Below are 55,955 nucleotides of genomic sequence, written 5' to 3' on the forward strand. Positions count from 1 at the left end.
CTAATATAATCAATTCGAGGTTGATAGCCAAGTGAAATGTGATGGCCATACTGTTCAATTTCTTGTTTGGTTAGCGATTTCCTACCGCCAGATTGCTGTCTTTCCCAAAAGGAAAGCAAATGCGAAGCATCCAGCAGGTACACTTCCCCCAAGGAAGCGAAACGCAAAATAACGAAGCAAATGGCTCCATGCTGAAGCACCTGCCTCATGTGCTGAATTTGATGCTCGTGAAAATTTTTTAAAGGGAAAGAGGTTGTATTTCTCGTTTCCTTTGCCTCAAAATCAATATATTTACCGCGATAAACACCGTTATAGTCCGTTGTTGATGCTTGTTTAAAATAGGCCTCTTTAATGATAGCAGCGCTGCGCTTTGGATAGTCAACACGGACAATTTGAATCGGTGTCGGCTTTTTATGAATGATGGCAATGCCATGCTCGCGGTAATACTCATTGGTGGAATTTAAATCCTCTTCTAACGTCATCCCGCGGTTTCCATAATTTTGATGAAGGGGTTGAACGGCTTCTTCTGTTTCCTTCACTTTATATTGTCTGCCACCGGGATATTTGAACATATTCTCCTCATCTCCTTTGAATGTTTTTTATTATACCATAGGAGAGCTGGAATAGGGGGAATAAAGAAAATGTCGAAATTGCACGAAGAAATAAAAAAGACGACTTTCTTTGCCGAAACGCTTCTAGTTTTGTCAAGTGTGAAGGGAGCACGCAGAAAACGGCGAATGTTTAAAAGCAAACGGGTAAGGGGGAGGATTCGCATATGCGGTGGGTGAGAAAAGAGGAAGTGGAAAAACAACTGGAAGAAATTTTGGAGTTGATGCAGCAAATTGATCAAAAAATGGATGAAATGATGGATGATCTCGTGAAAGAACAGCAGCGAAATCAGCAGTCGCAAATCAACGAGTTAGCTGCGCAGCTTGACCATGTAGAGAAGCAGCTGGATCACGAGGCTGAGAAGAAAGTGTTTGTCGCATCGAAGCTTCATTTTGTATAATGGTTTTCAAAAGGAGAGAAATGCGACATGTATGAACAGCTTAGACGTTTGACAAACGAGTTGCTCAAATATAATGATGAAATTTTACAAATAGCTGAAAAAGCCGTTAATAGCCATGAACAGCCTGATTTTTTCCAGCAGGTAAAGCCGTTTGCTGATGCTGTCAGTCAAACGGTAGAGAAATGGAGGCAGGAGGCGCTCGCTTGGATCCGCACAGAGCGGCCGCAGCATGTTCATTCGCAGCAAATCGAAGCAACAAGCGAAAATATCGAAAAAATTGTAGTCGAGGCGTTTTATCCTGCGGTCAAGCTTCGACGCTTGAAGCAATTTCATCAATCCATTGACTATACTCTTACTCTTGTCAGCGAACGATTGGAAATGAGATCAAATCAATAAAAGGCTATCCATCTGTTAAGGGATAGCCTTATTTATATTTGAGATGAAAGGAAAAGCCTGACCTCCTTTGTATTTGGGGGCATTTTTTCGTATATATCCGCTGTTTGCTTGAAAGGAGGGAGGCTGATCAGCATAGATTAGATGTTGAGTGTTCACTTTTTTTTCAAAAAAATAGGCCTGCTTTTTTCTGGCCTTCCTTTGCAAAGCCAGAAAGAAAAGCGGGCGCTTCAACATGCTTATCCATGGAACCCATCATTCAGTTTTCTAAGTAGAACATCTACAGAAAGCGGAATTAGTTCACTCGGCTTATGTTCAAGTTATACAGCTTAACCGATAACCGCGAACAGTGGATGTTTCGACCGGGTCGGATGAAATCATGAAAAAGCAGCGAGCCCGTCCTGTCTTCATGAATGATCCATCGGTTATTCAGGCTTATGAGCGCCTGCTAGCTCCAGCTGTCGGGTGAGATCGCGATATTCAGAAATCGTAAGCTCCCCGCGCAGGTATACTTGACGGGCAAAATCAAGCAGCTCGTTGATGCTGGCCGGTTCATAGTTTCTTTTCGCTATAAATTTCCCCTTTAATTCTGTCGTATTCATGATCGATGCCCCCTTTATCCATCTCATCTTTTTGTTCATCTTATCATAAAAAATAATGGTTGATGTAAATTCGAAAAATTGAAACTTCCGACAACATATGACAATTCGTAAGGATGAAAATAGCCCGTTGCTGAACTTTTCCGTTCGCGCACATGGATAAATGAAGGATTTTCAGGATGGATGATGTACGGCGCCATTTTCACTTTTCGCCCATTCTATACATATAATGGTGTCAGCCTATAGAAATGTACTTAGCTTTTTTACAGGTGGAACTTTAGATGAAGTGCGTGTGGCTTTTCGGCGGCGGATGAATCGAATAACGGACTGCGTCATCGATCCATGAATTTTTGTCGTCTTGCCTTCGACCGTTGATTTTCAAGTTGCACGTATATCGAAAAGTGGGGGAGGATGTTATGTATCAATATCCGTATCGTGTTCCGCTTCCGCCGTCATCTCCGCAGTGGCCTTATCCAACAGGGGGATGGCATATGCCCTATTCTCAAGCGTTTTCGCATTGGCCAATCCATCAAGGATACCCAGTGGGAAATTCTATGAATCAGCAGCCTTATTTTATGCACGGCACTAATCCGCCTTATCCAGTAGGAAAAAACGCGGGAGCTCCGTATCCTGTGCCATACGCACCATCTGGTCCGGTGCTAAAGCCGCCTGCTTCAGGCCTTCCGTCGATTATGTCCCAATTTAAAAATTCCGATGGCACATACGATATCAATAAAATGATGAATACAATGGGACAAATGATTCAGACCGTCAATCAAATCGGTGGAGTGCTGAAAGGATTGGTCGGGGCATTTAAAGCATAATAAACGCCATCCTCCTATATGTGTGAGGATGGCCGATGTTTAGCGATTCATCGTCTGTTTTTACTATGAAGATGATATGAGCAAGAATCGTCTCATGAAAGCTTTTGGCGGAGTCCCTTTATAATGAAGAACGCCATTTTCTTAACCTTTCTCCAATGGAGAGACAAGACCCCTGATAGGATGCGGTGTTTCCTTATCGAAAACCATAAGGAAACGGCTCCGCATAAAGGCTTATTTTGGATCGCATGCTTCTTTCGGCTAAAGTAGCTGCTCGTATACTTCATTGAGCTGGTGAGCGCGCTTCATGTCTTGTTCGTTCATCGCATAATGAATTTCATGCGGCAAAATATGGTTTAAAAAAGCGGCTTCTTTTTGCGATAAATGACGGACAAACTCTTCTTCGTTCGCGTAAGGCTTTTCCAGCAGTTTATGATAAATGTGACTTGGAATATCATTATGGTAGTCCAGATAATTGGATAGCGCTTCCCGCAGATAAGCTAAGGTGGTTTCCATCTTCTTCATCTCCTTATCGTAAAAATTTTGGGGATTCCGCTGTTGACAGCAATGGGATATGATCAAGAACGGCGCTTCTCTCCTTTTTTCATAGAAAGTCCTTTCATTCATAGAGTCCGTCAGAACGCTAAAAAGTATGTATGGGCGCACACAAGTGTTGATGATTCCTTATTTTACATGAGCTTCTCCCACCTCCACTTCACATAGGGGTGGGAGACTTCTCGGTCGATGTGTTTAAAAAGGTGCTTTTTCTGCACCTTTTAGTTGATATCAATATATTTTTTCTTTTGTGGCAGGCGAATGACCAACTCTCCGTTTTCAAAGGAGGCTTGAATCTCTTTTTCGGTCACAGGATAAGGAAGCGGGATAGAACGGGTAGTCTGGTGGTGCATGCGTCGTTTTTTGTAAATCTGCTTTTGTTCGTCTGTTGTCTCCAGTGTTTCATCACTATAGACGGTAAGCTGCAATACCTTTTCATGGAATTCTAATTGAATTTGCTGGCGGTTGACATTTGGGAGATAGGCGGTAATCACATATTCCGCAGCTGTTTCATGGATGTCGATTGGAATATAAGAGCGGGAGAAGGTTTCATGGAAGTATTCATCTAGTGTTTCAAACATTTTTCTGATCGGCTTTTCATCAAAAAATTGATCCACCATTTCACGGAGGCGTTGGAACGGTTCGTCGTCTCGTTTTTTTCGCATAGGTGGTTGAAAATGCTCGTTCATCATGTAGCTCTCCTTTCGCGTTAAAATTCTCTTCTTTAAGTGTATTCTCGTTTCGCCAAAAAGGTCACTCCCCATTTTTTTAATGAAATTTCATTTGTTTTTAAGATTGATCCTTTATGATGGAAATGGATGATGAAAAATGCTAATAAAGCCGGAATAAGAGCAGCATTTCTTGAAATGAATCCACACATGAATCGAATGCTCATCCTTTTAACACAACGAACCCGGCATCATGAAGGAGGAGAGCATGTGAGAATGCTGATTACGCTTTTTTTCTCAGGAACGGCTTTATCGTTGCTTATGTATCAGCTTGTTGAAATCGTTCAAGCGTTTATGGATTTGTTAGATCACCACTCTTGATAAAAAGACGACAGAATATCACTTGAAGATTGAACGAGCCGGTTTTGGATAAGGGAGAGGTGCCTTCATTACATGAATGTAAAAAGCTTTATATAAAGATCCGCAGGTTGTGCAAAACTAAGCTCAGCTACATCATCGTTGCTGACCGTTTGAAGCGGTTGGCATTTCTTTTTGATATGATATATATGAAGCAACTCGTGGTGTCAGGTCTAATCGACTCACTGGCTGTCTTTGGGCTGTCATCATGATGGTGAATGAACGGCATCTGTCAATATTCACGTTCGGGCGGCCATTGAAAGCGGCTCATCGCCTGCTCACATAGCGGAGAAATATGGAGGGAGCAAGTTCAATCATCTATAATCGTTGCATGTGATGCTCAGCTAGCATCACGGATATCAATGCCATTTTTTAATGGAGTGAATCACCGCTGGAAAATCCATGCGGCGGCCGGAGACAAGTTGTAGATTTTTAGTTAGGCCAATGCTTAGCAAAGATCCAGCCACCGCCGCTTCTAGGCTCTTGACTGAGGCCTTGATCAAATAGAATGCGTTGATAGTAGGAGGGAGCAAAAAATGAACAAGCGGATTTTAATTATTGAAGATGAAACCAACCTGGCTCGTTTTATTGAACTAGACTTGCTCCATGAAGGATATGAAGTATGTGTATGTAATGATGGAAGGAAAGGCCTTGATCTTGCTTTATCGGAAGAGTGGGGGCTTATTTTGCTCGATTTGATGCTGCCGAGCCTCAATGGGATGGAAGTATGCCGGCGTTTAAGAGCGGTTAAGCAAACCCCAGTGATTATGATTACCGCAAGAGACAGTGTATTCGATCGCGTGATGGGGTTAGATAACGGTGCTGATGATTATATTGTCAAGCCATTTGCGATCGAGGAATTGCTTGCCCGTATTCGGGCGCTGTTCCGCCGCATTCAGCCTGCTTCTGAGCAGGAGTGCTTAGCATTTAAGGATCTGCTTGTTGATGTCAAAGCGCGCATCGTGAAAAAAGAAGGGCAAATCATCGACTTGACAAAAAGGGAATATGATTTACTTGTTACCTTTTTACAAAATATTGATATTGTCTTGACACGGGATATGCTTCTTGACAAAGTGTGGGGATTTGATACGGAGGTCGAAACGAACGTGGTCGATGTGTATGTTCGTTATTTGCGTCATAAACTGGATGAAAAAGATAAGGAGCGCTATATTCAAACGGTACGAGGTTCTGGATATGTGATGCGGTCATGAAACCTTTTCGTCTTGGAAACGTCTCATTAAAATGGAAGCTCACTTTTCTTTCAGGGTCCGTGATTTTTGTTATGTACTTTTTATTTACATGCCTGCAATATGAAGTTGTGAAGCAGTGGCTCCTGAATGAAGAAGAAAAAACAATGAAAAAAACAATTGAAGAAATTGAAACTTATTACGAGGAAAAACGTAATATATCTCGAGAGAGCATTCGTGAAGGTCAGCCGTTGCTTGAAAAGTTGAACGAAAAATATCAGGTGATTCGCATTCTTGATGACAAAGGAAATGTGATGGTGTCCGTTTCTAATCATGCATCTGTTTCGTTGCTTCCTGCAGCGCAACCGAAACGATTAGAGATTGAATATCATTTGGTAAATGATGAACGCTCCATTGTGCTGCGCAAGCCGTTTCATTTCGGAACGGCGAGCGGGACCATTGAAATTATTCGTCATCTGGTCAAAGTCCAGCATATGACGAATATGCTGTTCATCATGATGACATGCATCGGCATTATTGCCATGGTCATGAGCGCATTGATTGGAATGTTCATTGCCCAGCATTTTGTCGGACGTCTGCAATCGGTAACGAAAACGATGATGGACATCAAAAATAAGGGATTTGAGCAGCGGATGGATGTCCCTGCCTCAAACGACGAGATGACCCAATTAATGATCATGTTTAATAAAATGATGGATGAGATTCAGGATTCGTTTGAACAGCAAAAGCAATTTGTTGAAGATGCTTCCCATGAATTGCGCACCCCTATCGCCATTTTGGAAGGGCATCTTTCCTTATTAAATCGCTGGGGGAAAAATAATCGCGACATTTTAGAGGAATCGCTGCAAGCAGCATCCCAAGAAGTCGTGCGTTTGAAAAAGCTTGTGCTTGAGCTATTAGATTTATCAAAGGCGGAAGCGATTGCTGTTCCTCTTGATCTTCAGCCGATTTCGCCGAGCGAGGCGGCGGAGCAAGTTGTGAAAAACTTTCGTGTTCTTCATCCAAGTTTTCATTTTATCATTGATAACGAGCTTGAGGAAACGGTTCATGTTCGAATGGCCAAGCATCATTTAGAACAACTGTTACTCATTTTAATGGATAACGCAGTAAAATATTCACAACAAAATAAGAAAATTATGGTTTGTTTAAAAGAAGAAGGAAAATATGTATCGATTTCGGTTGTAGATAAAGGAATTGGAATTCCGCGTGACGAATTAGAAAAGGTGTTTTTGCGTTTCTATCGTGTCGATAAGGTAAGAAGCCGCGAGAAAGGCGGAGCAGGGCTTGGCCTCGCGATCGCAAAGGAAATTGTGGATAAATATAGCGGACAGATTTCGATTCAAAGCGAGGTGGGCGCAGGAACAACAGTGGAACTGTTTATTCCTAAAGCTGTTTTATGAAAAATGACAGAGCGAGGAAGAAAGGTGAGAAGAGAATGGAAGACCACTTGCATGGAGGAATCAATCACCAAAAGAAAGCCATTCAACATGTGATTGAAAAGTTTCAAAAGCGAGGCATTAAAATAAGTGCCTGCAAACCAAGAACGATGCTTTCGCTATCCTGCCTAACGATCATGGAGCCGGCAAAAAGCCACGAATCATAAAGAAAGCAGAAGAGAGGGATGATTTTGAATATCGACCAGCAAAAGATCATTCCTGCCATGAAAACAATGAAGGATTTTGATCGCTTTTTAAGCAGCCCATATCGGTATGGGGTGTTGCTGGAATTGCATATTTCGCAGTTGAAAAGCGTGTTTCGTTATGCGTGCCAGCATGAAAAAAGCTTAATGATTCATGCTGATTTAATTCAAGGGCTAAGCCATGACGAGTATGCGGCTGAATATTTGTGCCAAGAATTTAAGCCGTACGGATTGATTTCAACAAGGGGAAGCGTGATTATGAAGGCAAGACAAAAAAAGGTGCTGGCTATCCAACGCATTTTTCTGCTTGATTCTCACGCTTTGGAAAAAAGCTATCAGCTCATTGAAAAAACGAAGCCGGATTTTATCGAGGTGATGCCTGGGGCTATGCCTCATATCATTCGCGAGGTGAAAGAGCGGACAGGCATTCCGATTTTTGCCGGGGGGCTGGTACGCACGATAGAGGATGTCGAACGTGCATTGAATGCAGGGGCATCAGCGATTACAACTTCCAATCAAGAACTGTTGGAATATTATAAAAAATATAGTGAAATTCAATAGACAGACCGGGTTTGTTTAAAAATAACGTGAATAAGGCGCCAGGAGATTAGGAGAGACCGCGCATGCATGATAAGCAGAACGCTTGTCGTGTTTGGTGTGGTCTCTTTTGTTTTTTACACAAGGAAAGGGGATGTAGCGCCTGTGTTCGAGTATCCAACGCGATAAAGATGTGAAAAAGAAGAGAGGAGCGAAATATGATGTAATGAGTAATCAACGGAAGATCTCTTGCTCACAAGGGGACAGATGTTGACGCATCCGGTTTATTTATAATGTATAGCATTGCGTACCATTCCTATAGCACAACGGGTGCGTTCATTTTGGTTTGCACATTTTTTCGAATATATCATACGGGGGAGGAAAGCGGATGGCCATTTCATTTGATCCTGCGACAAGCCAGTTTCATTTGCAAACAAGCAAGGCAAGCTATGTCATGCAAATTGTTAAATCAGGCTACCTAGCTCATTTATATTGGGGAAAGCGGATTCGCAAAGCTTCTCTCTCAAGAAAGCTGCGGTTTCGGGGACGCGCCTTTTCTCCTAATCCTTTGCCGAACGATCGGTCGTTTTCTTTAGACACGCTGCCGCAAGAATATCCGGCATACGGCAATACCGATTTCCGCACTCCAGCCTATCAAGTGCAGCTTGAAAACGGATCGACGATTTCTGATTTGCGCTATCACATGCATCGAATTTATAAAGGAAAACCAACGATCAAAGGATTACCAGCAACATATGTAGAGAGCGAGGAGGAAGCAGAGACGCTTGAAATCGTCTTGGAGGATCGGCAAACGGGATTGCGAGCGATTTTATTATACACCGCATACGAGGAATTCGGCGCTATCACTCGTTCGGTTCGTTTGGAAAATCAAGGGACAGAGCGGATTAAACTATTACGGGCATTAAGCATGAATGTCGACTTTCACGACGCGGATTATGAGTGGATCCATTTGTCGGGAGCTTGGGCGAGGGAACGGTCAGTGGTTCGAAGCAAACTGAGGGAGGGAATCCAATCGGTTGAGAGCCGTCGAGGAGCAAGCAGCCATCAGCATCATCCGTTTATCGCTTTATTGCGGGAAGCTGCGACTGAAGATCGGGGAGAAGTGTATGGGCTGAGCTTTGTATATAGCGGAAATTTTCTTGCCCAAATAGAGGTTGACCAGTTTCGTACCGCCCGTGTCGCGATGGGCATCAATCCGTTCGATTTTGCCTGGCTATTGGAGCCGGGCGAATCGTTCCAAACGCCGGAAGTCGTCATGGTCTACTCTGATCAAGGACTGAACGGGATGTCGCAAACGTTCCACGAATTATATCGTGCCCGGCTTGCTCGCGGCGCGTTCCGAGACCGCGAACGTCCGATTTTGATCAATAGCTGGGAAGCTACGCACTTTGATTTTAATGAAGAAAGGATCATCCACATTGCAAAAACGGCTGCGGAGCTTGGCATTGAGTTGTTTGTGCTCGATGATGGCTGGTTTGGACATCGCGATAATGATAAAAGCTCATTAGGGGATTGGATCGTTGATAAACGCAAGCTTCCAAATGGATTAGAGGGACTGGCGAAGCAAATCCATCGAATGGGGCTGAGATTTGGAATATGGATAGAACCGGAAATGGTTTCCGCTGATAGCGACCTGTATCGGAAGCATCCTGACTGGTGTCTGCATGTTCCGAATCGGCCTCGTTCGGAAGGAAGAAATCAGCTTGTTCTCGATTATGCCCGCAAGGAAGTATGTGATTATATGATTGAAGCGATCACAAATGTGCTTGCCAACGCTCCTATTTCGTATGTAAAGTGGGATATGAACCGACATATGACAGAAATTGGATCTCCTTCCTTGCCTCCGGAGCGACAGCGGGAAACAGCGCACCGATATATGCTCGGTCTATATCGAGTAATGGAAGAAATCATATCGCGATTTCCACAGATTTTGTTTGAAAGCTGTTCAGGAGGAGGGGGGCGCTTTGATCCGGGGATGCTTTATTACATGCCGCAAGCATGGACCAGTGACAATACAGATGCGGTTTCCCGCTTAGCCATTCAATACGGAACGAGTTTTGTGTATCCGGTTATATCGATGGGAGCGCACGTATCAGCCGTTCCGAATCGCCAAGTCCATCGAATCACCTCTTTGGATATGCGCGGCCATGTAGCGATGTCAGGAAATTTTGGCTATGAGCTCGATGTCACAAAATTGAGCGGCAAAGAGCGGGAGCAAGTGAAAGAACAAATCGTTTTTTACAAGCAAATTCGCCGTCTTGTCCAGTTCGGCACCTTTTACCGCATATTGAGCCCATTTTCAGGAAATGAAACCGCTTGGATGTTCGTATCTGAAGATCAAACGGAAGCGTTCGTTGCTTACTTTAGGGTGCTAGCAGAAGCCAATCCGCCGCTCGCTTTTATTCGTCTGAAAGGGCTTGATCCACATAAAAATTACCGCATCACGGATAGCGGCGAAACATACGGAGGGGATGAGTTAATGTATGCTGGACTGAATGTGCCGGAACGATCGGGAGATTTTGTAAGTGTCATATGGCTGTTAAAAGCAAATCAAATAGAATCCACTGTCTAGTCGGGTTAGACAGCGGATTCTATTTGATGAATCTTTTCCAAAATTCTTCGTTTTCGATACAGCATTTTTCCTGTTTCTGCAATATCTTCGATAAACATTTTGTTAAACATGGATCCAAAAATAATTCCAACGATCGGAACGATCTGAAATAGTTTTTTCCATCCATATTGATCACGGAAGGTCATTAATACCTCGCGCCATCCTTGCAGCTGTGAAAAGACTTGCTGATGATCATTGGAAAATGAGGACAGCTGATCAATAATCGCTTTTTTGCCAACGATATCGGCTGAAGTGAATTGCAGGCACTTGACAATGAAAATGCGTTCCTTTTTTTCTTTTGGATCATATCCATACGTGATCGCAATTTCCTGTAAGGTTTTTAAAGCAAGCCCAAGAAGAACAGGGATATCAATAGCCAGTGTAAAAACGCCCCCGATCCCGGTTGTTGCTCCTTGATATTGTGCAAAAGCGATTCGTGATTCAATGAACTCATCGCAAACGCGATCCATTTTTTCAAGCGGCAGATGAGATACTTCCTCAATCGATGACGCGGGAAATCTTTCAAGAACTTTTTCATTTTGCACAAGGTATTGCCCGCCTGTTTGGATATAGCTTCCAAGCTCATCTAAGAGCTGGCCCAGCTTTTTATGGATGATGGCTGGCGTGACCTTGTCCAACAGCTTAAATGGCAGGCGGCCTAGCTTTTCCCAAAACCATAAATCTTTTTGGTCTTTTTCCCATTGTTCGATTTTATGTAGTTCTCTTTCAAGATCAAATTTATTTTCCATGAATGAGCCCCCTTTATTCATAAGGTGGATATGTTTATGATTTGTTATACGTTCAAAGCGAAAAAATGTTTCAAAGCGCAAAATTTATCATTGTGATTAAGTAAAAACGATAGTAAAATTTTCAGTAAACATTAATATATATTTTACTGAAGGTTCTATTTGATAGATACAATTAATACATCAACATTTGTTCTAAAGCGAGTAGATCATGATCCGATTTCGCTCAACTGTGGGGCTAAAGATTCGATTCGTTCTAGCAATAAAGATGGGAATAAAGCTAACCGGCAGGAGGCATGTAAATGATGAAAGAGTTAATGGATGATTTTGTTTCTTTATTTGGTAAGGGCAAAGGAGATATTCGCATGTTTTTTGCGCCGGGACGCGTCAATTTGATCGGTGAGCATACGGATTATAACGGCGGACATGTCCTGCCGTGTGCATTACATATCGGGACATATGCGCTTGCCCGAAAAAACGGCAGTCCATGGATTCGCCTGTTTTCGAAAAATTTTTCCGAACATGGAGTAGTGACTGTTTCGCTTGATGATTTAGCTTATCATCGAGAACATGGATGGGCGAATTATCCAAAAGGAATGATCGCCACCATGCAGCAAGCATGCTCAATAGACACCGGATTTGACGTTCTTTATTATGGAAATATTCCAAATGGAGCTGGTTTATCCTCTTCCGCTTCGATTGAACTGGCCACAGCTGTCCTGATCAATACGCTATTTGCTGGAAACATCGATATGCTTGAGCTTGTCAAATGGAGCCAACAGGTAGAAAATCAATATATCGGCGTGAATTGTGGCATCATGGATCCGTTCGCTATTGGAATGGCGAAGTTTAACCATGCGCTTCTATTAAACTGCCAAACACTAGCGTATCGCTATTTGCCATTAAGCTTTCAGGATTGTTCGATTGTGATCGCCAACACAAACAAACAACGGGGATTGGCTGATTCAGCGTATAATGAGCGGCGAGCGGCGTGTGAAGCCGCGCTTGCAAAGCTGCAGAAGGAGATCGACGTTCATTCCCTTGGAGAGATGACAAGCGAGCAGTTTGAGCGGTATAAGCATCTTCTTTCTCCTAGCGAACAAAAACGAGTTCGCCATGCCGTTACCGAAAACGAGCGAACGATGGAGGCGGCGGAGGCGTTAGAACGAGGCGATCTAGCGCGCTTTGGCGAACTGATGCGGCAATCGCATGTCTCATTGCGTGACGATTATGAAGTGACATGTATAGAACTTGATACTCTTGTAGAAACAGCGTGGAAGCACGAAGGAACCATTGGCGCTCGCATGACGGGAGCCGGTTTTGGCGGCTGTACAGTGAATATTGTGAAAGACCAGTATATCGCTTCGTTCATTGAACGGGTCGGATGTGAATATAAGCAAAAAATTGGCTATGAAGCGAGCTTTTATGTGGCAAAAATCGGCGGCGGGGCGAGAGAAATAAAAGAAGAAAAGGAGATGGTATAATGATTCTTGTTTGCGGAGGAGCTGGCTATATTGGGAGCCATGCGGTGTATCGGTTCATTGAAAAAGGCGAAAAAGTCGTAGTCGTGGACAATTTGCAAACGGGACATCGTGAAGCGGTCCATCCAGAAGCGATCTTTTGTCATGGAGACATTCGTGACCGCCGTTTCTTGCGGCATGTGTTTAGCAGCTATGAGATTGATACGGTCATTCATTTCGCGGCTCATTCTCTTGTGGGCGAAAGCATGCAGGAGCCGCTAAAGTATTATGATAACAATGTGTATGGGACGCAAGTGCTGCTAGAGACGATGAATGAGTTTGATGTCAAACGCATCGTCTTTTCGTCGACGGCTGCCGTATATGGGGAACCGACGCAAATACCGATCTCTGAAACCAACCCAACAGTGCCGGAAAGCGCATATGGCGAAACGAAGCTAGCGATGGAAAAAATGATGAAATGGGCCGACAAGGCTTACGGTATCCGTTATATTTCGCTGCGGTATTTTAATGTGGCTGGGGCATATGGCGCTTATTTAGGAGAGGATCATCATCCAGAAACGCATTTAATTCCGCTTATATTAAAAGTGGCGTTAGGACAGCGAAGCGAGATACAAATTTTTGGCGAAGACTACGACACGCATGATGGAACATGCATCCGTGACTACATCCATGTTCTTGACTTAGTCGATGCTCACCTATTAGCAGTAGAAAAATTGAGAAACGGTGGCACAAGCGACGTGTTCAACCTCGGAAATGGAAGCGGATTTTCTGTGAAGGAAGTGATTGAAGCCGCTCGCCGCGTGACGGGCCGCGACATTCCAGCGCTTGTAGCGCCAAGACGCGCCGGCGATCCAGCGAGATTGGTCGCTTCTGCGGAAAAAGCGAAGCGGGAGCTTGGATGGACGCCAACGTATACGAGCATTGACGACATCGTCGCTTCTGCCTGGGAGTGGCACCAAGCGAACCCGAACGGATATCGAGGTGCGTGAACGTGAATATTTACGAAGCGATTGAACAGCTTGTTCAGTACGGGGTTGCCAAAGGGCTGCTAGAGCGGGAGGATGTCATTTACGTACGCAATCGGCTGCTTGCCACACTTGGGCTAGAAGAGTGGCACCCCTCTGAAGAGCTTCCGCCGCTTCCGTCCTCCCCGTCCCCGATTTTAGCAGCGATTCTCGATTGGGCATACGAGCAAGGGCGATTGCAAACCAACACGGTAACGGAGCGGGATATATGGGAAGCGAAGCTGATGAATTGTCTCATGCCGCGACCGTCAGAAGTCATTCGCGAGTTTTTGGCCAAATATCGAAACAGCCCGATGGAGGCGACCGGCTGGTTTTATTCGTTGAGCTGCGCTTCTAACTATATTCAAATGGATCGGATTGCAAAAAATCGTCAGTGGAAGGTGAAAACGGAGTACGGGGATATTGATATTACCATTAATTTATCAAAACCGGAAAAAGATCCAAAGGATATTGCTCAATTAAAAGCGAAGCCGCCTTCGTCGTACCCGAAATGTGTGCTCTGTGCGGAAAATGAAGGATATGCGGGAACTTGGCATCATCCGGCACGCGCCAATCATCGCATGATTCCGCTTTCGCTATTAGATGAACAGTGGTATTTTCAATATTCTCCTTATGTATACTACAACGAGCATTGCATCGTTCTTAGCGCTAAACATGTACCGATGAAAATGGAACGAAAGACATTTGCCCGCTTGCTCGATTTTATCGAACAATTTCCGCATTACTTCATCGGATCGAATGCTGATTTGCCAATTGTCGGCGGCTCCATTTTAGCGCATGACCATTTTCAAGGTGGGCGTTATGGATTCGCCATGGAGAAAGCGGCCATCGAGGAATCGATCCAGCTGCCATCTTATCCGTCATTAACCGTCGGCATGGTTCACTGGCCGATGTCAGTCATCCGTTTGCGCGGCCAAAAATCCGAGGTGCTCAATGCGGCCGATCTGATTTACCAAACATGGCAAACCTATAGCGATGAAAGCGTCGGGATTCTCCATGAAACCGGCGGCACACCGCACAACACCGTGACGCCGATTGCGCGCCGGCGTGGCGATTTATTTGAGATGGATATCGTCTTGCGCAACAATCGGACATCTGAAGAGCATCCGTACGGCATTTTCCACCCGCACGAAGAGTTGCATCATATTAAAAAGGAAAATATTGGACTGATTGAAGTAATGGGGCTTGCGGTTCTTCCGGGACGGCTCGCGGCCGAATTGGATGCGCTCAAGCAGTGCCTTGTGCGCGATACTCCAACGGAACATTGGGCTGCGCCGCTGCGGAAGCACGCCGATTGGGTCGAACAGATGCGCCATCGATACAACCGTTTCAGCGAGGAAAATGTGGAAGAGATGTTGCGCTATGAAGTCGGACAACGCTTTATTGTCGTGCTTGAACATGCGGGCGTGTTTAAACGGACGGAAGAAGGAAAGCGGGCGTTCCGGATGTTTTTGCGGAGGGTAGCAGAACAGGCGCATGTGGAAAGGAAGTGACATGTTTCATCCATGGCGACATTAAAAGAAATCGCAGAAAAAGCGGGAGTGTCGGTAGCGACCGTATCACGCGTATTAAATTATGATCCAACGCTCTCTGTGTCAGAAGAAACGAGAAAGCGAATTTTTGAAATCGCACAAGAGCTAAATTATAAAACGATGCGTGAGCGCAGCCAACAAACGGCGAAAGAACGGTTGCGATTCGGCCTTGTCCATTGGTACTCTGAAGCTCAGGAATTAGGTGATCCTTATTATATGGCGATTCGCTTAGGGGTGGAAAAAGAATGTTTTCATCGCCAAATTGAACTTGTGAAATTGTTTAAGCAGGACGGTTCCTATGAGTCCGAATGGCTCTCAGGGCTCGATGGCATCATCGCGATCGGAAAATTCGGCCCAAAAGATATTGAGGTGTTTTCATCAAGCGCGGAACAAATAGTGTTTGTCGATTTTGCGCCTGATGAAAAGCGGTTTGATTCCGTTGTCGCCGATTTTCGCCAATCGATGATTGGCGTGCTCGATTACCTTCTCTCTCTTGGTCATAAACGTATTGGCTACATCGGCGGCCGGGAGTATATCGATGGAAAGACACCGATTAACGATGAACGGGAAGCGACGTTTTATGAATATTTATATGTAAAAGGAATCTATCGTCCGGATTATGTATTCACTGGACGCTTTACGGCGGAAGATGGATACATGCTGATGAAACAAGCGCTAGAGAGAAATGATCACCCGACTGCTTTTTTCATTGCTAGCGACTCGATGGCGATCGGCGCCTTGCGAGCATTGCATGAGGCGGGTGTTCGTGTTCCAGAAGAGATGTCAATAGTCGGCTTTAATGACATTCCCACATCAGCGTTTGTTCAGCCACCGCTGACAACCGTTAAAGTGCATACGGAGTTTATGGGGGAAACCGCTGTTGAACTGTTGGTTGAAAGGCTTTCCACCAAGCGGCATTTGTCAAAAAAAGTCGTCATCCCTACAGCCTTAGTTGTCCGTGAAAGTAGCGATGTTTGTATAAAAAAGGATTAATTTTATGTATATGGAAAAACAGGGTGTTCTTGATGCAGAACACCCTGTTCTTATAGACAAGCGGTTCAATGAAATTGAATATCGATTGATTTTCGTTGCTGATTATTTGTTTTCGGAACATGGATATTGAGAACGCCGTTTTTATAGGTTGCCCGAATTTGTTCAGCATCTGCGTCAGAAGGAAGCGGAATAGAACGGTGGAAGCGGCCGAAAAAACGCTCGCGCCGATGCATTTGTTCTTCCTTGACGGATTCGTCTCGTTGAATGGTTCCACTGATGTGGAGAGTTTGCTGATGAACATCGATATGAACATCTTCCTTTCGTTCGAGCCCTGGAAGATCACAGGAAATCATATATTCCTTATCGTTTTCATGCATATCAACGCGCGGCATCATTGCTTCGCTATCAGGAAATAATGATGAAAAATCACGAGTGAATAAACGATTGAAATCGCGCCGCATCGTTTCGAAATGGCGAAATGGATCATAAGGCACTAACGGCATTAGTAATTCCTCCTTTTTTCTTCATGTCGACATATAGTATTTTTCTCTGCTTATTTTTTATACGATGTGATCATTCATCCAGCTGCATTTCTAGAAGCGACATATGATAGAAAAGAAAGGAGGATGAAATAGATGGAAAATAAATGGAGATGGACGTCCTTTAGCTTGATCTATCTTGCACTTTACTATTGCTGTCTTTTTTTCATTCGCCATCCCATTGTTCACGCCTTGGTTGCTCTATGTGGCACATCTGTCGTTTTGATATGGATCTGGCTAGCGTATTGCGGCCGAAACAGCGGCTATTTTGGTTGCTGCTGTTGGCCAGTCTGTCGACTTATTGGATTCGTGAAAGTATTTTGTTGTATGAAACGGCTGCTACACAGACGGAATGGTTTCTATGGCAAGCTAATGGATTGGATGAAATTTCTATCATTTTGTATTTTATCGCGCTTCTATCTTTGGCGGCGGCGAACGAAACTAGAGTGCATTTATTTCAGCAACTGCTCGATGTGTTGATTATCGTTTCCGTTGGGGCGTTAGTAGACTCGATTGGTTTGAATCGGCTATTCTCTCTTTCGTATTTATCCGTTTCCCACCTTTTTATGTTCTCTAGTATTTTTCTGTTAGAATTAGCGACTGCATATGTATTGGGGATTTTCCTTTTTTCTTCTAGTTCAGCGGCAAAACCTGTTTTGGCCTGGCATATAGCAGGGGCTATCCTTTTGATAGCAGCGGATGGAACGGATCGAGCAAGGACGCTGTTATTCGCTTATTCCTCTCCAAGCCATTCTTTAGATTTTCTTATTTTTGCCGGTTTATTGATGATGGGGCTGTCAGCTGTATTTGCTGATAGGGAGATTTTTCTGTGCTTAAAAAAGCAAAAAAGTCTCTTGTCATTTAAAGTTCTGTTCTTATATATGGCGTTTATTCCTTCGATTTTTTTCTCCATTTTGCATGAAGAAGCGCGTGAGGCTAGAGAGATCGCTGTGATTTTTATGGCTATTGGCGTCTTTGTCATAATGCGGCTGGCTGTTGCTTTGTATGAGAGTACGCGATTATTTAGGAACATGCAGCTTTTAAGCAGAGGGCTGGAGCAAAAGCTGGTCAATCAGACAACGGAATCAGAAAGAAAGACCGAAGAATTGCTTTATTTAGCGAGGCATGATTGTTTAACACGCCTGTTTAATCGAAGTGCGTTTATTGCGGCGCTTGAGCAGGCGCTTCAGGAGGCGAAGCAACGGCATCATTTGCTCGCTGTTATATTCATTGATTTAGATCGTTTTAAGCAGGTAAATCATTATTTTGGCCAGCGAGCGGGGGATGCTCTTATGGAGAAAATGACAGAATGGTTAAAGCAGTCACTTCGACAAACAGATGTCATCGGGCGACAGGGAGGGGATGAATTCGCCTTAATTGTTTCGCCGGTGTATAAGCTCCAACAGCTTCGTTCGATCGTTGAATCGATTTTATCTGTTTCTCAACAGCCTTTGCCGGTTAACGATCTGGAAATGCGTGTTTCTATATGATGGAGAAACAGGAGAATCACTGATGAAAAAGGCAGACATTGCGTTATCTCGCGCTAAAGAACAAGGAAAGAACCAATATCAATTTTTTAATGGCAAAATGGATCAAGGAATCATGCAAAAAACAATAATTGAAACAGCGATCTATCAGGCCATTAAACAGAGGGAATTTACTCTTTTTTATCAACCGCAATTTGATATCGCTACAGGTCAAATAATAGGCATGGAGGCGCTGATTCGTTGGCATCATCCGCAAATGGGCTTGATTCCTCCGCATATGTTTATTCCTGTTGCAGAAGAAACGGGGCAGATTATCGCCATTGGCGAGTGGGTGATGGAAGAAGCGTGCCGGCAAGTGAAGCAATGGAATGAGCAGACAGGACGAGCGCTCAGAATCAGTGTCAATATCTCGCCTAAGCAGTTTTTACAGGAAAAGCTGGTTGAACAGATTACGGCCATTTTGAAGAAAACAAATTTGACAGCAGACAGCGTGGATCTGGAAATCACAGAAGGCGTGGCCATTTTTAATGAGCAACACACGATTCAAAAGCTTAAACAGCTGAAAGCGTTAGGAGTTCATATTTCCATTGATGATTTTGGAACCGGTTATAGCTCTCTTAGCTATTTGCGTAAATTTCCGATTCATCGTTTAACATTCTTCAGTCGAGAAGTCTCCCACTTCTAAATCTTGCGAAGCTTGATGAAAGTGGGAGATGAATCGACTTCGGACAAGGACAGGCTTTTGCCTGTTCAATTGTCTGACCCTGTGGTAAAATAAACCTATGTCGTTCTTTCATAACTGGATATAGGAGGTTGCATGGAGAAAATAAAATGCGAAAACCAAGCGGATCCTTCCATGCGTAAAATATCCAAGGTACAAAAGAACTCCGAATTGTCGGACATCTAGGGTTGGAACGACCCGAAGTCACGCTCAGGGAGACGAAAGGCGGCTTTCGTCGTGGAACTGAGAAGCTCCCACTTCAAGCTTTAGCTAAGTGGTGAGTAGTTCACAGATCGCCAAAGTATTTATTGATGGAATTGCGCAAACGGAGGAAGATCAAGCGATTGTCGCTTCCGTTATCGGTTTAGCGAAAAATTTGAAGTTGCGCGTGATTGCTGAAGGCGTGGAAACATTTCAACAGCTGCAAATTCTTCGTTCCCTTCATTGTGATGAAATTCAAGGATATGTTCTGGGAAAACCGTTAGCAAAGGAAGAATTTGAAAAAGGGTATTTAAAATAGCCTCCCTAAACAAAGGAAAGAGGGAGGCGATAGGTTGTCTAAGGCTATCGCTGAACGTATTCCATCACGTCTAAATGGAGTTCAATAAGCGCCAATTTTGTTTCATTGGCTAACGGCGAAGCCATAATGCGTTTAACAGCATAATGGAATTTTACCTCTGGAGCTTGACGAACGCGTGGATGAGTCATTTCATCTCTCAGCTCTTTTTCAATCGCTTCATGAATGAGCGCCTTACATCTTTCCTCTGTCAGCTCTTCCTCTTTGTTGAGCGAGCGATTGGACCAAAGTGACCGATAAGCTTCAAACAAATGCATAAATGCAGCCATAGAGATCCCCCTCTGTTGCGCAAAAGTACAAAATTCATTATACAACGATTGTATGATAAAATCATAAAAACAGATTATTCCGAATGTGGATGGCTCTAAGGCGTTAATTTAGGCAACGGCTAGATAACGATGTTTTTGACCAAAGTATATTGACAAATTATTTGTATCGATATAGAATGAAAATCGTCGCTATTTAGATATAGATAGTGATGGCTTGAAAAAATCATATTGACAATCTCACTTGTTTTATTATAATAATACTTGCTTACGTTTTTAAACACGCGGAAGTAGTTCAGTGGTAGAACACCACCTTGCCAAGGTGGGGGTCGCGGGTTCGAGTCCCGTCTTCCGCTTCAAAAGGATCTTTGTAATCGGTGCTCATGTGTGAATGGTTGCTTTAGAGCGGGAAGTAGCTCAGCTTGGTAGAGCACATGGTTCGGGTCCATGAGGTCGCAGGTTCAAATCCTGTCTTCCCGACCAGTTTCATTTTTGGGGCCTTAGCTCAGCTGGGAGAGCGCCTGCTTTGCACGCAGGAGGTCATCGGTTCGATCCCGATAGGCTCCATCGAATGGAGGAGTACCCAAGTCTGGCTGAAGGGGTCGGTTTCGAAAACCGATAGGGGTGTCACAGCCCGCGGGGGTTCGAATCCCTCCTCCTCCGTCCTATACATATCGCATGATTAGATGTCATACATATACGTGATAGCGGAATCACAGACGTTTTATTGAAATAATTTTAAAGATATACATATGTTTAACTGTTTTCGGTGAATTCGCTTTGTTGTATAGGAAAGCAAAGGGGATTTATGGTCAATTGGTCTGGAATGTGCGATCAATGACCCGTCGCTGATGTCATATTGACAAAATAGTCGTTGTGCACCGTATTTTAATGTACGGATGCGAATAAACATCCAACCAATGTACATCGTATCATGGCTCGATAGCTCAGTCGGTAGAGCAAAGGACTGAAAATCCTTGTGTCGGCGGTTCGATTCCGTCTCGAGCCATTTTTTATAGCTGGAGGGGTAGCGAAGTGGCCAAACGCGGCGGACTGTAAATCCGCTCCCTGTGGGTTCGGCGGTTCGAATCCGTCCCCCTCCACCAGTTAGGGGCATAGTTTAATGGTAGAACAGAGGTCTCCAAAACCTCCGGTGTGGGTTCGATTCCTACTGCCCCTGCCATTTTAGTATGGCGGCTATGGCGAAGTGGTTAACGCACCAGATTGTGGCTCTGGCATTCGTGGGTTCGATTCCCACTAGTCGCCCCTTGATGAATATGGAGAGGATTGGGGTATAGCCAAGCGGTAAGGCAACGGACTTTGACTCCGTGATGCGTTGGTTCGAATCCAGCTACCCCAGCCAAATGCGGAAGTAGTTCAGTGGTAGAACACCACCTTGCCAAGGTGGGGGTCGCGGGTTCGAGTCCCGTCTTCCGCTTTGATGGCGGCATAGCCAAGTGGTAAGGCAGAGGTCTGCAAAACCTTTACCCCCGGTTCGAATCCGGGTGCCGCCTTTGTTGCGAGTGTAGTTTAGTGGCAAAACTTCAGCTACGAGCGATGCGTCATTGAATATGTGACGAGTTGCTGATGTCGTGGGTTCGAGTCCCGTCACCCGCTTGTGGCGGTCCAATGGATCGACGAACCGTCTCATTGCTCTGTTTTTCGAACCAATGAAAGAGGCATAGCAAATTGCTTGCGACAGAAATGAGGATGATGTCCCAGTAGCTCAGTAGGATAGAGCAGCGGCCTTCTAAGCCGTCGGTCGGGAGTTCGAGTCTCTCCTGGGACGCTGAAAAAAGGGGTTTCCTATAAAAGGAAGCACCTTTTTTTCATGAGCAAAAGCAGCTCTTTTGCTTCAGGTTAGTTCGATGGGTCTTTTGTAGTTGTTCCTTTAGATAGGTCTGAGTTCTGAAATCGTACCATGTTGAGCGATTTGAAGGGAAGCCGTATTTTTATTGAAGCTGTAGTTTGCGCGTTGGATCATTGGTTGCTTCTATATGGCCCCCTGATTATTTTAGCGTGGTTTGCGCTTCAAGGTAGGATTTTGGCACTTTATGGACTTCGTATGCTGTACAAATTCCCGACTCAATCGCCCCTTGGATCCACCCGTGAACCGTTGAAGCGTGTTCTCCTGCAAAATAGACTCTTCCTTCGGGAGAACCGATATATTGCGAAAGCTCAGTGACTTGCTCGGGCTTAAACATCGTAAACGCCCCTCCAGAATACGGATAACGAACCCAACTATGGCTAATTCCTGTTTCGAACTCATGATAAACCTGCTGTCCATGAATAACAGCCAAGTTTTTAAGGGTATACTCTAGCCGATTTTCATCACTTAAACTATCCCATGGTATCGTATCGTCTTCCCATGTGTAGCTGGCCAGTACAACTCCTGGACCAGAGCTTCCCAGTCCGTGGCTTGGATATTGAGTATAAGTAATTGGAAGATCAGAGATAGTTCGACCGCCAAACATTCCTTCTTTTTCCCAGAAACGATGTTTAAATTGAATACCAGTTTTCGTGGAACCGACATAGTGAAGCTCGCGAATCGCTTTCCACTTGTTTTGGGAAAAAGAGTTTCTTGGCTCGATCTCTACAAATTGTAAAATCGAAAATGGAATGGTCACAATGACGAGATCGCCTGTAATTTGAAATGGCTCTAAAATTTTGGTATGCACGGAATGGACGGTCACCTGATTTTGATTTTGTTCAATTTTTCGAACCTTTTGTCCATATAAAATATCATTTTGCAATTGTGGGACAAACGCTTTAGGAAGCTGATCGTTTCCGCCAGTAATCTCATAAAATTTAATGTTTGGGGTAAATAGCACCATTAATTCGCGCAGCATTTCCAAAAAAGAAAGCTCTGGAAATCCTTCTACTGTCTGAATGGATTTAATCATATCAATAGCGCCGCGAGACAGCCTCATTCCAAAAGGATTGTATCGCAAGTAAGTATCCAGTGAATATTTATCCAATTCACGAATGGCAATCGGCCAATTTTTGATTGGATTTTTCTGAATAAAATCGATGACGGGTTTAATAGCCATTTGCAACAGTTCAGTAGCAGTTTTTCCTCGCTCTTGTGGCCAAACAGGAAATCCGAAGATGCTTGGATCTTTTTCGTATGCTTTTAAACGAGCCTGCGTTCCCCGCAAGTAAAGCCAATCGTTAGGTGTGCTATTGATGAACGGATTGACAGGGAGCTTAAATTTTTTAATATATTCAAGCGTTAAATAATGAGTGTGCGGAATGCGCATGGCGCCTGCTTCGAGATATTGATCCTCTCCGCGAAAATTAGAGCGGATCGTGTATATTCTTCCGCCGACTCGTTCCGAGGCTTCAAGAATGGTGACCTGATGTCCCGCCTGCTTCAGCAAAGAAGCAGAAACAAGTCCCGCCATGCCTGCGCCGATCACAATGACTTTTTTAGGATCGTCCGTTTTCTTTAGTCCATTCCTAATAATGGAAAGCATTTTTTCCATGGATAGCTTTGGAAACACATAGCTATACATACTTTCCCCCCTTTTTTATGGGAAATTCTCGCGCTGTTCATGAAGAAAAGCTTTATTACTTATCGTATTCGGAAGGAAAGTACATATATGATAAAAAAATGCACATGCTTATGCTCATCTTTGCTCAGGGATCGTGCGATTAACTCATATTTTCAAACGGCGTTCCGTGTGTCTTCAATTGCTGGAAAGCGCATGATTTTGCTGTTTGGGTGCAGAAGCGATTCATTTAAAAAGTATACAAGGAAAGAGAGCTTATCTGCATGGAATGACATATCCCTTGCTATGTTAACATGTGCAGCGAAGGGAAGCTTGGGATGTTTTTAGCCGTCGGATGGTTGAACAACAACGCTTCACCGAAACATGAATGGAGCTGAAAGCGGCGTTGTTTCATGTGTGAAAAACGCGGGCTTTATAGACGCCATTTATTCGGTCTTTAAGTGATAGAGGAGAGGGGGGATGCTCGCTGCTTGAAGGAAACAGCAGTCATCAAGTGAAAAAGTTGGTAAAATGTTTTGCTTTTATATAAAAAGTGTGTTATAGTGAATTTAAACCATTTTACTTTTAATACAATAGGGATTTAAACATGCTGTAGCTTCAAAGGAGATGGCAAGGTTAAATCTCCTCAGAGGTTGCAGTTTTTAATGTCTTTTTATTACTTGTGAAATGGTTAAAAAATGGATATGTGCATTAAGGTACATTTTAGGAGGATTTTTTTCATGCAAAATGGTAAAGTAAAATGGTTTAACGCTGACAAAGGTTTTGGATTCATCGAGGTTGAAGGCGGTCCGGACGTATTTGTCCATTTCTCAGCGATCCAAGGCGAAGGCTTTAAATCTTTAGAGGAAGGCCAAGAAGTTACTTTTGAAGTGGAGCAAGGTAACCGTGGCCCTCAAGCGACGAACGTAAGAAAAAGCTAATTGAGATGCGAAAGGGTGGGCTGCTTTTTCTTTTTTTACAGCCCTCCTTTTTTATTTTCTTAAGTTTTACGTATTTGTTTGATAGGAACCGCCTTTCGGATCTGATGAAGAACAAGCGCGTTCAGCCAGCATTGACCAAAATCGGAAACAGCCATGACGGATATTGGTATAGTCTGTTGGATACGGATTTCCATTAGAAATGATGGAATGGGACCATAGCGAAGAAGGGCCAATTTTGGAGGTGGAGAGTTGAATAACAAAGCGGACGATGCGAAAAGTATGTTGATTAAGATGATGCGGACTTATAAAACAAAAACAGTAAGAGAGACGGGACAAAAGCTTGTGACCATGAGGGAAGAAGTGAAGCAAGCACTAAGAACGGGAAAAAGCTTAGAAGGAAAAGTGGTCACGCCGAGCCAGACGAAGGAGCTGCGGAAGCGTCTATTGCATTACCGGGAAGAACTAGAGAGGCTAAAGCTTTATCATAAAACTTACAAAGAAGAGAAACAAAACGGCAAATAAAAAGTGGCTGAATCATGACAGGGACTGCTTGGGGAAAGAAGCTCCCTTTTTATTTTGTATCTGTTAAAACGAGGAAAGAATCATTCACCGTATAACATATAGACAGCCGCGACCTTTCGTATGAAAGGGCCGCGGCTTATATTTTTAGAGGAAGACAGAAATAAAAGCGTCATCCTATTTTGTATGGTATGGATTTTTTATTCTGGATTAAACGCCCAATTGCCGTTGCGGAAAATCGGTTCGCGCTTGCCATCTTTGGTGACGCCGTCAATGTTCAATTCGGCGGAGCCGATCATGAAATCTTCATGGATGAGGCTGTCGTTGATGCCGTGCACGGTCAGTTCTTCTCTCGCCATGGATGTTCCGCCTTGAATATTAGTCGGATAGGCTTTCCCAAGAGCGAGGTGGCAGGCCGCGTTTTCATCAAATAGTGTGTTATAAAAAATGAGATGAGAATCTGAAATCGGCGAACGGTGTGGAACGAGAGCCACTTCTCCGAGATGTCGTGCTCCGTCGTCCGTCTCGAGCAAATGCTTTAATGTTTCATAGCCCGTTTCTGCTGAAAAATCGACGACTTTTCCCTCTTTAAATGTAAGGGTGAATCCGTCAATGACGTTACCGCCGTAGTTCAACGGTTTTGTGTTTCGGACCGTTCCGTTTACGCCGTCTCTGTGCGGCATTGTAAATACTTCTTCAGTTGGGATGTTTGGATTAAAGCGAATGCCGCTTTCACTGGTTGACGCTCCGCCGTGCCAGATGTGGTTTTCGACAAGCTCAATCGTTAAATCCGTGCCTGGAGCTGTGTAGATCAGCTGTTTGTATTGCTTCTGATTTAAATAATCCACCATTTTGGCCAGCTTTTGATTATGCTTTTCCCAAGCTTGGATTGGATCTTTTTCGTGCACGCGTGTTACTTGAAAAATAACCTCCCACAGCTTGTCGATCGCCGCTTGCTCCGATAAATCAGGAAATATTTTTTTCGCCCAGGCTGCCGTTGGGACGGAGATAATGGACCAGCAGTTTTGGTCGGACATCAAAGCGCTGCGGTAATTTTGTAGTGCTTGAGAAGATGTTCTCGCAAATGTCGCGATGCGCTTCGGATCGACATCCTTTAATAGATCGGGATTAGGAGAATAAATGGAAAGAAAGGCTGCTCCTTCTCTCGCCATCTCTTCCATGCCTTGCGCTCGCCACATCGGATATTCGGAAAACGCTTCATCTGGTGCATGCTTATATTTAATATATTGCAATTCTTCGTCGCTCCATTCGACATATACGTGCTTGGCTCCGGCTTCATAGGCTTTTTTGGCGATTTTGCGAACAAGCACGGCAGCATCGAGCGGAGCATTGACAACGAGCGTTTGTCCTTTTTGAATATTGACGCCAATATGAACAGCAAGTGCCGCATATTTATCAAGAGATTGTTCCAAATGTTCCATAACCAAATCCTCCTCTTCACTTTAACATCAGATTGCAAGTTTGTATGACAATCCATCTTTAGTCTTTCTCCCAAGCTTGCGCCCATTGCTCGATAGCCTCAATGACGGGCTGCAACGCTTGTCCTTTTGCTGTCAATACATATTCAATGCGCACCGGAGTCTCGGGATAGACGTTGCGCTCGACAATACCGGCCTCTTCTAATTCTTTAAGCCGTTCCGATAGCAGCTTGCCGCTAATCGGCATGGCGGCTTCGATTTCCGAAAATCTTGTTTTCCCTTCTAATAATTGGCTGATAATTAAGCCAATCCACCGTTTGCTTAGTAACGTCATCGCGGCTTCAAACTTAGGGCAAAGGTTTGATGAGTGGCATGAACCCGTTTTCTTTTTAAGCCCTTTCAAAACTTTCACCTTCTATCCGTGCAAACGTTCTGCTTCTTCGTAGTATTTTCTCATAAATAGAGGATCTTATCAACTGAAAACAAGGGAAAAACATGGGAGAACACTTTTGATTCCCCCTCCGTTTATTCTCCGTTTAGAGACAGGAGGCTCCAGCTAAAAATGGTTCTTTACAAATATATACAAAATAGAATATAATTAAAATTAGAAGAATATCTAAATATTTTTTGTTTTATATTTAGATGATTTTCTAAATATTGAACTACATCATATCGAAAGGTGATGTAACCATTGTCTTTTAACGAAGCATTTAAAGCAATCGCTGATCCGACGCGAAGACAAATTCTTACTTTGTTAAGAAAGGGGGACTTAACAGCTGGGGAGATTGCTTCTCATTTCGAAATGCAAAAGCCCAGCGTATCCCATCATTTAAAAATTTTGAAGCAGGCCGATCTCGTTCAAGATAGACGGGTTGGGCAGCATATTTATTATTCTTTGAACACCACTGTGTTTCAAGATTTGATGAGCTGGTTTTACGATTTTTTTGATAAAGGAGGGAAGGGCTCATGAGGTCGAACCGGATTGCGGTCATCTTAACCGTTTTAAGTTATGTATTGAGCATTGCCGCTATTTTTTATTTGCCTGACCAAGTCGCTACCCATTGGAACGCAGAAGGAGAAGTGGATGGCTACAGCAGCAAATGGTTTGGCGCCTTTCTGTCGCCGGTATTGATCACTGCCGTTGTCATCTTAATGAACGTAATGCCAAAGATGGATCCAAAACGTAAAAATTATGAGAGTTTTAAAGGAAGCTACCAAGTGATTCTGGTTGTGCTTGTTCTTTTCTTTTTCGCTCTTCATGTTGTAACGCTTGCCTACAATCTCGGCTTCCCTGTCGATGTCAATTTGTTTGTGCCGCTTGGAATCGGCCTGCTGTTTATTGTGCTAGGAAATTATATGCCGAAAATGAAGCCTAACTATTTTATTGGCATTCGGACACCTTGGACGTTAGCAAATGAAACTGTATGGAATAAAACCCATCGTTTAGGCGGGAAAGTATTTGTGCTGCTCGGCATGATTCTGATGATGACGGTGTTTATCGAAGGAGCGTGGCGCTTTTTCACGTTTATCATCGCGGTGATGGCTGGCGTCCTCTATTTGGTCATTCAGTCGTATTTGTATTTCCGAAAAGAACAAAGCGGCCATTGATGGTGGAAAAATAAGAGCAGGGAAGAGAGAGGAGTATGATCGTGGCAGGAAGTATGGCAGGGATTATTGTTCAATTTATTATTTCGGTGTTTATTCCAATTGGTCTAGTGATTTATGGGAGAAGAAAAGGCTGGCTGTCCTGGAAGCCTTTAGGTGTAGGGATTCTCATCTTCATTTTGTTTTCGCAAATTCTAGAAAAATTGCTTCATGTTGCGGTGATTGACCCTACTGGCCCATCGCTCAAATGGACGGACAATCCGTTTTTATTTGTAGTATACGCAACGTTGGCTGCCGGAATATTTGAAGAGATGGGGCGCTATCTCGGCTTTCGCTGGCTGTTGAAGAGACATCACGATTATCAGGATGGACTATCGTTTGGTATCGGACATGGCGGCATTGAAGCGATTCTTATTGGCGGAATAGGTGCAGTCAATGCTTGGATTTTGACCAACTTAATTCAATCAGGGGCCTTCGAGCAAGTGATCGCTGCTTCTTTATCAGCAGATCAGGCAGCGCTGCTGAAGCAGCAAGTACAGCAGACGACATTTGCTATGTATATGCTTGGCGGTTTTGAACGGCTTTTTGCTCTTTCCTTTCATATTGCGATGTCGCTTCTTGTGCTGTTCGGGGTGCGCAGACGTCAGTTTCGCTATGTGATTTATGCGATTTTGCTTCACGCACTGATGGATGTCGCTTCGGCGCTGTATCAAGTGAAAGCTGTTACGAACATTTGGCTTGTTGAAGGTGTCGCGTTTATATTCGCTATCATTGCCCTGATCTGGACGAGAAGGGTGAAAACGCAGTTTGTAAAGGAACAAGGCTGATTGTGATTGAGGGCAGGCGCTGATTGTGCTTAGTTTCTTGTGCCGCTGAAGCATGCTAATTTTAGCCGTGCTGAACTTCCTGATAAGTTGGACGAATGAAACGGTGAAGAATATTTGCAAACACTTGTCAATCGAAGTAAAGCAGGATAAAAAAACGATGCAAAAATATCCTTAAAATGTTAAAAATATGCAATTAATGGAGGTTAATAGTGGAGTATTTAGAATTTTGAGTGATTCGCTGCTGTTTTGAAACCGCGATAAAACGGGCTGCAGACCAGACAAATGTTTGGAGCTCAGCCCATTTTATCAGGGAGAGGCAGAGAATCAGCGATGATATGACAGGTGAAGTACCGTTTTTCTTTTCTATGCCTCCTCTTTAATACATGAAAAATGATTGATAGACGCTACTGCCTTCGCTCGTCCGCGTGCCTTGTCTGCCAAGGGCTTTCCAGACAGCGGAGGGAGTAGAAGCGAAATGACTGGAGCATTTATTGATTTTGCTCACAATCCCCCATACAGAACGATAGATGGTATTCTCTCATCTTTTTCCTTTATTCTCTCGATAGCTTGTTATGATCGACCCATAGCATAATGCTTCGGACAAACATTGTTAATAAAAACATCGTCACAAATGAGTACCACCATTTCCATGTGTAATATTCAATTAAGTCCGTATATTTCTCACATAATACTTCAATCAAGGTCATGGCTGTTGTATACAATAAACCTTGGCCGACGATTCCTAAAAATGACGAACGAAGCGATGTTTGATAAAAGTAAACACAAACAACAGGAAATAATACATATTCAAATAAAATGCTCGTATCGAAATACTCGGGTAAAAATCGGACAGGGTAGTCGAGCGTATGGGTTTCGACGACAATGACGCCAAAAAAGGTAGAAAAGTATGCTTTGATTAAAAAGGCGAGCAAAGAGTTTTTGATGAGCAACGGTTTTCTGATGAAACTAAAGAGCAATAAGGCGATGCCAAGAAACAGCAATGCCCATAAAATCAGTTTGTCCATGGCATGCTTCTCTCCTAAAATCGTTTTGTCTTTGTTTAGTATGCCCGAGTTTGAAGAATTCATGAATATTTATAAACGATGGCCGCTATAGCCTTCGTATGATACGATCCATATACGAAATCTCCCTCCTCTTAACCGAGTGTGGGTTACGGAAGGTTCATTGGAAATGGAGGAACGAATTAAAATATTGACGAAAAATATTTTTTGATATCATAAATTTTTAATTTACTTAAAATTGATTTAAAATATGATAAATCATTATATTATAGTGTAAGTACTTTTCATCATAAAAGAACAATTAGGAGGTTCATCTATGAGAGTAGCAAACGGGGTAGACATGCTCGAATTGACGGTTGAAGCTTTTAAAACTTGAAATGGTGATCGACAAATTCAAAACGGACATTGTCGATCACCATCTTTTACTGGATATGAAAATGATGCTGCTGTAACGTAATCATCATTTGTTCTTTTGAAATTTTTTTGTCGTCGAATTCGACTTTGATTTCCCCATCAGCCGTATCGATTAATACTCTTTCAACGCCTTCAAGTGAGTTTAAAAGCTGTTCGATTTGCTGAATTGGCTGCTGGGAAACTGCTTCTGTGACAAAAAAGGTTGCTTCTGACATACTCTTCTCCTTTAAATTCATAATTTCTTTTGTGGCATCCATACAAACTTGAAAATGGTTGAACCATTGCACCGGGGGAAGGCACGCCGCCGCCCCGTACTTCATGAAATCGTGCTGTGAAACGGCTGATCGGTTGTTAAGTACAACACAAATCCGGGATAAAGGCAAATGCCGCCACACACTAGTGTAACCAAACATTTTCAATTTTTATCCATAAAATGAACTCCGGCGTCTGACCAAGTCTAGGGTTTGAGCATTTTTTCGCAAAGAGTCAAGCGGAAAGGAAGCAAATGATAAAGATCGAGCTTTTAGCTCAAAAAAGAGATCGTCCAATGGTTGGATAGGGACGGGAAAATTGTAAACTTCTTCGCGATTTTATATAATGGTGAAAACAAATGAAAGGAGGAACGATGATGGGGCAGCATTCATCGATTACATCTTTGCTCATTGTCATTGTTGTCGCATTTTTTACTCCGCTTTTCCTGCATCGTTTTCGCCTCCAAGTTATTCCGGTTGTTGTTGCTGAAACGGTTGTTGGAATTATGATCGGTAAAACGGGGTTGAATATCGTTAAGGACGATATGTGGCTTGAAACATTGTCAACACTTGGTTTTCTCTTTCTGATGTTTTTAAGCGGATTGGAAATTGATTTTTCGGCATTTGCGCGTAAAACGAAAAAGAAGAAGGAGGACGAACCGAACACATTTATTCTTGCCTCTACAGTGTTTGTCGGAATTTTTCTCGTATCACTTGGTCTGTCTTATTTATTTGTCTGGGCCGGCTACGTGGATAATGCCTTTTTAATGACGCTGATCATCTCGACGATCTCGCTTGGGGTGGTTGTGCCAACGTTGAAGGATGCCCAGCTGATGAAAACATCCATTGGTCAGACGATTTTGCTGATTGCGGTCATTGCTGACTTAGTAACGATGGTGTTGTTGGCTGTTTTTGTTTCCGCCAACGAATCCAATAGCGGAAATACGTGGTTGCTTCTTGGCTTGTTTGTCGCTGGCGTTCTTTTTTATTTCGCCGGGAAACATTTTAAACGCCGTTCGTTTGTTGAAACGATGGCGAAGGGAACGATTCAAATTGGCACTCGCGCCGTCTTTACGCTTATTATTGTGCTGGTGGCGCTCTCGGAGTCGCTTGGAGCTGAAAATATTTTAGGCGCGTTTTTAGCTGGCGTTCTTGTTTCGTTGTTATCGCCCAATCCAGATTTTGTCCATAAGCTCGATTCCTTCGGCTATGGTTTTTTCATTCCGATCTTTTTTGTGATGGTTGGAGTGAACTTGGATTTGCGGCCGCTCTTTGCCGAACCGAAAATTTTATTGCTCATCCCGCTTCTCTTTCTCGCTCTTGTCATTTCGAAGGTGGTGCCTGTCTATTTGCTGCGTATTTGGTATGATTCCAGAACCACGCTTGCTTCGGGGTTTTTGCTCGTTTCCACACTGTCGCTTGTCATTGCCGCCGCGACCATTGCCGAACGTCTCGGGATGATTGATGAAAATATGAAGGGCGCGCTTATTTTAGTGGCCGTATTAACGAGCGTCGTTTCGCCGATCATGTTTAAGAAGCTATATAAGAAGCAGGTGGAGGAAACGCCGAAAATGGCAGTGAAGCTGATTGGCACGAATCAGTTTACATTGGCGGCCGCCCGGGATTTGAACGCTCAGCAGTACGAGACGACCTTATACCATATTAAAGAAGAAAAGCTGGAGCTTTTGGCATTGGATCATGTGTTCCCGATTATTGATATTGAAGATTATTCATTTGCGGTATTAGAGGAAAACGGGGCTTTTGCTGCGGATGTTGTAGTCGTTCTGACGGGCAATGAAGCAATTAATGCGCAAGTGGCTGCTTGGGCGAAGGAGCAGGGAGTTTCACGTGTCATCGCCTTTGTTGACTCGCCAAATACCGTTCAAGAATTGCAGGCAAAGGGAATTGAAACAGCTTCCATTGCTCTTTCGGCGGCTGCGGTCTTAAAGTCCTTCATTGTTTCGCCTCATATTGTCGATATGCTGACAGATAGCAACGCGGCGCTCCATGAAATCGAAATGAATCATTCCGCGTACCATGGGGTCTTGCTTCGTCAATTTCCATTCTTAGGAGATTGTATTATTGTCCGCATTTTCCGCGGCAACGAGTCGCTCATTCCTCATGGAGATACAGAATTGCGCATGGGCGACCGGCTGATTGTTACGGGCTCGGAAGAATATGTGTGGGAGCTAAAGGAACTGTTCGAATACGGGAAAGCATTGTGAAGCGAAAGAGCTGTTTTTTGCTTTTGATAGAAAAGAAGCAGGTTTATCCATTAAATGAAATGATAGGTAATCCACACTAGTGAGAAAGAAGGAAGCGTTGTGCGAAAGAAGAACAACGCTTCCTTCTTTATTTATATAGAAGCCTGCCAAACGCAAGATGGTGAAGGAGTGAGGGGATTCGCTCAATGTTGGAACGATGATTACCGCGATCCACTCTTTTTTGTTTTGCTTCATGACGACAAGCTTAGAAAAAAGGTAATTTTTTACCATTATTTGTTATAAAAGGTGGAGATTTTATGAAATCTATGATAAATTGGAAACGAGCAGCGTATATTGGGACTGTAGGTGTTATTTTATGAACAAGGAGGAAGCATCATGAGTTTATCAGCGTTGAAGCGTCAAGCAAGGCAGTCTCTTAAAGGAAAATGGGGCACAGCTGTTTTATTGATGATGATCTATTTTTTGGTGAGTGTGCTCATTCCGACGGTCATAGAAATCATCATCAGCGGGGGATGGGACGTATGGCTTGAGCAGGAGAACACGCCCGCTTCGGCCGATGTATTTAACATCCTGTACTCCCTTGCCGCGATTCCATTCAGTATCGTAGTATATTGGTTGTTTTTAGAGGTATATAGAGGAAGCGATTTTAACATCGCCAACATCTTCACCATTTATGGAGAAGGGAAGCGTTCGCTTAAGCTGATCGGCACCTCGATTTTGTTTGGCATTTTCGTCTTGCTTTGGAGCCTATTGCTTATTATCCCTGGAATCATTAAATCATTGGCATATTCACAAACCTTCTTTTTATTGAAAGATCACCCGGAATACGGCGCTCTTCAAGCGATTACAGAAAGCCGCAAGCGGATGAAAGGGTATAAAGGGAAGCTGTTTTTATTATATTTGAGCTTTATCGGTTGGGGAATTTTAAGTATTTTCACCCTTGGCATCGGACTATTATGGCTTATTCCTTATGTTTATGCTTCACTTGCTGCCTTTTACGAAGAATTCATCCGCACGCAAGAAGAAAGCGTGGAATAATCAGGTACGATCGCTGCTCATCGCTGCATGCACCTCCCATCGCATGCGGAACAAGATAATGGCGGCCAGCGGATTGTCTCGTGATGGGCTTTCCGTTGCCGCCATTGCTTTTTGGACAAAAATTCCGATAGATTTTATGGGGAAAATCGGGATCAGTCAGATGCTTTGCTAGATTGAAAGGAAACGAACAATCGGCCTTGTGTTTGGATAAAGTGGATCGCAGGGAGCCGGCCAAAAGCATTTGACAGGCCGGTTTCTCGATCGATGGATTGGATCAGCCAAAAGCAGCTAAAACTCCGATAGAAAGAGAGTGTTGGCTGCTTTTTTGGTAACTATTCACCCTAGTGCTAGTATGTAAAGGAATCCAGCATAAACAAGGCTCTCTCATCATAGAAAATGCTCTGGCGGGTGGGGAAGAGATTTTTTTATTAAATGGAAATTGATCCAGAGAGAAGGGCGCCATCGCCTTGAGAGGCTCCGTCCCACACTGCGGCGGCGACACGCTGAGTCCCTTCGCTGATGGGGGCTTGCGCCGGATCAAGCTTGGTTCGCGCGCTCTTCGGGGGCGCTTTTCTTATGGTTGGTGCCATCAGCCTGTTTGGCGGACGGTTATGCCGGATTTGCCACCGCTTCGTTGGTCGAACCAATAATACAGCCCGATACCGGCAAGGATCAGAAACGTGCTGCCAAGATATAAAATGCTGTAGCCTGTTTTGGCAGCGACAAGCCCCACGAAAAAGGAACCCATGCCAAATCCGAAGTCGAAAATCGATAGAAACGTTGCCGTTGCCAAACCTCTGTTGGGCGGCGGAGCGACTTGAATCGCGATCGTTTGCAAGCTCGGAAACGTCGTGCCCCAGCCAAGCCCAATGAGCCCGGCAGAAACAAGAAAAACAAGCGCGGTTGTCGCCGTGCTAAGCAAATAAGTGCCAAGCGCAAAGCAAACGATGGCCGGATAGATGATCACCTTCGCTCCGTAGCGGTCGAACCATTTTCCGGTGAACGGCCGTGAAATAAGGAGAACGGCTGCATAGATGATAAAAAAGTAGCTGGCTGCTCTTGAAAACCCTGCTTCCTTCGCGTAAATCGAAACAAAGGAAATGATTCCGGAATACGCCAGCCCAAAAAAAGCCGCCAAAAGGGAAACAGGAATGGCGGAGCGTTCCCAAAGCTTTCCGGCTGTTTTCTGCGCTTGGGCGGAGCGGCTGGCCGCGTTTTGCTTTGGCAAGCGGATGAATAGCCCGATGGCAATCGCGACGAGTGCGCATAAAGCGTTCATACTAAACATAGCAGCCGCTCCGTGCTGCATGACCGTTAAGCCGAGAAACGGGCCGATGACCATCGCGAGATTGACCGTTAAACCGAAATAGCCCATCCCTTCGCCTTTTCGCGAATCGGGAATTAGGTCGGCCACCATCGCGCCGTTAGCGGTCGTCGCCATGCCGAAACCGAGACCGTGAAAAAAGCGAAGCGCAAGCAAACCGACAAGCGAATGCGCGAAAAAATACAAAAGCGAAGCGGTGCCCATGATGACCATCGCACTTAAAAAGATGGCATACTTCCCGGACTTCCCCATCCACTTTCCGGAAATTGGCCGCACCATAATGGCTGCGATGAGAAATATCGTCGTAATTAAGCCGATGGATGACGGGCTGCTATGCAGTTCTTGGACGGCATACACCGGCAGTGTGACAAGCAAATAATAAAAAATAAAAAATGTAAAAAAGTTCACAAAAGCGACGAGAATAAAATTTTTTGTCCATAGTGGCTGTTGCTGCATCTGTCTCTCCTTCCTGTTGGATCTTTGCGGTATTGCCCTCTCTAGCATATCATGTCTATAATTATATGTTAAATATCTATTAAATAGTTGATATATACGTTTTGCATATATAGGAGGATCGCCATGGACATTCGGCAATTGCGTTATTTTCTTGCGATTGTAGAAGAAGGACAAATCTCGCGGGCGGCTAAAAAGCTAAACATGGCCCAGCCGCCGCTAAGCCAGCAGCTGCGCCTAATGGAAGAAGAGCTTGGCGTAACACTGCTTGAGAGACAGCGAAATAAAAAGAGCGTGGAATTGACGGAAGCCGGGAAAGTGTTGTATGAAAAAGCCAGGCACGTTTTACATGTGTTTGAAGAATCGATGCGGGAGGTCAAAGAAACAGGGGATGGAGTGCGGGGAGAACTGTCGCTCGGTGTCGCTTTATTGTGTGCCTCCTATTTGCCGGAGAAGCTTCAGCGATTTCGCGAGCAATATCCGCACGTCTCATTTCGCTTGTGGGGAGGGGACCCGTTCAGCATTCGCGAGCGTTTAGAGCGGCGCGACATCGAATTGGCGATTGTCAGCCTTCCGATTGATGACAGCGGGCTTTCAATGGTTCGGCTTGGTACGGAGCCGTTTGTGTTGGTGGCTCCAACGTCATGGGAAATGTTGAATGATCAAACTGCGGTGTCGATAACGGAATTGGCGGACGTTCCCCTTCTTCTCGTCCGACGCGAAAAGGGAGAAGGGCTATATGAGCAGCTGATGGCGGAATGGGGGCGTTTCGGTATTCGCCCTAATGTTGTATGCGAATGCCAAGATGTCCACATTGTGCTCTCGCTCGTCGCTTTCGGCATGGGGGCCAGCATCATGCCGCGGACGGCGATTCCGCCTTTCATTCGCAAGGAACTGCGAGTTCTTGAGATCACCGATACAGCATTATGCTCGGAGACGGCGTTAGTGTGGCTGAAAGACCGCTATTTATCAAAAGCGGCCCAGCGGTTGATAAAGATGTTAGCAGAATAATGAGCTGTTGCTATGGGTTAAACCATGAAGGAACGACGAGTTTTGGCGGCGAAAGAGGGAGGATTTCCGGCAGGGCTACCGATATTTTTTAGCGTGGCCATCAGGCGCTCTTGCGGCTGATTCAATGGTACATGCAATAAATGAAACAAGATCGGCCCAAGCTCGCGGCTGAATGGCAAGCCGGCGGTATGTCCCAGCCTCGCCATTCATTTACCCAGAAGCTATATATTTAGGAAGCGAGTAAAGCCCTCCTCGCCGCCGTAGCAGCCCGCAGGTGATGAAACCTCCCCAGGACTCACGTCAAGGGGATAAAGCTTTCCCGCATCTCGGACAAAATTGAAAGTCGCGCTGCACTTGTTTTCCGCAATCGGGGCAATAGTGGCTCTCTTGCCGCTCCGGCCGCTGTTCATGACCAAATCGAACGTTCACGGATCAGGTTCTTCGCGGCTGTCGACAATATCCAGCACGGACATGCGGTTTTTTCCCGTGGCGTTTTTGTAATGATAAACCGCTTGAAAAATACCAAGCCCGATAAAAATCAGGACAAAAAACGGGTGGCTTCAAACGGTGAATCACGCGTGATGGAAAACGCCATCCCCATCCAAAAAATCCCGAATACAACAGCGGCGATGCTCCCGACGAACCCTTGCAGCGAAGGTCCCCGGCCGGGTTTGATGTTTTTTATGCCAATACCTCCCAATGAATGGATATAGAAATATTTGGGTGCTGTCATATTGAATTTACAAACAAATGCTGGAACGAAGTGGCTAGTTTGTAAGCCCAGTATCTTCACGTTTCTTGCGGGGCCATCCCCGGCGAAGAGCATGCAAACGGAAGGAGGCAAGCTGCCGGATATAAAAAATGGAAAGGTCGTTAGACAGGATAGCATCGTAACCGGGAAGGGGAGGCTGATTAAACCACCGCCTTCATACTCAAAACGGCCAGCGCTTCCACAGAAAAACCAAGAGCATTTTTTTCGTGCCAAGACGGCTGTCCATCTTGTAAAATATGGAGGCGGGAGATCATAGAAAATTAGGAGCTTCACTTGCACGGTAGAAGTGAAGCCGCTGAATATAAATTGGAGTTTAAAGCATATGTCAGCTTCTTTTATGGGGCAGGGGGGTGAGGACGGAATAAGAGAGCTTTTTTGGCAATACGAACCGTGTCTTGCCAAGATTGAGCGGACGACGATGACAAAAAGCTATAAAATGGTTGTATTGCAAGCGATGCTGGACCGCGGCCCGGTGCACTGACATGAGCCAATCATGCCAATTGAAGCCACATCATTCTTTCATCAATTTTATGGATTATGGAAAAAGAATACCGACTGTGACTTATGTAGAGATAAACGTGGGGATTTTATTATTAACCTAGTAAAATTAAAGAAAGATTTGAAAAAAGGAATATAGTATTCATCACCTTTGTACCAAAAGACGATACACTTGAGAAGTTTTATGTATCTGGTCATAATCAATTAAAATAATGGTATTTAGAATGGACGTTTGATGAAATAGATAAATATGTAAAATATTTTCGGACGTAACATGAACTATTTTATTGTAGACGAACAAATTCGCTAACATAAAGAATTCACATCCCTTACTTTCAACAAAAACTTTTAGGAGTATGAAAGATTTTTTAAGGGATTCTATATTCGTGACAGCGCTGGTGAATCGGGGTGTATAATTGGATGAAGATCATAAAGACAAGAGGAGAAATTCAATGAGAATTCGTAAATGTTCTAGAGCAGTGATAATAAATGAATTTAATAGAGTTCTTCTTCAGAAATTTGAATTTAAAGATGTTATAGGAAACAAAGTGTTATGGGTAACTCCTGGCGGTGGCATTAAGGAGAATGAAACTCCAGTAGAGGCATTAAAAAGAGAATTAAGCGAAGAGCTTGGCATTGTTGTTGATATTCATGACAAACCAATATTTGAAATGGATGTATTAATTGAAGGGAAAAAAGATTCGTTTATAAGTCGTGAGATTTATTATAAAATTGCTATTCAATCTGACACCATATTGTCTATCGAAAATATGACTAAAAATGAGAAAGATACATTTATAGAGTTAAGGTGGTGGAGCAAGGAAGAGTTGAAGAGAATAGACAACTTTGCGCCTCGTGAGATATTGAACTATTTTTAGTAAATGAGAAATGCTGAAAGAAAATAGTTACATAGGGGATCTTCATCATAACAAAGGCAGGATCAATAAGCTCTCACATATCTGCTCTATATGCTGCTTTTTTTGTATAATTGATGCAAACAATGATTTAAAATGCAAAACATAACCATCCGGTTCAGTAAGATGTTGGGCTCAGACATCTATTATAAGTATTGTTTACAAACAGAAGGAGAGTTTATGTATTAAAGAGAGCAGGGGAAGTCACGTTCTCGGGAAAATAAAAATGGGCTATAACTAACCATTCACATATCTTTTTCTTTTAATCGACTCGTAGTTGAGAACGCTGTTTTACTGGATGAGTTATGAGAGAATAGGCTATTATCTTCATTTTTTATATGCTGTGTTTCCTGATAATTGCTAATTATTGAAGATCGTACTGGATAAAATTTGTCGTCGACCTCCAATCGTGTAAAAATCCCGGGGGATCGACGACAAATTTCTAACAGCTAAAATTCCCACTGTGATAAGGAAAAGAAGATGTTGCTCGAATTTTAAGATAAGTTTATAATGATATTGTATCCATTTTCCAAATGCTGATTTCATCATCACTTTTGGGGTTTTTATCTTAACTATGAGGAATTGAAACCACCATTAGCCAAACGATCTTCAGCAGAAAGACTACCTGTTTTTATCTTAACTATGAGGAATTGAAACCTCTGTATAGCCGCTTTAAACAATTCTTTTGTTTCCCGTTTTTATCTTAACTATGAGGAATTGAAACTACATTACTTGGACTAATGGTAGCAATAATTGGTGCGTTTTTATCTTAACTATGAGGAATTGAAACACCCCAAACCGCGATGCTGCCATGAGGTTTTATGAGTCGTTTTTATCTTAACTATGAGGAATTGAAACTATAAATTACTCGGAAGCTAACCGAGGACAAGCTGTTTTTATCTTAACTATGAGGAATTGAAACGCGAGTAAGTCGATGACGGAGTTGCACACTTCTGTGTTTTTATCTTAACTATGAGGAATTGAAACATTCAATATTTCAACAAGATTGGATTTCACCAAAGTAGTTTTTATCTTAACTATGAGGAATTGAAACCTCTTGACCAACGCGCTGACATGGCGAATGCTTGGGTTTTTATCTTAACTATGAGGAATTGAAACGAAAGAGCATTGAAAGAAAATTCGGAAGAAGTCGCAAAGGTTTTTATCTTAACTATGAGGAATTGAAACGACGATTCACTGCACGCACCATTCGGTTCATGTATTCGTTTTTATCTTAACTATGAGGAATTGAAACAAATAAATGCCAATTTATAAAAGATACGTGCTTTAAAGTTTTTATCTTAACTATGAGGAATTGAAACTGTGGAACGGCTTGGGCGACTAGCATCGACACAACAGTTTTTATCTTAACTATGAGGAATTGAAACAAGAAAAAGGCTGGAAGGTGTACGGATACAAACCAGAGTTTTTATCTTAACTATGAGGAATTGAAACGAAAAAGTAAAAGAGCTTTCACTATTGCCTGATGGAAGTTTTTATCTTAACTATGAGGAATTGAAACGAAAAAGTAAAAGAGCTTTCACTATTGCCTGATGGAAGTTTTTATCTTAACTATGAGGAATTGAAACAATCTGCTACAGATATCGACAGTGCGGCACGTCAAGTTTTTATCTTAACTATGAGGAATTGAAACAAAACCTACTACGTATGGTTCCCCTGTGATTTCTTGTTTTTATCTTAACTATGAGGAATTGAAACGCGCAGTAGGGGCTTGCTCATTTACATTGGCCGCTTTGTTTTTATCTTAACTATGAGGAATTGAAACTTTTCTCCACTCTCATAATCCCGTCGCCGCTAGATAGTTTTTATCTTAACTATGAGGAATTGAAACGCTACGATGACCGCTAAAATCATGGCCATTTTTTTCATGTTTTTATCTTAACTATGAGGAATTGAAACTAACTTGGTTTTAGGAAGTCGCAAGCCCGAAGCAAAACGTTTTTATCTTAACTATGAGGAATTGAAACTGGATCGCTTCTTTTATAAATATCTGTTCGTCAATATATGAGAACTCGCGTCGCTCACTTGCTTTTTCACATTTTTATGAGCGTAATGCTCCTCCTATAGCTGAAGTTACGAAATTCATTAAACGAGTACACAAAAAAGATGCCAACACCATTCATACAGAAAGCATTGAAGTTTGTCGACTTATTGCTTTCTAAGAAAAATGTCTGATAACAGTTCTTGCGCTCACGATCTTGTTTTCACTTTGATAAAATCGAACGGTGATTGTCTTGTCAAACTAATTAGGATCGGTTTGACAAAGAAGGAGTAGTAAGATCTTTCATGACAAAAATGCTTTTGCTTAAATTGACAGAGAGAAGAGAGGGGAATCATGCAGCTTCCAGAAGAATTAGATTTAATTTCTGTTTTTGGATCCATAGCTAAGAGGAAAGATGAAACAGAACCTTTTTATTACGACACATCGACTTTTGTTTTAGAAAATGACAAAGAATTGCTTGAGATAACCTTTTCTCCCTTTTATAACGAGTTTACTTTAATTGTTAAGGATAGGGAAACGAAAGAGACAGTTTCCTACTTTGAATTACTGTCCGTTAGAAAATTAGAAATAATGGAATTGGGAAGAGAACGCGTTGAAAAAAGCGCAAACTTATGCCGAAACGATGAGTATGTCTGATTCGGCTATTGATGAACAACTGATTTCTGAAAATGGGGAAAAATTCACTCCTGAAGAAGCGCAATACGCTATCGATAATTTAAAATAATAAAAGTCACTATTTAGGAGGGATAGGTGTTTGTGGCAATCTATTAATGTAGTGTATGGCAATTAATTTATGTAGGCTCCAGCGGCCATACATAAATAAAAAACCACTTGCCAACATTCCCTAAATACCATACCCTCCTAGTTGGGCAACTTGTTCAACGGGAGGTAATGAAGGAGATGTTAGCAGTGGCTGAAATAGATTATATCAGATATGAGGCGAATCAAAAAGGGTGTTCATACTCAGATATTGCCAAAAGAACGAATCATGATCCTAGAACGATTAAGAAGTATGCAGAGATGGAGGACTTTAGCCCAACGAAAAGAAAACAAACCCGGAAAGCTAGAGTAATGGATCTGGTGAAACCTATCTTAGATAAGTGGATTCAAGAGGATTTAACGAAAAAGAAAAAGTTTAGAAGAACGGCAAAAAGAATGTATGAAATGTTAAAAGAACAATTTGATTTCAAAGGGTCAGATCGTTCCGTTCGACTTTATGTAGCCAAACGGAAAAAAGAGTTACAGGAACAGAGTGAATCAGCAGCTCTTCCTTTAGAAGCCAAGCCGGCGACAGCACAAGTAGATTTTGGAGAGGCCCCTTTGGTCTACAAAGGGGAACGTGTCATTCTTCCTTTTTTAGCTCTTTCGTTTCCGTACAGTAATGGCTTTTATTTTCAAGTCATGCCTTCTCAAAACAGAGAATGCTTTTTGGAAGGATTAAAAAGAATTTTTCATTACATGGGCAGAGTACCGAAGGTGATCCGTTTCGACAATTTATCACCTGCGGTGAAAAAGATCCTGCCTAATGGAGAAAGAGAACTGACAGAGGAATTTCAACGGTTTGTTTTACATTACGGGTTTGAATGTGAATTTTGTAATCCAGCAAGTGGAAATGAAAAAGGGCACGTGGAAGCAAAAGTGAAGTACATTCGGAATAACTTTCTTCTTCCAGAATTAACGATATATGATTTGGAGTCCTTTAATGACTCTTTATGGGAAAAGTGTGAAAGAGACTGGCAGAGGCCCCATTATCAAAAAGGAAAAACGATTGCCGGATTGTTTGAGGAAGAGAAGGAATGCTTTTTACAGTTGCCGGCAAAAGAATACGAATGTGTTCGGTATGAACAAGTTAGGGCGGATAAATATGGCTACATCCGGGTAGAGAATAAACTTTATTCCACTTCTCCCCGTTTTGCCAAACAAATGGTTTTGGCAAAAATCTCATATCAAGAGATTGAGATTTTGACAGAGGACTATGAACTCATAGTGAAACATGAGCGTTTGTATGGAACGCAACAAAAATCGATGAAATGGCAACCTTACCTGATCCTGATGGCTAAAAGGCCAAATGCATTAAAGTATACGGATTTTTACGAGAAAATGCCTTCAGAATGGCAAAATTATTTTTCACATTGTACCATTCAGGAAAAACAAAAAACGTTACAATTACTGGCCGTTTTACTAAAAGAGCACGATTTTGAAATTTCAACGCAAGCCTTACGGCTCGCTTCGCAATATGGGCATCCGAGTGTAGATTCCATTAAGCAAGTATTCTATCAGTTAATCAATGGAAGAGGGATAAGGGAACCCATTCAGCCAAAAATAAGTGTTCCCACTATGCCTGAAGCCTCTAGAGGACTTAGTCATTATGATCGATTTTTCGAGTCCACCGGAGGTGAAAGATAAGTGGAAACGCAAATGAAAGAGTATGCCAAAAAACTAAAACTAAGTTGGATCCCAGCGAATTATCAAACGATTCAAGCAGAAACACATGAGGAATATTTACTGAAGTTGTTTGAGCACGAAGTGCAACACCGAGGGGAAAGAAGAATCAATTTATTACTGAAACAAGCAACATTACCCAAAATTCCGAATAAGCCTTTTGATTGGAAGGATATTCAGTTAGCCCCAGGCATTACAAGGGAATATGTCCTTCAAGGCGATTTTATCGAAAACCAAGAAAACCTTATTTTTTATGGTGGAGTCGGAACGGGAAAGACGTTCCTTTCCACTCTCATTTCCATAAATACCATTAAGAAAAAGGGAAAGAAGGTGAAGTTTTATACTGCAGCTGCGCTAGTGAATGCGTTATTAGAAGCAAATGACAAGGGATCACTAGGCAAATTTCTCAAACAAATCGAGAAATTAGACCTCTTGGTCATAGACGAATTGGGCTACATCCCATTGCATAAACAAGGAGCAGAATTGTTATTTCAAATCATTTCCATGTGTTATGAAGCTAAAAGTATCATCGTAACGACCAATTTACAATTTGGGCAATGGAATAATATATTTGGTGATCCAATATTAACAGAAGCAGTGATTGATCGATTGATACATCACTCCCATTTAATCATTTTTAAAGGCGATAGTCATCGCTATAAAGATTCAATCTCTCTCAACCAATAACGGAATTTGGCAAGTGGCATTTTTAATTGCCATTTCGTGCATTTTTTACTTGCCAAAAACAGGATAGGCCTACTCGTTTTGAGTAGGCTTTTATTTGCATAACTATACTCCTTTTTGCCTATCCTTTTAGATGAAGGAGTGAGATCATGATTGTATTTGAAATAGCGTTGGGAATAGTCATACTTACAGCTGCTATCCATTTTTGGATTACGAAGCGTCGTTATGAGTATCAAACCTCATTCATTGCGAAGCAGATGGAACATAGTCTCGAAATGGAGAAAATACTGGAAATGGGACTATATTTTTGTTTTTGTCAGGAAAACAACAATGACGGAAAGCAAAAGAGATATTCAAAAATCTATATCAAGCAAGATCCATTACAATTTGAAAACTTCTGTGCTCAAGTCATGGAAAAAAAATACGGGGGCACTACGTGGGTAAGTCAAGCTAGCGGGGATTTTGGTGTAGATTTTGAACATAGACGTGATGATGGTCTATATTTAGGACAAGTGAAATGTTACGAAGGTGATCTTTCCTATGATCCAATCGCCCGGTTACATTCCAATATGGTGAAAAGTGGCGCCAATGGCGGATATGTCGTGACGACTGGATCGTTTTCAGAGAATGCTCGCAAGTTTGCAGAAGGATTGAATATAGAATTGATTGACGGTGTAAAGTTGGTGGAATATTGGCTTGATGGCCTGAAGCAATCGGAAAATATATTTAATAATTTTTTTCTTTTTTTGATTTTTTAAATAGAAATCCGAATACTAGGAAAACTAATATAACAGAAACTAAAATAATAAGAATTGAAGAAGTTTGAAAAACCAATTTTCATTTTTATCACTCCCATTTTTTTGATTTAATTTACAATATTGTATAAATATTACAACGTACTAAGTTTAATTAGTCATTAATTTGCTCGTTTATTTCTCAAAAATCATAAAATATTAATTTTATTCTCTATTTTTCGCACAAAAATATGTAACAATAAAAAGCTGCCACAACTTACGGTAACTTTTTATCAATATTCACCTGTTTCAATAAATTCAATTTGATTATGATCTAAATAACGAACCTTCCCTTGTAATACTCCGTTTTCATCATATCGATGAGTTTCCCATGGAGATGCAAGTAATTCGTATACATCTTTTTCTGTTTGGCCATCATCCCAAAATCCAAAAAGCTTGGCATCAAGTATGTATTCTTCTACTGCTACTTTTTTAGCTTGATCTGATAACTCTGAAAACTTATATAACATCCTCTATCCCTCCTTTTCTTAGGAAGTTAAACCTTAAAATTTTTTTCTGTCTCATTTTATAGAGTATTCTTGTGTATTGAGGCAGAAAAGAAAAAAGTGAAAGCCAATCAATGAGCTTTCATAATTTCGTATTCGTTTTTATTTAATACGATGTCACCGCCAAAAGACTCTTCATAAACGGTAACGGATTGGTCTTCCTTATCGTAGTATTTAACCTCATAAATCTTTCCAATCAAATGTTCAATCGGCAATTGTGCACCCGTTCTCGGTCTTGTATCAGGTTTATTTGCGATGACTTTTACTTTCATCTTTTCACTCCTTTATTCCTTATTCCTATTGCATGTCATCTAATAATTTTTGGAGTTCTTTTCGTTCTTCGACTTCTTCTTCTGTTAAAATTTCCTGAATCTCTAATTCATTTAATAAGTCTATGTATTCTTTATATAGCTGCAGCAAGGTTTCCTTGCTTGGTTCCATGTCTTCTGTATATTGAGATTCAGGTACGCTGTTGATTTCTAACCAACCCGCCAATGTTTCCAGGCTCCACTTTTTATTTGCAACGAGTTTGGAAGCAAAATACAATTCCCAATCTGATATCACGACGACATACCCATTTAGCTCCAAAAAAGAAGCTGCAGTAATATATGCTGTTCGTTTATTCCCATCCACAAAGTATTGATTGCTGGATAAGGTATGCATATATACTGCGGCTTTCATAAATAAACCTGGATAAGGTTCATACGTATGACCGCCAAAATTATAAATTTGAAATGGCTTATATGCAAGGCTGTCAATAAGACTTGGCTCATGCTCTCCGGGTAATCCTCCAAATTCTTTGAGAGCCATATCATGAAACATCCTAATGTGTTCAGGCCTCAATGATTCAATTTTCAATTTTTACTCAACCTCTTTAGACCTTTATAATTTCTTTTGATGACTTTGGCGGCAATCTTTTGTAACTTTGCATCTTTTCCATTTGATTTATTGATTTCTTTTCTCATTACATCCTCCAAAATTAAATCATTTTGAAACATATATATTATATTCCCCCTTTCTTTGTATTATTACTTATCATATCATATATTTTCTCAAAATATATAGAAATCTGTTTTCTTCAACTAAAAAGTTAAGCGAAACGCAAGATTTTTTTCAACACCCCAAGTCTTTTTATAAGTTCATATAAGAATGTTTCAGACGATAACTCGTTCCTGTAAATGTTAAGAGATAGCTGTGATGAACAAGTCGGTCAATGATAGCCGTAGTCAATCGTTTATCATGGAATAGGCAACTGAATTCCAGGTTGTGGTCATTCCATCCTGCAATGCCTCGGAAAAGAAGCTGTGCCCTTCTTGGTTTACAGGAATGCAGCTCATTCATCATAAATCAATCGTTTTTTCTCACTGATTCACTAGCTGTTTTTCTTTTTCATTTAAAGATGGTATTGCGGTAATACAAGCTAATGATACCGGTGAGATCGTTAGCGTTGTTACCCGGTTAAAACCAAAAGAAGATTGGAGAGAGATTGATGGATGATTTATTGAGGTGCGTCAAAGGCTATCTTGAAGGAGATTTGTTACCAGAGCGATTTTCTTATGATTTTCTTGCAATGTATGTATCGCATTTCGATGATGGAGATCTAGCTGAAAGATATATCGACGCGCTGGATGATATTTCGGAAGCGTGCGGTTGGTATGAACCCAATCCAGATCATAGAAAAGACTATAAGGATTACATTGGAGAAGAAGAATTAAAACAAGTCGTGCAAGAAAAATATCAAGCGATTAAGAGTTTATTAGATAAAAGCACCTAACCAATCCAAACGGTTATGTGCTTTTTTATTTTCCCTCGTCTTTTAGCATTTGTAGATGTTAGAGAACAAAGCGGTTCGTGGCCGTAATCACGTTAATGTAAGCAACGGTGATAAAATGGTTCTTATGTTTTTTTGGTGAATGATTACCTATCATCCGTTAGTGTCAAATATAGTTCGCAAAAAACATCAGTACCTCAAATAGGTTTATGCAGCAAGTAATCGTTTTTCTTGAATCTGTTGAATCATCTTAGGCTGAATGTAGGAACGTGCACAAGACCATTCCTCGCTATACTCCATGAGATAGCTTGTGACTAAGCGAATGTAGGAATCCTGGTTGGGGAATACACCTACCACACGAGTACGTCTTCGTATCTCTTTGTTTAAGCGTTCAAGTAAGTTCGTAGAAGATATTTTACGACTGTCCATTTCTTCAAAATGGAAGAATTGTAGTGTATCCTCGAGTCCTTCCTCTAACGTTTGAATTGCAGCAGAATCCTGTTTTTCCTCCGTATCCATGAGATGTTCAGCATAAGATAACGCAGTTTGGTCATCGGGTTGTACCCAGATTTGTTTGAGTCTGACAGCAAATCTTTCTTTGTCACGGCTTGGAATATGTGACAGGACATTTCGCATCATATGAACTTTACAACGTTGCCAGGAACAACCAATGAACGACTCGCGAATGGCTTTAGAGAGCCCTTTGTGAGCATCACTCACGACAAGCCAAACGTCTTGTAGCCCTCTAGCTTTTAGTCCTTCAAAAAGCGTTTTATAGGTCGCTTCAGACTCTTCAAGCATGGGCTCAATCGCTAGAATATCACGCTTCCGTCGCATCCTTTATGGATGTGTGGATTGAAATTACAACAAATTTGCTTTCGATCATGGCGACATTGAGTCGCATCCTTTATGGATGCGTGGATGAAATATATTTATGAATGGAAGAGATGGGAAAGCCGCGCAAATGTTTATATTGGCTCGCGAGTTTGCCCATGTTTGGTATGAGGCGAGCGCTGTGTTCGATTTAGCTAATCTTCAACCTGCTGATGTTGAAATTGAAAGTGTGTGCAACCAAGACGCGGCGGAGTTTCTTGCCCCTGAAGACGAAGTGCTTCAAGCGTGTCCGGTACATTGTACGAAATTGCCCGCTATTTTAAACTCATTGAAATTGGGGGCCGCCCGCAGAACGCTGGACTTAAACCTCATTACAAAAAAAGAGTTCTTTTCGTTTTATGAGGCGTATGTTAAACGGCTTTGACAGGAAAGTGGAAGAAATGAAAATGAAAGGCGAAAGCAACTTTTACGCCACTCCAAATATGCGCATTGTCCACCGTTTTGCCGAATATGTCGGTGCGGGGAGATCTGTATGAGCTCTAGCCATAAGTTTGTGATCGATACAAACGTTTTTATTGAAGCTTATACAAGGTATTATTCTTTTGGCATCGCTCCTTCCTTTTGGAACGCCTTGATTCAACACGCCGAAAACGGCCATGTCATTAGCATTGACCGCGTGAAACAGCAACTGAATCGTTTGCATAAAGAGGACGAATGAAGCAAGTGGGCTAATGAACATTTTGCCGAATGGTTCGAGCCGACTGATAAGCCGAAGGTTATTAACACATATTGAGACATGATAACGTGGGCTGTTCAGCAAGACCAATCTTGATACAGCAAAAAACGAGTTTGCAAGCGCGGCGGATAGCTGGCTCATCACGTTCGTCCAAACATATCATGTTACAGTCGTGACTGACCGTTCAAAAGGAGAATTCTCATTCCGAATGTTTGCCGTGCCTTCAACGTACCCTATACGAATACCTTTGATATACTGCGTCGCTTAGGTGTTAAATTTTAGTTTAATGCTGATCTTTTCTCCCTATGTGGGTATTTGTAAAAATAATAACATGATTGATCCGCTCCTTTTTATTCTCTGTACAAACATTTTCCCAAAATTTATACATGTCTACTTTTAAAGGCTCGATCCACAGGCACGCCCCGAGATATAGCAATGCGTTTGATGGGGATTAACTTCTCCCTTCGTTTATAAAGCAAAAAACCTTCAAAAATCAAGAAATATATGGTATAATTTTATTAGAATTTGCATACAATACATCTCTAGGGAGGTGTATGTATGTGTAGAGGGGAGGAAAACAAAATGAATGCTACTGCTATAAAAAAAATCGATAAATCTAAAAATAAAGGATTAACCAAAAATAAAAAAGAATTACTAAAGAAGCATATGGGAAGCGCTTCTTCAAAAATAGATATGAATGATGTTCGCCATTGGTGGAAGTATGAGAATCATTGATTTTAATCATCCAGAATTTCAAGGATTTTCAGAAGGAGAAGATATTCTTATTGATACAGGAGTATGGTTCGCTTTTTATAATCAATATGATGCTTATCATTCAACTGTAAAACGATTGTTTGATAAGCATGTATTACATAATGAAAAAAATTTATTTTTATACATTAATCCAACTATAGTAAATGAAATAACACATTTAGCATCTACTCCTCTAAAAAAATACCTTGATTTTTTTCCGGAGAAAAAAAATATTTTTACAAATTCAGATATAGAAATTATTGAAAAAACCATTACTAATGGTATTAAAGAGCTAATAGAAAAGGAAGTTATTTCAATATTAGATGGAAATAAAGAAAGTGTTATTAAACAAATTTCTTTATATAAAGAATTAGGTTCAGCAGATGCCGTTAACTCCTCCATTGCTAATTTATACGGTATAAGTTTTTTAACCGTAGACAAAAGGTTAGCTGAAAATATATTTAATCAAAGATCACAACTTTCCAATATTACAAATGTTTACTATACAACAGGAAAAAATAGAGATTATTAAGGTCATCTTAATGGTGGCTTTTTATTTTTGTCTCCCTCCCCTTTTTTTGGCTAATAGGTTATCATGGTGGAAATTTTTCCAAAAAGAGGTGGGAGCATAAGTAAAAAGAACCAATTAAACTTTCAAATAAAAGCTTATTTTTTATTGATGTTAAACATGGCACCTGGCACGGTTTTTATTGATGGAGGTTCATATTCCACTTTTTTAATTTTTTTACAAGAGTCGAATGATCCACTCCTAATTGTTCCGCCGCTTTTCGAATGGAGGGATGCTTTTGAATTGCTTCGCCAATGATTCGTTTTTCAAACTGTTCGATCCGTTGTTTCAGCGTGAGAGAAGTCGCTGTATGTGGTTGCTCATCAATATGTGGCGGCAGGTCGTGAGGTTCGATTGACTGTGATGGTACGGAAACGATCATGCTTTCGATCAAGTTTTTTAATTCTCTCACATTCCCCGGCCAATGATAATGCTTTAAAATGCTTTTTGTATCAGGGGATAAGGATTTGTTTATGCGATATAGCTTGCAATAGAAAGAGAAAAAATGATCCAAGAGCGGCTCGATATCTTCTGGGCGCTCAGCCAATGGCGGAATATGAATTTCAACGACTTGCAGCCGATAATATAAATCTTCGCGAAATGTTCCTTGGGAAATTAGCTTCCTTACATCTTGATTGGTGGCCGAAATAATTCGAATATCTAGGGTTTTCACTTGATGGCTGCCGATTCTTTGAATTTGTTTTTCTTGCAAAACGCGAAGCAGCTTTACCTGCAAAGACAATGGCATTTCGCCTATTTCATCAAGCATAATGGTTCCTTGGTCTGCTAATTCTAATAAACCGATTTTTCCTTCTTTTCGTGCCCCTGTAAATGCTCCTTTCTCATAGCCAAATAGTTCTGATTCTAGCAGCGGCTCCGGAATCGCTCCGCAGTTTACCTTGATAAACGGTTTGTCTTTCCGATCGCTTAAATGATGGATAAGATTGGCGATTACTTCCTTTCCAACACCAGATGGGCCCGTTAACAGAACACTTGTAGGATAGGGGGCGATCTGTTTTACTTTTTCGAAAATTCTCTTCATAGAATCGCTTAGAAACACCATTTTTTCTTCTGAACCATCGATCGAGAACGTATACCGATGATGCCCCATTTTAAAAAAGCTTTTGGCTTTTTCCAATTCGGCTTTCATTTGAATAAGATGGGAGATGTCTCTGACGCTTGTTACCACCATCTCGATCTCGCCTTGTTGATCAAATACAGGATTTCCCGTGACGATGACATCCTTTTTTCCGCCTATTTTTTGCAAAATCGAGATGCGCTTTTTCTCTCTTAACACAAGAAGAGAGACAGACTGATCAAAATATCCTTTCTTAACAAGGTCCTCCATATGATTGCCTATCAGTTCTTCTCTACGGAAGCCAGTGATTTCCTCATAGGCGGAGTTGACCATTAAGGTTCTTCCTTCTTTATCCACCACATAGATTCCATCTGTTGAAAATTCAATAATGGTTTCCATTTGCTTAAAAAGAGAATGGTAGTGCTCTATTTCGGATATATCTTGGAGGACGCTGATGGCTCCGGCCAATTCGCCATTTTGGTACACAGGAGTTCGATTGACAAGGCATTGGCGGCCCGCTATGTTCATTTTTACTCCAATTGAGCTTGTTTCGCTCTCTAACACATAGGGAAGCTGTGTGGTTGGGATGAGCTCCCGAATATCCTTCCCTTCCCAATGTTGGTTTTCGATCTGAAGGAGTTTTTTCGCAGAGGAGTTGATAAGCAAAATTTTCTTGTGGCGATCAACAACAATGACCCCGTTATGGATAGACGAAAAAATGCTTTCCCATATATGAGAATCTATGATTTTTTGTTTCATATAAGCCCTCCATATTTTTATAGATGGTGAATGAATTCACCATGTGGTGAAAAATATCACAATTCCTTTATTCGGCTCATATTTAAGCTTCTCCTTTTTGTTGGTGATTTTTTTCACCTTTTCCTCATTCCTATTTCCATCCCGTTTGCCTTGTCGCTATCTTTTCTAGCATTGGCATGATATTTGCTTGTAATAAAAATGAGTAAGAGAGGAGGGAAGCAAGTGATATGAACGGTGCCCCTTTCCGATTGGGCCGGCATAGAAAGTAATCGCTGGTTTGAAAAATCGTTCGTTTAGTTCGAGAGAATCAAAAAGATGAAGGAGGAATTTTGATGACGAATATGGTGAAAGCGCATCCTAAACTGTATGTGATGGATAACGGAAGGATGAGAATGGATAAAAACTGGATGATCGCCATGCATAATCCAGCGACGATTCACAATCCTCACGCGCCAACAGAATTTGTGGAATTTCCCATTTATACGGTGTTAATTGATCATCCAGAAGGCAAAATTCTTTTTGATACCGCTTGCAACCCCAATTCAATGGGACCTCAAGGGCGTTGGGCGGAATCGACGCAGCAAATGTTTCCATGGACGGCGAGCGAAGAGTGCCATCTTCACAATCGGCTAGAGCAATTAAAAGTGAGGCCGGAAGATATTAAGTTTGTAGTTGCCTCACATCTTCATCTTGATCATGCCGGATGTTTAGAAATGTTTACGAACGCAACGATTATTGTGCATGAGGATGAGCTAAATGGTACACTCCAATGTTATGCGCGCAATCAGAAAGAAGGGGCATACATTTGGGCTGATATTGATGCTTGGATTAAAAATCATCTGCAATGGCGCACCATAAAGCGGCATGAAGATCATCTTTTACTGGCGGAAGGGATCAGGGTGCTTAATTTTGGGAGCGGACATGCATGGGGGATGCTTGGGTTGCATGTAGAATTGCCGGAAACAGGCGGCATTATTCTTGCTTCTGATGCTGTTTATACGGCGGAAAGTTATGGTCCGCCGATTAAGCCGCCTGGCATTATTTACGATTCTCTTGGTTATATGAATACCGTCGAAAAAATCCGGCGAATAGCGAAGGAAACCCATTCACAGGTTTGGTTTGGACATGATTCAGAGCAATTTAAACAATTTCGTAAATCCACTGAGGGATTCTACGAATAAAGAAGGAGAAGAAGATCATGAGTGTTGCTAGGCTGGCTTTTACATCCCTTAGTTATGTCGGATGGGGAGCGTTGGAGCAATTGCTTCCGGAGGTTAGGCGTTTTTCGCCGAAAAGGATTCTTGTCGTCACAGATCCTGTACTTGAGAAAATCGGTTTCATTCAACGAGTAACAGCTCCTTTGATCCAACAAGGATACGAAGTGGAGCGATACACAGATGTCGTTCCAGAGCCTCCATTAGAAGTAGGAGAGAAGCTCGTTTCCATGACGCGCCAAGGCAAGTTTGATATGGTGATCGGAATCGGCGGGGGAAGCTCATTAGATTTAGCAAAATTAGCGGCTGTTTTGGCTGTACACGAGGGGACTGTTGCTGATTATTTAAACTTGACCGGCACCAAAACCGTCCAGCAAAAAGGGCTGCCGAAAATTTTGATTCCGACTACCTCAGGAACCGGTTCGGAGGTGACCAATATTTCCGTTCTTTCTTTGGAAACGACGAAAGATGTAGTAACGCATGATTATCTTTTAGCGGATGTAGCCATTGTCGATCCAGCATTGACCGTTACTGTGCCTCCTCGCGTCACAGCGGCTACCGGTATTGATGCATTGACCCATGCAGTGGAAGCCTATGTGTCTGTCCACGCCAACCCAACAACAGATGGCTTGGCTCTTCAAGCGATACGATTGATTGGGCGGTCTTTGCGAAAAGCGGTCGCAGACGGAAACGATAAACAAGCTCGGATCGACATGAGCAATGGCAGCTATTTAGCAGGACTCGCTTTCTTTCATGCGGGGGTGGCTGGTGTTCATGCCCTTGCCTATCCTTTAGGCGGACAATTTCATATTTCCCATGGAGAATCCAACGCTGTGTTATTGCCATATGTAATGGGATACATTCGCCAAAGCTGCACAAAACGAATGGCCGATATTTTGAATGCTTTAGGAGGGAATTCCGCTTATCTCTCTGAGGAGGAAGCTTCTTATCGCTGTGTGGAAGAGCTTGAGAGACTAGTGAAAGAGGTAGGCATTCCGAGTACGCTGGGCGGTTTTCATATACCTGAAACAGCGTTGGAGAGCTTAACTCAAGATGCTGTTCAGCAAAAAAGACTATTAGCGCGAAGTCCTTTGCCGCTGCTGGAAGAAGATATTAGAAACATTTATCAATCTGCTTTTATTGGTAGAGTGACGGAGCCAAAGCGAAAAATGGAAAAATTATGAATATAGAACGTTTTCTCGGATCTCTAGCTGCAAGAGCCCATACAGGGGTCCCGCTTAACGTTCTACCATATCTCAAAAAAAGTTCAGACTCAGCGTCTGAACCTTTTATGCAGAATGGATATCTTGTCCTTTCAAAAGAAATAAGGTGCTGTCTAGCTCCTAGCGCTATCCGCTCCGTTTTTGTTTATCTCGCTTTTTGGAAGAGGGAAACGGCTTGCTTTGGCACCCAGAAGCGCTCGGCCATATAGATGTTCAGTCCTTCGAGCTCGTACGTTTTGTTTCCGATCGTCATCATGTTTTGGTTGGCTGGCAATTTGGCCGTTTTGTTTCCTTTTGTGACGGTTAGGACGAGATGGTTCTCGTCGCTTTGGTCGATGGTGACAGTCGCTCCGATCGCTTCAAATTGTTTTTTCGCGTCGGCAAAAAGGCGGGCGTTAACCATCTTTAAATCAAAGGCCATCGCATTCGCCATGATACGGGCGAGGTCAGTGTTTTCAAATGTGCCGATGGGGCGGTTCGGACCGTACGTATAAAGAAAGACGTCTTCGCCTGTATGGCCGCCTGTTGTAAAACCAAGGTTGGCGCGTGCCGCAAGCAATTCAGGGAGTGTTTTGCGCAGATCGGCTGACTCGCTCAATTTTTTCTTCTCGTCCGGCGTTAATGTGTCCAATCCGTATAAACGGGCGACTTCTTCAAGGTTTGATTGATCGCTTTTGAGCTGGCTTAACGCGCCGTCCAACGTCATTTTCGCTTTTTTCAACGGTTCGATATACGCGGAGACCGGGGTTTTCGGGTATGTCTGGTCCGTGTGGCGGTTGCCGATCGTAATGCCGCTGTTGCCATGGTCGGTGACGGCAATGACGAGCGTATCACGGTGTTTTTTCGCAAAGGATACCGCTTCTTTCACCGCTGCGTCGAAGGCGAGCACTTCGCTAATGATGCCGACCGGATCGTTCGCGTGGGCTGCCCAATCGACCTGGCTCCCTTCCACGAATAGGAAAAATCCGTCTTTGTCTTTAGATAGCGTTTCAATCGCTTTTTTTGTCATCACCGCCAGTGTCGGCTCGTCCGGGCGCGTGTATGGCCGGTTCATGTCTTGAGCCATCGCGTCGTTTGCAAAGACACCCCAAATTTTGTCCGCTTTTGAACGAAGCAGCTCATCCCGTGTTTCGACGATGTCGTATCCTTTGCGGGTGATCGTATTCAGCAAGTTTTCATGATCTTTCCGATTATTTTCTCCACTTCCAGGGAGCAGCGCCTCTTTGCCGCCGCCTAATACGACTTCGATGTTTTGATATACTTGTTGCTCGGCGATATCAGGGAAGAGGTTGCGGTGTTCGACATGGGCGGAAAAGCCCGCCGGCGTGGCATGTTGAATGGCTGAAGTGGCAATGATACCGGTCGCTTTTCCTTGCAGTTCGGCCCCTTCCAGCACCGTTGCAACTGGTTTTTTCACATTTTCTTTTGCAACTGGTGCTACGCCTGGGGAATTCACGACGCTAGGAAGAAGGCCGATGTACTTATCGTTGGATTTGAAGCCTGTCGCCATTGCCGTTGCTGCTGGAGCGGAGTCGGTGATCGCCGATTCAGCAGAATACGTTCGTACTGCGCCGCTGGCCATTTCATCCAAAGCAAGCGGCGCGCCTTTGTACCATCTTGCCAGTGTGGTCGCTCCAGCGCTTGTTCCATCCATTACCATCATGATGACGTTTTTGACAGGTGCCTTTTCTTGCTTTTTTTCCTCGTCACGTGCCGCAACTGCAACCGATCCTACGGCCAGCGAGCCGACAAGCACAATGCTCACCATCTTTTGACTTAGCACACTCACGATCCTTTCCCCCTAATATAAGATTTACTGCTATTATAGGAAGCTTTCATTAATCGTACATCAATAGATTGTAAATGTTTTGTTAAAGAGGAATGTGTTGGTACATAATGAGGATGTAACTCCCGTGGCTCATGATCAGGATATCCTTTGTTTTTATGAACAAAATGCACAAAATTCATTTTATGTTCAAAA

Annotated in this window: 57 protein-coding genes, 13 tRNA genes, 4 pseudogenes and 1 CRISPR repeat array (1 of these 75 cut by a window edge); of the genes and pseudogenes, 51 read left to right on the forward strand and 23 right to left on the reverse strand. The window is 42.6% G+C overall.

Translation table 11 applies throughout. The features are described 5' to 3' along the window. Positions 1-572 carry the 5' portion of a Holliday junction resolvase RecU gene (gene recU / locus GFC28_RS00940; RefSeq protein ID WP_044742294.1) on the reverse strand. The gene continues 25 nt to the left of window position 1, outside the view, so only the first 572 of its 597 coding nucleotides appear in the window; it begins with the start codon at positions 570-572; the stop codon falls past the left edge of the window. 203 nt (positions 573-775) lie between these two features. On the opposite strand from recU, the gene GFC28_RS00945 reads away from it, so the two are divergent. Both GFC28_RS00945 and GFC28_RS00950 read left to right on the forward strand, forming a co-directional pair. After that, positions 776-1,009, forward strand: a complete 234-nt coding sequence (locus GFC28_RS00945; RefSeq protein WP_044742295.1) for a hypothetical protein — start codon at positions 776-778, stop codon at positions 1,007-1,009. A 27-nt stretch (positions 1,010-1,036) separates the two neighbouring features. Next, complete coding sequence (locus tag GFC28_RS00950) at positions 1,037-1,405, forward strand: YppE family protein (RefSeq protein ID WP_044742296.1); 369 nt, start codon at positions 1,037-1,039, stop codon at positions 1,403-1,405. A gap of 422 nt (positions 1,406-1,827) precedes the next feature. Here GFC28_RS00950 and GFC28_RS18555 read toward each other — a convergent pair whose 3' ends face one another. Further along, positions 1,828-2,004, reverse strand: a complete 177-nt coding sequence (locus GFC28_RS18555) for a YppF family protein (protein WP_082063547.1) — start codon at positions 2,002-2,004, stop codon at positions 1,828-1,830. A gap of 413 nt (positions 2,005-2,417) precedes the next feature. Between GFC28_RS18555 and GFC28_RS00960 the strand changes: the two genes are divergently transcribed. Continuing rightward, positions 2,418-2,825 (forward strand): YppG family protein, encoded by a 408-nt coding sequence (locus tag GFC28_RS00960; protein ID WP_044742298.1) that lies wholly within the window; start codon positions 2,418-2,420, stop codon positions 2,823-2,825. A 258-nt stretch (positions 2,826-3,083) separates the two neighbouring features. Here the strand turns inward: GFC28_RS00960 and GFC28_RS00965 are convergent, their stop codons facing one another. Continuing rightward, positions 3,084-3,338: a sigma-G-dependent sporulation-specific acid-soluble spore protein CsgA gene (locus GFC28_RS00965; RefSeq protein ID WP_044742299.1), complete on the reverse strand. Its 255-nt coding sequence runs from the start codon at positions 3,336-3,338 to the stop codon at positions 3,084-3,086. Positions 3,339-3,598: 260 nt separating this feature from the next. After that, entirely contained in the window at positions 3,599-4,066 is a 468-nt protein-coding gene (locus GFC28_RS00970; RefSeq protein ID WP_044742300.1) for an Hsp20/alpha crystallin family protein, read from the reverse strand. A gap of 932 nt (positions 4,067-4,998) precedes the next feature. Here GFC28_RS00970 and GFC28_RS00980 point away from each other — a divergent pair. The 5 genes from GFC28_RS00980 to GFC28_RS00995 all read left to right on the forward strand — a co-directional run bounded on the left by GFC28_RS00980 (position 4,999) and on the right by GFC28_RS00995 (position 10,439). Continuing rightward, on the forward strand, positions 4,999-5,673 hold the full coding sequence (locus tag GFC28_RS00980) for a response regulator transcription factor (RefSeq protein WP_044742301.1): 675 nt from the start codon (positions 4,999-5,001) through the stop codon (positions 5,671-5,673). After that, positions 5,670-7,070 carry a HAMP domain-containing sensor histidine kinase gene (locus tag GFC28_RS00985; protein WP_044742302.1) on the forward strand — a complete coding sequence of 467 codons (1,401 nt, stop codon included), beginning with the start codon at positions 5,670-5,672 and terminating at the stop codon, positions 7,068-7,070. The genes GFC28_RS00980 and GFC28_RS00985 overlap by 4 nt, the downstream gene beginning before the upstream one ends. A 35-nt stretch (positions 7,071-7,105) precedes the next feature. Beyond that, a complete protein-coding gene (locus tag GFC28_RS19430) occupies positions 7,106-7,273 on the forward strand; it encodes a hypothetical protein (protein ID WP_172798628.1) in 168 nt (55 codons plus the stop codon). Between the two features lie 57 nt (positions 7,274-7,330). After that, positions 7,331-7,870 carry a glycerol-3-phosphate responsive antiterminator gene (locus tag GFC28_RS00990; protein ID WP_269465546.1) on the forward strand — a complete coding sequence of 180 codons (540 nt, stop codon included), beginning with the start codon at positions 7,331-7,333 and terminating at the stop codon, positions 7,868-7,870. Between the two features lie 364 nt (positions 7,871-8,234). Continuing rightward, entirely contained in the window at positions 8,235-10,439 is a 2,205-nt protein-coding gene (locus GFC28_RS00995; RefSeq protein ID WP_044742304.1) for an alpha-galactosidase, read from the forward strand. Positions 10,440-10,444: 5 nt separating this feature from the next. On the opposite strand, the gene GFC28_RS01000 is transcribed toward GFC28_RS00995, so the two are convergent. After that, positions 10,445-11,227, reverse strand: a complete 783-nt coding sequence (locus GFC28_RS01000) for an EcsC family protein (protein ID WP_044742305.1) — start codon at positions 11,225-11,227, stop codon at positions 10,445-10,447. Between the two features lie 299 nt (positions 11,228-11,526). Here GFC28_RS01000 and GFC28_RS01005 point away from each other — a divergent pair, with 299 nt between their 5' ends. From GFC28_RS01005 to GFC28_RS01020, 4 genes are read left to right on the forward strand one after another with little or no spacing between them, the layout of a single operon-like run. Further along, positions 11,527-12,708 carry a galactokinase gene (locus tag GFC28_RS01005; protein WP_044742306.1) on the forward strand — a complete coding sequence of 394 codons (1,182 nt, stop codon included), beginning with the start codon at positions 11,527-11,529 and terminating at the stop codon, positions 12,706-12,708. After that, positions 12,708-13,694, forward strand: a complete 987-nt coding sequence (galE, locus tag GFC28_RS01010; protein ID WP_044742307.1) for a UDP-glucose 4-epimerase GalE — start codon at positions 12,708-12,710, stop codon at positions 13,692-13,694. The genes GFC28_RS01005 and galE overlap by 1 nt, the downstream gene beginning before the upstream one ends. A gap of 2 nt (positions 13,695-13,696) precedes the next feature. Next, entirely contained in the window at positions 13,697-15,223 is a 1,527-nt protein-coding gene (galT, locus tag GFC28_RS01015; protein ID WP_044742308.1) for a UDP-glucose--hexose-1-phosphate uridylyltransferase, read from the forward strand. 12 nt (positions 15,224-15,235) lie between these two features. Beyond that, a complete protein-coding gene (locus GFC28_RS01020; RefSeq protein WP_044742309.1) occupies positions 15,236-16,255 on the forward strand; it encodes a LacI family DNA-binding transcriptional regulator in 1,020 nt (339 codons plus the stop codon). Between the two features lie 65 nt (positions 16,256-16,320). On the opposite strand, the gene GFC28_RS01025 is transcribed toward GFC28_RS01020, so the two are convergent. After that, positions 16,321-16,758 carry an Hsp20/alpha crystallin family protein gene (locus tag GFC28_RS01025; protein WP_044742310.1) on the reverse strand — a complete coding sequence of 146 codons (438 nt, stop codon included), beginning with the start codon at positions 16,756-16,758 and terminating at the stop codon, positions 16,321-16,323. 239 nt (positions 16,759-16,997) lie between these two features. Here GFC28_RS01025 and GFC28_RS01030 point away from each other — a divergent pair, with 239 nt between their 5' ends. From GFC28_RS01030 to GFC28_RS01040, 3 genes are all read left to right on the forward strand, one after another. Then, entirely contained in the window at positions 16,998-18,284 is a 1,287-nt protein-coding gene (locus GFC28_RS01030; protein WP_066329520.1) for a GGDEF domain-containing protein, read from the forward strand. Positions 18,285-18,306: 22 nt separating this feature from the next. Further along, positions 18,307-18,966: a putative bifunctional diguanylate cyclase/phosphodiesterase gene (locus GFC28_RS01035; RefSeq protein WP_052660925.1), complete on the forward strand. Its 660-nt coding sequence runs from the start codon at positions 18,307-18,309 to the stop codon at positions 18,964-18,966. A 313-nt stretch (positions 18,967-19,279) separates the two neighbouring features. After that, entirely contained in the window at positions 19,280-19,522 is a 243-nt protein-coding gene (locus tag GFC28_RS01040) for an EAL domain-containing protein (RefSeq protein ID WP_066329517.1), read from the forward strand. 44 nt (positions 19,523-19,566) lie between these two features. On the opposite strand, the gene GFC28_RS01045 is transcribed toward GFC28_RS01040, so the two are convergent. Then, complete coding sequence (locus GFC28_RS01045; RefSeq protein ID WP_066145315.1) at positions 19,567-19,848, reverse strand: hypothetical protein; 282 nt, start codon at positions 19,846-19,848, stop codon at positions 19,567-19,569. Between the two features lie 281 nt (positions 19,849-20,129). Here GFC28_RS01045 and GFC28_RS01050 point away from each other — a divergent pair. From GFC28_RS01050 to GFC28_RS01105, 13 genes are all read left to right on the forward strand, one after another. Then, positions 20,130-20,201, forward strand: a tRNA-Gly gene (locus GFC28_RS01050). 50 nt (positions 20,202-20,251) lie between these two features. Continuing rightward, positions 20,252-20,328 (forward strand) — tRNA-Pro (locus tag GFC28_RS01055). Positions 20,329-20,339: 11 nt separating this feature from the next. Beyond that, a tRNA-Ala gene (locus GFC28_RS01060) sits at positions 20,340-20,412 on the forward strand. Between the two features lie 6 nt (positions 20,413-20,418). Continuing rightward, positions 20,419-20,508: transfer RNA gene (locus tag GFC28_RS01065), tRNA-Ser, on the forward strand. 273 nt (positions 20,509-20,781) lie between these two features. After that, positions 20,782-20,854 (forward strand) — tRNA-Phe (locus tag GFC28_RS01070). Positions 20,855-20,866: 12 nt separating this feature from the next. Beyond that, positions 20,867-20,951, forward strand: a tRNA-Tyr gene (locus GFC28_RS01075). A gap of 3 nt (positions 20,952-20,954) precedes the next feature. Beyond that, positions 20,955-21,028, forward strand: a tRNA-Trp gene (locus GFC28_RS01080). A gap of 10 nt (positions 21,029-21,038) precedes the next feature. Further along, positions 21,039-21,111 (forward strand) — tRNA-His (locus tag GFC28_RS01085). A gap of 22 nt (positions 21,112-21,133) precedes the next feature. Then, a tRNA-Gln gene (locus GFC28_RS01090) sits at positions 21,134-21,208 on the forward strand. 3 nt (positions 21,209-21,211) lie between these two features. Continuing rightward, positions 21,212-21,283, forward strand: a tRNA-Gly gene (locus GFC28_RS01095). Positions 21,284-21,288: 5 nt separating this feature from the next. Beyond that, positions 21,289-21,359, forward strand: a tRNA-Cys gene (locus GFC28_RS01100). A 5-nt stretch (positions 21,360-21,364) separates the two neighbouring features. Then, positions 21,365-21,462 (forward strand) — tRNA-Arg (locus GFC28_RS19100). A gap of 98 nt (positions 21,463-21,560) precedes the next feature. Next, positions 21,561-21,634: transfer RNA gene (locus tag GFC28_RS01105), tRNA-Arg, on the forward strand. Positions 21,635-21,854: 220 nt separating this feature from the next. On the opposite strand, the gene GFC28_RS01110 is transcribed toward GFC28_RS01105, so the two are convergent. Next, positions 21,855-23,360: a flavin monoamine oxidase family protein gene (locus GFC28_RS01110; protein ID WP_044745811.1), complete on the reverse strand. Its 1,506-nt coding sequence runs from the start codon at positions 23,358-23,360 to the stop codon at positions 21,855-21,857. A 716-nt stretch (positions 23,361-24,076) separates the two neighbouring features. On the opposite strand from GFC28_RS01110, the gene cspD reads away from it, so the two are divergent. Continuing rightward, positions 24,077-24,277 (forward strand): cold-shock protein CspD, encoded by a 201-nt coding sequence (gene cspD / locus GFC28_RS01120; protein ID WP_044745812.1) that lies wholly within the window; start codon positions 24,077-24,079, stop codon positions 24,275-24,277. A gap of 249 nt (positions 24,278-24,526) precedes the next feature. Continuing rightward, positions 24,527-24,799 carry a hypothetical protein gene (locus tag GFC28_RS01125; protein ID WP_044745813.1) on the forward strand — a complete coding sequence of 91 codons (273 nt, stop codon included), beginning with the start codon at positions 24,527-24,529 and terminating at the stop codon, positions 24,797-24,799. A gap of 197 nt (positions 24,800-24,996) precedes the next feature. On the opposite strand, the gene GFC28_RS01130 is transcribed toward GFC28_RS01125, so the two are convergent. Together GFC28_RS01130 and GFC28_RS01135 are read right to left on the reverse strand one after the other, a co-directional pair. Further along, positions 24,997-26,238, reverse strand: a complete 1,242-nt coding sequence (locus GFC28_RS01130) for an aminopeptidase (protein ID WP_044745814.1) — start codon at positions 26,236-26,238, stop codon at positions 24,997-24,999. Between the two features lie 58 nt (positions 26,239-26,296). After that, positions 26,297-26,569, reverse strand: coding sequence for a winged helix-turn-helix transcriptional regulator (locus tag GFC28_RS01135; RefSeq protein ID WP_044745828.1), 273 nt, complete (start codon positions 26,567-26,569; stop codon positions 26,297-26,299). Positions 26,570-26,926: 357 nt separating this feature from the next. Between GFC28_RS01135 and GFC28_RS01140 the strand changes: the two genes are divergently transcribed. From GFC28_RS01140 to GFC28_RS01150, 3 genes are read left to right on the forward strand one after another with little or no spacing between them, the layout of a single operon-like run. Continuing rightward, on the forward strand, positions 26,927-27,205 hold the full coding sequence (locus GFC28_RS01140) for an autorepressor SdpR family transcription factor (protein ID WP_044745815.1): 279 nt from the start codon (positions 26,927-26,929) through the stop codon (positions 27,203-27,205). Further along, complete coding sequence (locus GFC28_RS01145) at positions 27,202-27,843, forward strand: SdpI family protein (protein ID WP_044745816.1); 642 nt, start codon at positions 27,202-27,204, stop codon at positions 27,841-27,843. Before GFC28_RS01140 ends, GFC28_RS01145 begins: the two co-directional genes overlap by 4 nt. A 35-nt stretch (positions 27,844-27,878) precedes the next feature. Then, positions 27,879-28,667 (forward strand): YhfC family intramembrane metalloprotease, encoded by a 789-nt coding sequence (locus tag GFC28_RS01150; protein WP_044745817.1) that lies wholly within the window; start codon positions 27,879-27,881, stop codon positions 28,665-28,667. Between the two features lie 551 nt (positions 28,668-29,218). On the opposite strand, the gene GFC28_RS01155 is transcribed toward GFC28_RS01150, so the two are convergent. After that, positions 29,219-29,692 (reverse strand): CBO0543 family protein, encoded by a 474-nt coding sequence (locus tag GFC28_RS01155; RefSeq protein ID WP_044745818.1) that lies wholly within the window; start codon positions 29,690-29,692, stop codon positions 29,219-29,221. Positions 29,693-30,111: 419 nt separating this feature from the next. Beyond that, the gene (locus GFC28_RS01160) at positions 30,112-30,318 is read right to left on the reverse strand and encodes a metal ABC transporter ATPase (RefSeq protein ID WP_044745819.1); all 207 of its coding nucleotides are present in this window, start codon (positions 30,316-30,318) and stop codon (positions 30,112-30,114) included. Between the two features lie 413 nt (positions 30,319-30,731). Between GFC28_RS01160 and GFC28_RS01165 the strand changes: the two genes are divergently transcribed. Further along, a complete protein-coding gene (locus GFC28_RS01165) occupies positions 30,732-32,579 on the forward strand; it encodes a monovalent cation:proton antiporter family protein (protein ID WP_044745820.1) in 1,848 nt (615 codons plus the stop codon). 375 nt (positions 32,580-32,954) lie between these two features. Further along, the gene (locus GFC28_RS01175) at positions 32,955-33,617 is read left to right on the forward strand and encodes a DUF975 family protein (protein ID WP_044745822.1); all 663 of its coding nucleotides are present in this window, start codon (positions 32,955-32,957) and stop codon (positions 33,615-33,617) included. A gap of 589 nt (positions 33,618-34,206) precedes the next feature. Here GFC28_RS01175 and GFC28_RS01180 read toward each other — a convergent pair. Next, positions 34,207-35,397 (reverse strand): MFS transporter, encoded by a 1,191-nt coding sequence (locus GFC28_RS01180; protein ID WP_044745823.1) that lies wholly within the window; start codon positions 35,395-35,397, stop codon positions 34,207-34,209. A 123-nt stretch (positions 35,398-35,520) separates the two neighbouring features. Between GFC28_RS01180 and GFC28_RS01185 the strand changes: the two genes are divergently transcribed. Then, the gene (locus GFC28_RS01185) at positions 35,521-36,405 is read left to right on the forward strand and encodes a LysR family transcriptional regulator (RefSeq protein ID WP_044745824.1); all 885 of its coding nucleotides are present in this window, start codon (positions 35,521-35,523) and stop codon (positions 36,403-36,405) included. A gap of 17 nt (positions 36,406-36,422) precedes the next feature. Here the strand turns inward: GFC28_RS01185 and GFC28_RS01190 are convergent, their stop codons facing one another. Next, the gene (locus tag GFC28_RS01190; protein WP_066329512.1) at positions 36,423-36,611 is read right to left on the reverse strand and encodes a hypothetical protein; all 189 of its coding nucleotides are present in this window, start codon (positions 36,609-36,611) and stop codon (positions 36,423-36,425) included. A 94-nt stretch (positions 36,612-36,705) separates the two neighbouring features. Beyond that, positions 36,706-37,090 (reverse strand): annotated as a pseudogene (locus tag GFC28_RS20140) (zinc-ribbon domain-containing protein). 409 nt (positions 37,091-37,499) lie between these two features. Here GFC28_RS20140 and GFC28_RS19105 point away from each other — a divergent pair. From GFC28_RS19105 to GFC28_RS01220, 7 genes and pseudogenes are all read left to right on the forward strand, one after another. Then, positions 37,500-37,658: a hypothetical protein gene (locus tag GFC28_RS19105; protein WP_156487489.1), complete on the forward strand. Its 159-nt coding sequence runs from the start codon at positions 37,500-37,502 to the stop codon at positions 37,656-37,658. 469 nt (positions 37,659-38,127) lie between these two features. Next, positions 38,128-38,553, forward strand: a complete 426-nt coding sequence (locus tag GFC28_RS01200; RefSeq protein WP_044745827.1) for an NUDIX hydrolase — start codon at positions 38,128-38,130, stop codon at positions 38,551-38,553. A 595-nt stretch (positions 38,554-39,148) separates the two neighbouring features. Beyond that, positions 39,149-40,577: a CRISPR direct-repeat array (repeat unit 30 nt; unit sequence GTTTTTATCTTAACTATGAGGAATTGAAAC). A 368-nt stretch (positions 40,578-40,945) separates the two neighbouring features. Continuing rightward, positions 40,946-41,248: a hypothetical protein gene (locus GFC28_RS19110; RefSeq protein WP_052661028.1), complete on the forward strand. Its 303-nt coding sequence runs from the start codon at positions 40,946-40,948 to the stop codon at positions 41,246-41,248. After that, positions 41,184-41,336: pseudogene (locus GFC28_RS20145) on the forward strand (Ltp family lipoprotein); the annotation flags it as partial. The gene GFC28_RS19110 and the pseudogene GFC28_RS20145, both read left to right, overlap by 65 nt. 176 nt (positions 41,337-41,512) lie before the next feature. Then, the gene (gene istA / locus GFC28_RS01210) at positions 41,513-43,018 is read left to right on the forward strand and encodes an IS21 family transposase (protein WP_044746322.1); all 1,506 of its coding nucleotides are present in this window, start codon (positions 41,513-41,515) and stop codon (positions 43,016-43,018) included. After that, complete coding sequence (istB, locus tag GFC28_RS01215; RefSeq protein WP_044746317.1) at positions 43,019-43,741, forward strand: IS21-like element helper ATPase IstB; 723 nt, start codon at positions 43,019-43,021, stop codon at positions 43,739-43,741. 146 nt (positions 43,742-43,887) lie between these two features. Then, a complete protein-coding gene (locus GFC28_RS01220) occupies positions 43,888-44,496 on the forward strand; it encodes a restriction endonuclease (protein WP_052661027.1) in 609 nt (202 codons plus the stop codon). A 269-nt stretch (positions 44,497-44,765) separates the two neighbouring features. Here GFC28_RS01220 and GFC28_RS01225 read toward each other — a convergent pair whose 3' ends face one another. From GFC28_RS01225 to GFC28_RS20040, 5 genes and pseudogenes are all read right to left on the reverse strand, one after another. Further along, a complete protein-coding gene (locus tag GFC28_RS01225; RefSeq protein WP_044746315.1) occupies positions 44,766-45,002 on the reverse strand; it encodes a hypothetical protein in 237 nt (78 codons plus the stop codon). A gap of 107 nt (positions 45,003-45,109) precedes the next feature. After that, on the reverse strand, positions 45,110-45,310 hold the full coding sequence (locus tag GFC28_RS01230; protein ID WP_044746314.1) for a hypothetical protein: 201 nt from the start codon (positions 45,308-45,310) through the stop codon (positions 45,110-45,112). Between the two features lie 25 nt (positions 45,311-45,335). Continuing rightward, entirely contained in the window at positions 45,336-45,896 is a 561-nt protein-coding gene (locus tag GFC28_RS01235) for a type II toxin-antitoxin system death-on-curing family toxin (protein WP_082063840.1), read from the reverse strand. Beyond that, entirely contained in the window at positions 45,893-46,036 is a 144-nt protein-coding gene (locus tag GFC28_RS19120; RefSeq protein ID WP_156487491.1) for a hypothetical protein, read from the reverse strand. Before GFC28_RS19120 ends, GFC28_RS01235 begins: the two co-directional genes overlap by 4 nt. Before the next feature lie 133 nt (positions 46,037-46,169). Next, a pseudogene (locus GFC28_RS20040) lies at positions 46,170-46,366 on the reverse strand (ATP-binding protein); the annotation flags it as partial. 161 nt (positions 46,367-46,527) lie between these two features. On the opposite strand from GFC28_RS20040, the gene GFC28_RS01240 reads away from it, so the two are divergent. Beyond that, positions 46,528-46,812, forward strand: coding sequence for a hypothetical protein (locus tag GFC28_RS01240; RefSeq protein ID WP_044746313.1), 285 nt, complete (start codon positions 46,528-46,530; stop codon positions 46,810-46,812). Between the two features lie 204 nt (positions 46,813-47,016). Here the strand turns inward: GFC28_RS01240 and GFC28_RS01245 are convergent. After that, a pseudogene (locus tag GFC28_RS01245) lies at positions 47,017-47,637 on the reverse strand (IS256 family transposase); the annotation flags it as partial. 106 nt (positions 47,638-47,743) lie between these two features. Here GFC28_RS01245 and GFC28_RS01250 point away from each other — a divergent pair. The 5 genes from GFC28_RS01250 to GFC28_RS01260 all read left to right on the forward strand — a co-directional run bounded on the left by GFC28_RS01250 (position 47,744) and on the right by GFC28_RS01260 (position 49,664). Further along, complete coding sequence (locus tag GFC28_RS01250) at positions 47,744-48,067, forward strand: ImmA/IrrE family metallo-endopeptidase (RefSeq protein ID WP_052661025.1); 324 nt, start codon at positions 47,744-47,746, stop codon at positions 48,065-48,067. A 108-nt stretch (positions 48,068-48,175) separates the two neighbouring features. Next, positions 48,176-48,361 (forward strand): DUF4411 family protein, encoded by a 186-nt coding sequence (locus tag GFC28_RS19625; RefSeq protein WP_231883453.1) that lies wholly within the window; start codon positions 48,176-48,178, stop codon positions 48,359-48,361. A 213-nt stretch (positions 48,362-48,574) separates the two neighbouring features. Beyond that, entirely contained in the window at positions 48,575-48,661 is an 87-nt protein-coding gene (locus GFC28_RS19630) for a DUF4411 family protein (protein ID WP_257722830.1), read from the forward strand. A 300-nt stretch (positions 48,662-48,961) separates the two neighbouring features. Next, entirely contained in the window at positions 48,962-49,114 is a 153-nt protein-coding gene (locus GFC28_RS19125; RefSeq protein WP_156487492.1) for a hypothetical protein, read from the forward strand. Further along, complete coding sequence (locus tag GFC28_RS01260) at positions 49,101-49,664, forward strand: PIN domain-containing protein (RefSeq protein WP_044746312.1); 564 nt, start codon at positions 49,101-49,103, stop codon at positions 49,662-49,664. The genes GFC28_RS19125 and GFC28_RS01260 overlap by 14 nt, the downstream gene beginning before the upstream one ends. A 175-nt stretch (positions 49,665-49,839) precedes the next feature. On the opposite strand, the gene GFC28_RS01265 is transcribed toward GFC28_RS01260, so the two are convergent. Beyond that, positions 49,840-51,537, reverse strand: coding sequence for a sigma-54 interaction domain-containing protein (locus tag GFC28_RS01265; protein ID WP_044746311.1), 1,698 nt, complete (start codon positions 51,535-51,537; stop codon positions 49,840-49,842). A 332-nt stretch (positions 51,538-51,869) separates the two neighbouring features. Between GFC28_RS01265 and ahlS the strand changes: the two genes are divergently transcribed. Beyond that, the gene (ahlS, locus tag GFC28_RS01270; protein ID WP_044746310.1) at positions 51,870-52,718 is read left to right on the forward strand and encodes an AhlS family quorum-quenching N-acyl homoserine lactonase; all 849 of its coding nucleotides are present in this window, start codon (positions 51,870-51,872) and stop codon (positions 52,716-52,718) included. Between the two features lie 17 nt (positions 52,719-52,735). Then, the gene (locus GFC28_RS01275; RefSeq protein ID WP_044746309.1) at positions 52,736-53,935 is read left to right on the forward strand and encodes an iron-containing alcohol dehydrogenase; all 1,200 of its coding nucleotides are present in this window, start codon (positions 52,736-52,738) and stop codon (positions 53,933-53,935) included. A 184-nt stretch (positions 53,936-54,119) separates the two neighbouring features. Here the strand turns inward: GFC28_RS01275 and GFC28_RS01280 are convergent, their stop codons facing one another. Continuing rightward, positions 54,120-55,763: an alkaline phosphatase gene (locus GFC28_RS01280; protein WP_156487494.1), complete on the reverse strand. Its 1,644-nt coding sequence runs from the start codon at positions 55,761-55,763 to the stop codon at positions 54,120-54,122. Between the last annotated feature and the right edge of the window lie 192 nt (positions 55,764-55,955).

The organism is Anoxybacillus sp. B2M1 (genome assembly GCF_001634265.1).
GTDB lineage: Bacteria > Bacillota > Bacilli > Bacillales > Anoxybacillaceae > Anoxybacteroides > Anoxybacteroides rupiense.

Bases quoted from the DNA above. Each gene is read 5' to 3' on its own strand.
- GFC28_RS00945 (WP_044742295.1), top strand. From the start codon at position 776: ATGCGGTGGGTGAGAAAAGAGGAAGTGGAAAAACAACTGGAAGAAATT.
- GFC28_RS00950 (WP_044742296.1), top strand. From the start codon at position 1,037: ATGTATGAACAGCTTAGACGTTTGACAAACGAGTTGCTCAAATATAAT.
- GFC28_RS18555 (WP_082063547.1), bottom strand. From the start codon at position 2,004: ATGAATACGACAGAATTAAAGGGGAAATTTATAGCGAAAAGAAACTAT.
- GFC28_RS00960 (WP_044742298.1), top strand. From the start codon at position 2,418: ATGTATCAATATCCGTATCGTGTTCCGCTTCCGCCGTCATCTCCGCAG.
- GFC28_RS00965 (WP_044742299.1), bottom strand. From the start codon at position 3,338: ATGGAAACCACCTTAGCTTATCTGCGGGAAGCGCTATCCAATTATCTG.
- GFC28_RS00970 (WP_044742300.1), bottom strand. From the start codon at position 4,066: ATGAACGAGCATTTTCAACCACCTATGCGAAAAAAACGAGACGACGAA.
- GFC28_RS00980 (WP_044742301.1), top strand. From the start codon at position 4,999: ATGAACAAGCGGATTTTAATTATTGAAGATGAAACCAACCTGGCTCGT.
- GFC28_RS00985 (WP_044742302.1), top strand. From the start codon at position 5,670: ATGAAACCTTTTCGTCTTGGAAACGTCTCATTAAAATGGAAGCTCACT.
- GFC28_RS19430 (WP_172798628.1), top strand. From the start codon at position 7,106: ATGGAAGACCACTTGCATGGAGGAATCAATCACCAAAAGAAAGCCATT.
- GFC28_RS00990 (WP_269465546.1), top strand. From the start codon at position 7,331: ATGAAAACAATGAAGGATTTTGATCGCTTTTTAAGCAGCCCATATCGG.
- GFC28_RS00995 (WP_044742304.1), top strand. From the start codon at position 8,235: ATGGCCATTTCATTTGATCCTGCGACAAGCCAGTTTCATTTGCAAACA.
- GFC28_RS01000 (WP_044742305.1), bottom strand. From the start codon at position 11,227: ATGGAAAATAAATTTGATCTTGAAAGAGAACTACATAAAATCGAACAA.
- GFC28_RS01005 (WP_044742306.1), top strand. From the start codon at position 11,527: ATGATGAAAGAGTTAATGGATGATTTTGTTTCTTTATTTGGTAAGGGC.
- galE (WP_044742307.1), top strand. From the start codon at position 12,708: ATGATTCTTGTTTGCGGAGGAGCTGGCTATATTGGGAGCCATGCGGTG.
- GFC28_RS01020 (WP_044742309.1), top strand. From the start codon at position 15,236: ATGGCGACATTAAAAGAAATCGCAGAAAAAGCGGGAGTGTCGGTAGCG.
- GFC28_RS01025 (WP_044742310.1), bottom strand. From the start codon at position 16,758: ATGCCGTTAGTGCCTTATGATCCATTTCGCCATTTCGAAACGATGCGG.
- GFC28_RS01030 (WP_066329520.1), top strand. From the start codon at position 16,998: ATGTGGCACATCTGTCGTTTTGATATGGATCTGGCTAGCGTATTGCGG.
- GFC28_RS01035 (WP_052660925.1), top strand. From the start codon at position 18,307: ATGAAAAAGGCAGACATTGCGTTATCTCGCGCTAAAGAACAAGGAAAG.
- GFC28_RS01045 (WP_066145315.1), bottom strand. From the start codon at position 19,848: ATGGCTGCATTTATGCATTTGTTTGAAGCTTATCGGTCACTTTGGTCC.
- GFC28_RS01110 (WP_044745811.1), bottom strand. From the start codon at position 23,360: ATGTATAGCTATGTGTTTCCAAAGCTATCCATGGAAAAAATGCTTTCC.
- cspD (WP_044745812.1), top strand. From the start codon at position 24,077: ATGCAAAATGGTAAAGTAAAATGGTTTAACGCTGACAAAGGTTTTGGA.
- GFC28_RS01130 (WP_044745814.1), bottom strand. From the start codon at position 26,238: ATGGAACATTTGGAACAATCTCTTGATAAATATGCGGCACTTGCTGTT.
- GFC28_RS01135 (WP_044745828.1), bottom strand. From the start codon at position 26,569: ATGACGTTACTAAGCAAACGGTGGATTGGCTTAATTATCAGCCAATTA.
- GFC28_RS01145 (WP_044745816.1), top strand. From the start codon at position 27,202: ATGAGGTCGAACCGGATTGCGGTCATCTTAACCGTTTTAAGTTATGTA.
- GFC28_RS01150 (WP_044745817.1), top strand. From the start codon at position 27,879: ATGATCGTGGCAGGAAGTATGGCAGGGATTATTGTTCAATTTATTATT.
- GFC28_RS01155 (WP_044745818.1), bottom strand. From the start codon at position 29,692: ATGGACAAACTGATTTTATGGGCATTGCTGTTTCTTGGCATCGCCTTA.
- GFC28_RS01160 (WP_044745819.1), bottom strand. From the start codon at position 30,318: ATGTCAGAAGCAACCTTTTTTGTCACAGAAGCAGTTTCCCAGCAGCCA.
- GFC28_RS01165 (WP_044745820.1), top strand. From the start codon at position 30,732: ATGGGGCAGCATTCATCGATTACATCTTTGCTCATTGTCATTGTTGTC.
- GFC28_RS01175 (WP_044745822.1), top strand. From the start codon at position 32,955: ATGAGTTTATCAGCGTTGAAGCGTCAAGCAAGGCAGTCTCTTAAAGGA.
- GFC28_RS01180 (WP_044745823.1), bottom strand. From the start codon at position 35,397: ATGCAGCAACAGCCACTATGGACAAAAAATTTTATTCTCGTCGCTTTT.
- GFC28_RS01185 (WP_044745824.1), top strand. From the start codon at position 35,521: ATGGACATTCGGCAATTGCGTTATTTTCTTGCGATTGTAGAAGAAGGA.
- GFC28_RS01190 (WP_066329512.1), bottom strand. From the start codon at position 36,611: ATGGCGAGGCTGGGACATACCGCCGGCTTGCCATTCAGCCGCGAGCTT.
- GFC28_RS19105 (WP_156487489.1), top strand. From the start codon at position 37,500: ATGTCAGCTTCTTTTATGGGGCAGGGGGGTGAGGACGGAATAAGAGAG.
- GFC28_RS01200 (WP_044745827.1), top strand. From the start codon at position 38,128: ATGAGAATTCGTAAATGTTCTAGAGCAGTGATAATAAATGAATTTAAT.
- GFC28_RS19110 (WP_052661028.1), top strand. From the start codon at position 40,946: ATGCAGCTTCCAGAAGAATTAGATTTAATTTCTGTTTTTGGATCCATA.
- istA (WP_044746322.1), top strand. From the start codon at position 41,513: ATGTTAGCAGTGGCTGAAATAGATTATATCAGATATGAGGCGAATCAA.
- GFC28_RS01220 (WP_052661027.1), top strand. From the start codon at position 43,888: ATGATTGTATTTGAAATAGCGTTGGGAATAGTCATACTTACAGCTGCT.
- GFC28_RS01225 (WP_044746315.1), bottom strand. From the start codon at position 45,002: ATGTTATATAAGTTTTCAGAGTTATCAGATCAAGCTAAAAAAGTAGCA.
- GFC28_RS01230 (WP_044746314.1), bottom strand. From the start codon at position 45,310: ATGAAAGTAAAAGTCATCGCAAATAAACCTGATACAAGACCGAGAACG.
- GFC28_RS19120 (WP_156487491.1), bottom strand. From the start codon at position 46,036: ATGTTTCAAAATGATTTAATTTTGGAGGATGTAATGAGAAAAGAAATC.
- GFC28_RS01240 (WP_044746313.1), top strand. From the start codon at position 46,528: ATGGATGATTTATTGAGGTGCGTCAAAGGCTATCTTGAAGGAGATTTG.
- GFC28_RS01250 (WP_052661025.1), top strand. From the start codon at position 47,744: ATGAATGGAAGAGATGGGAAAGCCGCGCAAATGTTTATATTGGCTCGC.
- GFC28_RS19625 (WP_231883453.1), top strand. From the start codon at position 48,176: ATGAGCTCTAGCCATAAGTTTGTGATCGATACAAACGTTTTTATTGAA.
- GFC28_RS19125 (WP_156487492.1), top strand. From the start codon at position 48,962: ATGAATGCTACTGCTATAAAAAAAATCGATAAATCTAAAAATAAAGGA.
- GFC28_RS01260 (WP_044746312.1), top strand. From the start codon at position 49,101: ATGAGAATCATTGATTTTAATCATCCAGAATTTCAAGGATTTTCAGAA.
- GFC28_RS01265 (WP_044746311.1), bottom strand. From the start codon at position 51,537: ATGAAACAAAAAATCATAGATTCTCATATATGGGAAAGCATTTTTTCG.
- ahlS (WP_044746310.1), top strand. From the start codon at position 51,870: ATGACGAATATGGTGAAAGCGCATCCTAAACTGTATGTGATGGATAAC.
- GFC28_RS01275 (WP_044746309.1), top strand. From the start codon at position 52,736: ATGAGTGTTGCTAGGCTGGCTTTTACATCCCTTAGTTATGTCGGATGG.